Below are 48,301 nucleotides of genomic sequence, written 5' to 3'. Positions count from 1 at the left end.
GGCGTAAGAACGATCAATTGGTCATCTCCATCACGTGGAGAGCCCCGGCCATCCCTGTTGTTCGTCAGCACATATAACTTTCCGTCTTCCCCCGCAGTTACATTGCGAATACGCCCCCACTCGCCTTCAAAAATCGGTTTCACCTGTGTTACTTTTGTGCCATCCTCTGACAGTGTGATTTTGAGAAGTTGTTCACCCCGTAGATTGGCAGCAAGCAGTGATCCAGCCCACGGGCCTTCCTCTATATACGCTACACCTGATGGAGCCCACGTCTCATCACCACTATGTGCAAGCGGAACCTGATAAGCACCATTGTTGTCATCATCCCCCTCCACTTCAGGCCAGCCATAATTCTCACCGGCTTCAATGCGGTTAATTTCATCAAAATTACGCTGCCCATGCTCCGTGGCGTACAGATAGCCATTATTCGGGTTCCAGGCCAGCCCCTGGGCATTCCGATGCCCCATGCTATATACAGGCGAATTAGGCCACGGGTTGTCTTCTGGGATCGATCCGTCGAGACCAATCCGCAATATTTTTCCACCCAAGCTGTCTTCGTTCTGAGCCAGCTCCGGCTAATATCGTTCACCTGTCGTAATATAGAGCAGATGGTCAGGGCCAATCTTGATCCGGCCCCCATTATGATTCATACCGCCCGGAATATCACCGAGCAACTCCTTGTCTATAGTCGCTTTGCCGCCACTTACCTTTAAGCGCAATACCCGATTTGCAATGTCATCGCCTTCAAGATAGGAATGATATGCATACAGATAGCCATTATCATCAAAGTCTGGATCAGCAGCAAGGCCCAGCAATCCACCTTCACCCTCTTCATTAAATGGAGCCGTAAATTCGATCAGGGGTTCGGAATCCAGCTCTCCGCTCTCAATGACCCGAACAGTGCCCGGCCGCTCCGTTATAAACATCCGCCCATCAGGCACGCTCACCAACTCCCAGGGTACATTGAGTCCGTCGACCAGCACGGAAGCCTCGTAAGGAATAACGGCATTTTCATCCGTTCCCTCTTCACCGCCACTCGCACGGTTATTGCCTTCGCTCGCCGTCGTCTGTCCCTGACCTGTACCTTGTCCCTGAGACGTTTGCTTTGATCCTGTCGTCGGGTCACCGGAAGCACAGGCTGTTAATAAGGCCATGCTGAGTAACGAAGCATATAACGGAACGTTTAGTCGATTATTCATGATTACATCTCCCTTCTACTACCGCGGTTATCATGTCATTTTTTTAAACTTCAGCTCAATTCCGTCTCTGAGGTTAGTTCAGTTATTTCCAATGGTTCTAAATTATGTTCAGCTTCGTTCAAGGTTTATCCATCTCCATCATCAGTTAGCAAGCACAACGAAGTTTCGCCCTGTATTACCCTTCCCTCCTGCTCCTCAAACGGAGAATTCAAGCTATTTTCCATGCATAACGGTCTTCCATTTGGATTTCCCCGATATTCTTCTATAATAGAAAGATAGAACGAACTGAAAGGTGGACGTATACACTCATGAATCAAACTCCTTTATCCCGGCTGGAAGCTGGTCTGTCTACGCAAGGATTGGACGCCATGCTGATTACAGATCCGAAACATATTTACTATTTAACAGGTTTTGCTAGCAATCCGCATGAACGTTTCCTCGGGCTTGTTCTTGCACGCGGCGAAGATCCGCTGTTGATCGTGCCTGCACTCGACGAGGAAGCTGCCGCAGCCGCTTCTTCGGTCTCGAACATTGCCACGCATTCAGATACGGACAATCCTTACGCCTTATTTGAGCGTTATCAGGGACGTCTGGGCCGCGTAGGCCTCGAAAAAGAATACGTGACTGTCGCACGTTATGAACAGTTGACCACCGCGCTGGGCGCAGCCAACTTTGAAGATGTCGGCCCTCTGCTTCGCACCTTGCGTGTGAAAAAAACACCGGATGAAGTGGCACGCATTCGCCACGCCATTCATCTGATCGAAGAAACGCTTCGCCAGGGACTGTCCCATGTTCGTACAGGCGTAACCGAAATTGAACTGGTTGCCGAAATGGAATACCAGATGAAGAAGTTGGGTGCAGACGGTCCTTCCTTTGATACCATGGTGCTTACTGGACCCAAAACTGGCTTGCCACACGGCACACCGGGTGAACGAAAATTGCAGCATGGCGATCTGTTGATGTTTGATATGGGTGTCTACGCTGGTGGGTATGCATCGGATATTACGCGCACATTTGCCTTTGGTGACATTTCTCCTGAACTCAAAACCATCTATAATACCGTGCTCGCAGCCAACGAAGCTGCCATTCGTGCTGTGAAGCCAGGCGTTACCTGTGCGGATATTGACCGTGCAGCACGCCAGGTTACGGAAGAAGCCGGATACGGCGAACGCTTCTTGCACAGAGTTGGACATGGGATGGGTATTGACGTGCATGAGTATCCTTCACTGCATGGTCAGAACATGGACATTCTGGAGGAAGGTACGGTATTTACGATTGAGCCGGGCATTTATGTAACTGGCGCAGGCGGTGTCCGTATTGAGGATGATGTACTCGTGACGGAAAATGGCGTCGAGGTGCTGACAACCTATCCAAAAGAGCTGCATATCCTAACGGACTAATCCTTTTTGGGATCATATCAGTCTCAATTCCATTTTCCCGAAGAAAATATAGTGTCATAACAAAAAGTCCCGCGAAACCATGAATGCATGGCTTTGCGGGACTTTTGTGTTTAAATTCAACAATATGCCGACGAACTTAACTACGAGTCTAGGCTTCGTCCTTGAATTTAAAGCTTCGTGCAGCATATAGAAACGGCGTTCCTACCGCGGTCAATACAAATTTGATCACGTACGTCGTCAGGAAAATCTCAAGCCAGACATCCCATGAATAGATGAATGCAAAAGCGATTGTACAGAACACCAGCGTATCCACAAACGAACTGATAATGGAACTTCCGTTTGTGCGTATCCACAACTGATTACGCCCTGGTGCCACCTTACGCAGCCAAGTGTACAGTCGTACATCCAGAAACTGACTGATGAAATATGCCGACAGACTTCCGAGTGCCAGACGTGGCAGCATACCAAACAGAGTTTTCATCGAATCCTGTGCAAAGTCCGTAGACGCTGGCTCAAAGAACAATACCATCTGCATCAGCACTGTCGTCATGATCAATGTGAAAAACCCGAACCATACGGCTTTACGCGCCTCACCTGGTCCATACTTCTCATTGAGCAGATCGCTGGTCAGATACATACTGACATACATTGTATTGCCCAGTGTCAGAACGATACCCATAATATCTATCGTTTTGGTCACCTGAATGTTGGCAATGACTGTTGCCACACCGATCCAGGCATAAAGACCCTTTTTACCGAACAAGCGGTAACACAAAAGGAAAAATCCATACGTTACGAGAACGAAAAGCGCTCCCCATCCTAAATTAAACACAAATCATACACTGCCTTCCTAGTTTTGATTACGCGGGATGGTTACGAACCGCGGTTTGGCTCCGGGCCAAAACATGATTACTCTATCACATTTCCCCAAGGTTGAACAGCACTAAATAACTCCAACGTACTCTTTAATGTAAAAAAACCGTCCTCCGGGTTAACCCGAAGGACGGCTGATCAGGCTTATGGTATTTATACGTCCACCTGCCAGAGGTTATAAGTGAGTCCGAATCAATTACACCTGAATGGCGGAATCCAGATCACGGCTTTGATCATTGAATGTATCCTGATCGTTTTCTTTCAAAATTTTGCTGGATACGAGACCTGCGGTCATCGAATCGTTCACGTTCAGCGCCGTACGCCCCATGTCGATGAGCGGCTCAACCGAGATCAGCAATCCTGCCAAAGCTACTGGCAGGTTCATCGTGGACAACACGATCAGGGAAGCGAAGGTTGCCCCGCCGCCTACACCGGCTACGCCGAATGAACTGATCACGACCACCAGGATCAGGGTAATGATGAAGTCCCAGCTCATCGGGTCGATCCCGACCGTAGGAGCAATCATGACCGCCAGCATGGCCGGATAGATCCCGGCGCAGCCGTTTTGACCAATGGTAGCCCCGAAACTTGCCGACAGGTTCGCAATCCCGTCCGATACGCCCAGTCTCTTCGTTTGTGTCTCTACGTTAAGCGGAATAGCTGCCGCACTTGACCGGGATGTGAAGGCAAATATCAGCGTTGGCAGAACCTTTTTCACATACGTAATTGGATTGAAACCAAACAGTGAGATAATAATCAGGTGGATGATGAACATCACGATCAACGCCACGTAGGAAGCAATGACGAATTTGATCAGCTTCAGTATCTCATCCGGGTTCGTTGTGGCGGTTACCTTCGTAATCAGCGCCAGAATCCCGTATGGCGTCAGCCTGAGCACTAGCGTTACGATTCTCATAACCACCGCATATACCGCATTGACCATGCCGCGGAACGTTTCCGCCTGCTGTGGTTTTTTGCGATCCAGTCCGAGTACGGCCACACCGATAAAGGCTGAAAAAATAACAACAGCCAGCGTGGATGTACGACGTTCTCCGGTCATATCCGCGAACGGATTCGACGGAATGAACTCCAGTACTTGCTGTGGAATCGTCTGATCCTTCACGTCAACGAGACGTTCCTCCATTTTCTGCCCCTGTGCAAGCTCTCTGTCTCCACCTTCGATCTCAATGGAAGTCAGGTTGAAGCTCAAGCTCGTCACAATACTCACACTTGCGGCAATCGCCGTCGTGATGAGCAGGATGGCGATAATCGAAAGGCTCATTTTACCGAGATTCTGCTTGCCTTTCAGATTCATGATGGCCGAAATGATGGATACCATAATCAATGGAATCACGACCATTTGTAACAAACGAACATATCCTGAACCGGCCAGATTAAACCAATCGACCGACTTGGTAATGATGTCAGAATCAGACGTGTAGATCAGTTGCAGAATGACGCCGTAGACGACCCCAATGCCCAAACCCGCAAATACACGCTTCGTAAAGGAAATATGTTTCTTCTGCATCCAGAACAGGACACCTAGTAGAGCGAGCATAACCACTACGTTCAAAATGATTAAAAAGGTATTCATTTGTATAAATCCTCCTCAGTGTGAGTAACCGAATATCCCGGTTTTCTACTCGCTCAAAAGCGATATTCAACAATATATCACATAACAAACTATTCTGGTAGGTATTAATTGATATTATGTAATATGGATGTAATAAATTCATCTATTTCTGAAAAAAATACACTGAATCGTGAAAATTATTGTATTCAACCTCCGGTTAATTTTGTAATATAGGTATATCCGCTTATTCCCAAGTTTTCTCAACGTGAAAATTAGGCCTTTCTTCGTTGGTATTTAGTCTTACGATAACGGAAAAGCGACAATGTTAATGAACATGACGTGAAAGGATGATCCTATGTTTCGAAATCGCACCGTTGCTGGTAAAATCAGAGGCACGTTGTTCCTCGTACTGCTGGTTGCTTCCCTGTTGTTTAGTATCAGTTTCTATGCTGTCTCCATGAATATTATGCAGAGCTACGTGCTTCCACAGTTCGACAAGGTCCTGAGCACGTCCATTCAGGATATATACAAGAACACATCAGCTTCGAAAATTTTGCAAGTACAGAGTGGTGGGGCCAGCTCTGATGGTGCTGCACTGACCGTGGAATCGTATTTGGCTGGTAAAGCCAAAGAGCATAATCTGGACGCAGCCTACGTCGTAGCCATTCAGGATGGTAAAGCTACCGTTGTAATCGCGAATACCTCCTCAGGCATGAAAGCCGGAGATGAGGTTAAAGTAGAAGCAGCAATGAATGAGGCCACGGAGAAAAAAGAAATGGAAATCAGCAACGTTTATGCCGATTCCTTCGGTGTACATAAAGCGGCCTTTATTCCGATTGCAGGAAGTAACATGATCATGGCTGTTAGTATGGATGCCCAATTCATTCAAGACAAAATTGCCCAGATCTTCTGGTTGTGCCTCGGTATCACAGCATTGGTCTTTGTGCTCGGATGGCTCATCTCGACAAGTATGATCAAACGAGTAACCAAGCCAATCATCAAGCTCGTTCAACACAGCAAACAGATATCACAAGGAGATCTGACCGCTGAACTTCAGATTAAAGGTAAGGATGAAATTGCACAGCTCGCTTCAAGCTTCCAGACGATGACTCATAATCTGAAAGAAATGATTAGCCGCGCCCTTTCTACATCCAATGAAGTTGTGGAAGGCTCCAATGATTTGCTCAAACGGGTAGAATCCATGTCTGGTATGGTGAAAGACTCCAGTCGTTCTGCGGAAAGCGCCGAAAAAGGCAGCGTAAGCATCGCGTCCAGCGCAGCCGAGAATGCAAGAGCCATGGAAGAAATTACTCAAGGCATTATGCACATTGCCTCTTCTTCTGCCGAAGTATCCGAGCAGATCGGAGATGCTGCGAACGAAGCTGTTAACGGTAACCGACTGGCTCAGGATGCCATTCAGCAAATGGAACGTGTCGGTCAGACCGCGAGCGAATCTCTGCGCTATGTCGAAACGATGAACGAGCGCTCAATCGCCATAGGGACCATTGTTCAATCCATTTTTGAAATCACGAAACAGATTAACATGCTGTCCCTCAACGCTTCCATTGAAGCAGCACGTGCTGGAGAGCATGGACGCGGATTCGCTGTCGTTGCCGGAGAAGTTCGCAAACTAGCAGAACAATCCAAGACAGCTACAGAGGAAATCTCCGATTACCTGGGTACGATCCGCGAAGACGCAGAACGTTCGGTTGATGCCATGAACCGCGTAACCCAAGAGATTGGATCAGGTACTCACGTGGTTCAACAGGCAGGCTCCGCGTTCCAGCAGCTTAACGAATTGATTCAGAACGTCAATCTGACGATTCAGACAGTATCGGCCTCGACCCAGCAAGTATCTGCTGGAGCTGAAGAAGTCAGTGCTTCCGTGGAAGAAACCGCTCAGATTACGTCCAAGTCTCGTCAAAGTATGCAACAGATTGCTTCTACAGCGGATCTCCAACTGAATGAGATGGACTCCCATTCCAATACCGTACGTCATCTGCATGAGCAAGCGGTAGAACTGCAATCCGCCATGAAGAACTTCAAAATAAACTAACCGGAATACCTTTAACCCATTATTCCCATATTCGAATCACACTTTAATATAGGATATGCAAATACCCCCATGCTCAGCATCGTTCAGTTTCCAGGGAACGATTGCCATACATGGGGGTATTTTTTTGGACTGCATATTATATAAATTGAACTAAAGAATATTTACACTTACCACTCCGATGACAGAACAACCTTCCGATCGCTGTTACCCCCAGATTTTTTTGATTCACTTTTACAAAGGGTAAAATCTGGGGATAAAGGCGAACGCTTCGCTTATTCAGGTGCCTGAACACCCATAATCTCGTACACCCGCTGCATATCCAGTGAAGACCGTAACGACTCGGCGACACGGTCAAACTCCATTTCCTTGCGTTCACGTGCGCTGTACGTCTCCAGCAGCGGAGCAAGCCCTTTTCCTTCACGCAGACCGTTGAGCCATGAACGCCGGAACAGATCGCTTTCAAATAAACCATGCAGGTACGTTCCCCACACCTTACCATCCACAGTGCCCCAGCCTTCATTGAAGGATTGGCCTCCTGAATGGGCGATTTCAAACAAGGCCGTTACATTTCCAGGCTCAAGACACTCGGTAACGCCCATGTGAATTTCGTATCCATCGATGGGCAGTGAGCTTGCTGCATCGCTTTCCTCATACAAACGAATTGGATGAAGACCATGAACATGCCCGGAGGCTCTTACCGTTTGTTTGTTCTGTAGAAATGTTGTCGATAGGGGGAGCCATCCCAATCCGTTGGCTTCCTGGATCTGATTCGCTTCTACCGCAAATGGATCTTTGAGATGCTGACCGAGCATCTGATATCCACCACATATCCCGACAATCTGAACATGTTCACGCTCCGTCTGGCTGGCAATTGCTTGCTCCAGTCCTGATACACGCAGAAATGCCAGGTCTCCAATCGTATCCTTCGTACCCGGAAGCAGAATGACATCGGGATGACCCAGTTCATCGGGAGAAGTTACGTATCGTACATTCACATCCGGTTCCCGGGAAAGTGCATCGAAGTCTGTAAAGTTGGAAATACGCGGATAACGAATCACCGCAAGATCAAGCTCGTGCTGACCGGATTTACCGTGTCGCATGGAATCCAGTACCACCGAGTCCTCCGCTTCAATCTGAATATCGCTTATGTATGGCAGTACGCCAAGTACGGGAATGCCTGTCCGTTCCTCAAGCCAGTCCAATCCAGGCTGCAGCAAGGACAGATCTCCACGAAACTTGTTGATGATGAATCCTTTCACACGCTGAGCCTCATGTGGCTCGAGCAGCTCCAGTGTACCTACAATGGAGGCAAAGACGCCGCCACGATCAATATCCGAGATCAGAATAACCGGAGCATCCGCCCAGCCAGCCAGATTCATGTTAACGATATCCCGATCCTTCAGATTAATCTCTGCAGGACTGCCTGCGCCTTCCATCAGCACCATATCATACGTCGCGCGTAACCGATTCAGCGCATCCATGACCGTCTCCTTGGCTTCGGGTAGAAAATGCTGCCGGTAATCCCACGCACTCATCTGTGCAAGAGGTACACCGTGTACGACAATCTGGGAATGCATATCCCGAACCGGCTTGATCAGGATCGGATTCATATCCGTCGTCGCTTCAATGCCGCACGCCTCGGCCTGAGCCCCCTGGGCTCTTCCGATTTCCTTGCCGTCTTCCGTGACGTAGGAATTCAGCGCCATGTTCTGTGATTTGAACGGGGCTGGCCTAAACCCATCCTGCTTGAATATTCGGCATAGTGCCGTCGTTATTACACTTTTCCCCACATCCGATGCCGTCCCTTGCAGCATTAATACTGCCGCCGTTTGTTCGGACGTTTGCACAGACGTATCTTCCACGTTCCCTCACCTCAGCTCTCAGCATTATATCAAAAAGAATCCCTGTAACAGGCTAAGTACCGTTAGCAGTGCGGCTTCCAGCAACTCATTCATGGCCCCATACGTGTCCCCTGTAAGTCCACCCAGCCGTTTACTGATACGCCTGGCAACGAATTTTCCAATTACATAGCATGCCAATGGCACCGTAATGATCGCTGCAACGGGATATAGCCACCATGGTAACGTCCCCAATCCATTCTCCGACGCCAGTACTTGGAACATGGTTGTATCCGGCTGGAAGATCCATACCGCTGCCAACGTGATCACACCTGCCAGAATGGTTAGCCCTACCGCAGAGCTACGTGTACGCTGGACTTCCCTCCGCTCCCTCAGGCCTTTGAACAGCACAGCAAGCCCATCGTCCTTCCGGGCATTCGGCCAGGCCGCCATGGCATACACCATGAACCAGCGGCTCCAGATCATCGGGAGAATGAGTAAGGCTCCATAGGCCCAGTTCCCACGCGCGATAAAATCAGCAATCAAAGCTGCTTTCATCATTAACAGCAGCACACAAGCGATCACGCCCATGGCCCCCACACGGCTGTCTTTCATAATCTCCAGCATTCGTTCACGGGTGCGATAACTGAGCAGACCATCTGCCGTATCCATCCACCCGTCCAGATGAAGACCTCCGGTTAGCCATACCCATAGCGTCAGGGTTAATACCGCCGCCGGAAACGATGGAAGCAGCGCACCTGTCAGGGCTCCGCCTAACCAGACGAACAATCCGATGACCGCACCAACCAGCGGGTAATACACTACACTCTCCCGTAATAATGGCGGGACGAAATCAATCTGCAATTTTACCGGGAATCGGGACAGAAATTGAAAAGCGGCCGCAGCCGCATGTTTTTGTTCCAGATCGCCTTTACTCATAAACGGTACTCCTTGCTTTTCAGCTCAATCGCAATGCCCACAGTCACCAGAAACACTTCGCGGCAAATCGCGGCAATCCGCTGATTGAGAATGCCCGCCAGATCCCGATATCTTCTGCCCAGTGCATACTCCGGTACAATGCCATCGCCCACTTCGTTGGTGACAAGCACGAGCAGACCCGGATACGCCTGAATGGCCGCTACCAGCGCGTCCATATGATCGTACAGCACCTGCACAGGCTCATGTTCATGCGCTAACAGCACATTGGTCAACCACAGTGTTAGACAATCCACCAGAATGGTTGGTGCAGACGTACCTGTATAGAACTCTCCCATTCGTGTAATTAATTCAGGCAGTGCCAGCGGTTCCTCCACCGTATGCCACAGATAACCCGCTTCATCCCGCTGGTTCTGATGCAGACGTATACGCTCGCGCATCTCGTCATCATAAGCCTGAGCCGTAGCCACATACCAGGCCTCAGAGGAACGCTGCATACAGAGACGCTCGGCAAACGAACTTTTGCCACTTCGCGCCCCGCCCGTCACGAGTACACTCATGAGGATGCCTCTCCTTGAACAGATGAATCAGCAGAAGCGGATGAAGCATCATTAGGTTGAGTCTCCGTCGTGCCGTCCGACACGCCAGCACTTGCAAATGTCGCCATCTCGTTCAGAATGCGGCATGACGCATCAATCAGATGGAGACTGAGCACGCCACCAGTACCTTCACCCAGTCTCATGTCCAGATCCAGCATTGGTTTCAGACCAAGTTCACGCAGCAACGCGGCATGTCCACTTTCATGCGATGTGTGGGAAGCAATCATGTATTCTGTACTGAGCGGAGCAAGCTGCCCTGCAATCAACGCAGCAGCGGTGGAGATAAATCCATCCACGACAACGGGGCATTTGTTTGCAGCAGCAGCGAGAATTACGCCTGTCAGTCCGGCAATCTCCAGTCCGCCTACTTTGCACAGCACATCGAGTGCATCGTCTGCATCCGGAGCGTTCACGCTGAGAGCCTGACTGACCACTGCGGCTTTACGCTGCAAACCCGCATCATCCACGCCTGTTCCCCGACCAACCGCTGAAGCAGGAGCTGTTCCCGTTAATGCACACATCACTGCCGCACTAGCGGTTGTGTTCCCGATGCCCATCTCTCCGGTCACAAACAACTGTGATCCCTTCGCCACCTCGTTGGAGACCACTTCGGCCCCTGCAAGAATAGCCTGTATCGCTTCGTCCCGGGTCATTGCAGCACCCTTCGCCATGTTGGCTGTGCCTTTGCGGACTTTGCGCGAAACCAGGTTCGGATGATCCAGATCGGCATTTACCCCGATATCCACACAGATCACATCAGCTCCCGCGTGGCGCGCAAGGACATTGACAGCCGCTCCCCCAGCGAGGAAATTCAGAACCATCTGTGGAGTCACTTCAGCAGGGAAAGCACTAATCCCCTCTTCAACCACCCCATGATCCGCAGCCATAACAATGACAGATCTGCGATCAAAGCACGGCCGAGCCTCACCGGTAATCCCCGCCAGACGAATAACCAGCTGTTCAAGCTTGCCCAGACTACCGGGAGGCTTCGTCAATGCATCCACATGTGCGGAGGCTTCCGCCGCAACTTTCTCATGTGGACCCACGATCCGACCCATTAACTGTTCCAACACCTGTTCATTATTCATACAGCCAGCACTTCCTTTATTAAAAATACGGGGTCGCCCCCGCTTCACTCATTTCTTCTCACGCCTCAGCAACAGCTGTGGCAATCCATTGTCGGGATGGCTCACCATGGCCGGGCTCACCCGGAAAATCTCCCGAATGTTCTCTTCCGTCATCAACGAATGGGGTGTGCCATTACCTACGCATGTCCCTTCACGTAGTGCCAGAATGTGATCGCAAAATTGCGCGGCCAGGTTCAGGTCATGCAGCACCGCCACAATCGTAATATGATTTTTTTGACGCCACGCCGATAATAACTCCATGAATTGCAATTGATATTTGATATCGAGAAACGTGGTCGGTTCATCCAGCAACAACAGCCGTGGTTCCTGAGCCATGACTTTGGCAAGTGCGACTCGCTGCCGCTGTCCGCCACTAAGTGCATCCAAAGGCCTTTCGGCCATGTCACTCAAACCCAATTCCTCCAGGACCCGATCGACTACTGCCGCTCCATCCGACGTTTCTTTCCCGAGCCAGTTCTGGTAAGGGTAACGTCCCATCTCGACAACATCCCTTACGGGATAAGAGATCGCAGGCAGGCCATCCTGCTGCAAGACCGCAATCATACGCGACAAATCTTTACGGGTGTATGAGGAGATATCCCGGCCATCAATCTGTATACTGCCTGCGCTCGGATGTTCGGTTGCGGCAAGTAGCTGAAGGAGAGTCGATTTGCCGCTGCCGTTTGGGCCAACAACGCCCCACCACTCACCCTCTGTGACTTGCCAATCCACCTCATGGAGAGCCGGATGGCTACCATACATTTTACCAGCTCCAGTGACCTCAATCATCGGCCGGCTCTCGGTAAGGTCTGTTCTCATGAACATACTCATGGCATCATCCCTTTCCGCAGCTTTTTGTTCCGGTGTAACAGATAAGCGAAGAATGGCGCTCCAACAAAGGCCGTAACCACACCCAGCGGAATTTCGGTCGGCGCCAGCAATGAGCGTGCAATCGTGTCTGCCCAGACCATGAAGATGGCTCCACCAATCGCGGACAAAGGCACCAGCAAGCGATAATCAGGTCCCACGATGAGCCGAAGAATATGCGGAATGACCAATCCGACGAAGCCAATCACACCGGATACGGAGACTGCTCCTGCCGTAAGCAGCGTCCCCACAGCGAGTACCGACAGCTTCAATCCATCAACCCGAACCCCGATATGCGCGGCCTGACGTTCCCCCAGGGCAAGCACATTCAATGAACGCGCACGGCTCCAGAGGAAAATCAGTCCCAGTACAAAATACGGGAAAAGGATGGCCGTATACGACCACCCACGCAGTGCCAGACTTCCCATCGTCCAGTATATAATTTCATTGATGGTCTGCTTCGACATGGTCGACAGGAAGGAGACTACGGCTCCCAGGAAACTTTGCATGACCACGCCAGCCAGAATCAGGCTGTGTGTCGGTATTTTGCGTCCCTCACGAGCAAGGGCCAGCACAAACCACAATGTGATTACTCCCGTCAGAAACGCGACCAGTGGCAGAGTCCAAATCCCGATCAACGCATACTGCAATCCGAAAAAAATCAGAAAAGCCGCACCCACCGATGCACCGGACGATACGCCCAGAGTAAACGGATCAGCCAGAGGGTTACGAAGAACCCCCTGGAATCCAGTTCCGGCAATCGCCAGTGATGCACCTACAAGCACGGCAAGCAGTACACGTGGGAATCTGACCTTCCATATAATCTGTTCTGCTGCTGTATTCCAGTCAGGAACAATCCAGTCGCCCAGCCAAGGAATGCGATGCAGCAAGATGCCCGCAATGTCCAAGGCAGGAAGGGCAACCGAACCGATGCCCGTGCAGATGAGCACGGTTAACACAAGCAGCACAATTCCGGCCGATCCGTACACTGCCAGCTTTTTACTCATTTGAACAGGTCAGGGTAGATCGCTTTGGCTACTTCTTTCAGACCTTGGGTTACCCGTGGTCCCGGACGGCTCAGCAGGTTGGCATCCAGGCCAATGACTGCATCGTTTTTCACAGCCGTGATTTGATCCCAGCCGCTGCGGGCTTTAATGATTTGATCCAATGTTTTGGAATTTTCATCAATAACATCGTTCGCATACAGAATTACGTCCGGATTAGAAGCAATAATGTTCTCTTCATTAATCTGGTTCCAGCCAGTCAAGTCGGAAGCTACGTTGTTACCTCCGGCCAGTGTGATCAATTCATCCATGAATTCGCCTTTACCCACAGTCCAACCTGGGGAGAACTCAACGTATACTTTTTTCTTCTCTTCCGGTTTAACTGCCTTCACAGCTTCAGTTACCTCAGCCACATCCTGTTTCATCTGGGTGATGATCTCCTGTGCTTTTTCCTGATGATCCGTGATTTTACCAAATGTTTCAATGTTGTTCATCACATCATCAACTGATTTTGGATTTGTTTTGAAAATGGTAATGCCCAGATCACGCAGTTTCTTCACAGACTCTTCGCTCATCGAGATCCCTGTAAATACGATGTCTGCTTCAGCTGCAATGATCGACTCTTCATTAGGTTTTGTTATACCGCCCATTTTTGTTTTTGCTGTTGCAGCTTCCGGATAATCATCATAGTCGGATACCCCTACGATCTGCTCGTCCAATCCCAGTGCGAACAGGGATTCCGTTTCAGCCGGAGACACGGATACGATTTTGGCTGGTGCTTTGTCAAACGTAAACGATTCACCCGTAGCATCAGTAACCGTGATTGGATATTGTGTCTTGAGATCTGTGGATTGCTCCTGCGAAGGTTGCAGTGGTGTAGTACCTGTACCCTCGTTACTTGTTGTTGTGCCACATCCCGCCAACGTCAGTGCCAGCATCGCTGCACTCAGCAGTGACGCCATGCCTTTCCATGTCTTGAAATTCATTGTGTTCGTTCTCCCCTTCTCTATCAGCTCTAATTGAGTAGTGCTCCTGTCTCGATTCCCTTGAATTTGTGTTCCCTATATAAGTTGATCCAATAAAACTTTACACTAGGCCACTACGATTGCAGTACCCTCTTCCGATCGCTGTTATCCCCAGATTTTTTTGATCTCCTTTTCGAAAGGAAAAAATCCGGTGATAAAGGCGAACGCATATGCTTCTTCAGATTGGTTCTGCACTCTTCGTTCTCGTGTAAATATTCGGTTCATCTTATATGAAAAAATAAAATCCCCAATCCTTGGTCAGGATCAGGGATGACGTCTCGCATGTGGCGATCAGCACATGACAGCTTAACGCTGTACATGCACAGAGAACTGCCCGAAACGCTGTCCTTTCCTCGAAGGAACACCGGCTTGTACGTCCAGGGCAGGTAACCTGACTTACAGGAATTCATCCTGATTTACAGTGGCGGGACCGTGCCGGATTTACACCGGCTTCCCTATTTCACCCGTTTGCCGTTCATAGTCTGATATGAAACCATGAAACTTTGCTGCATGCACGCGGGACCCTTGGTCGCTAATATTGTTTAACCATTCAAGTGAGCATCCTACATCATTGGTAGAGCTTGTTGAGCCTCCATCCGATGATGCATTTGCTAAGTCACACTTCTGTTGTGATTATAGGTTATATTGTACATCCTTACAACCTGATTTACGGAAAAGTCAATCTGGTTCCCACCCAGCTGTCCCCATCGCCATCCAGACGAATCTTTATCGCTTGTCCTGGTATCACCTGCGTATCCCAGAATTCTTGATGCGGAATGAGGCGTGACACCATATAACGAATAACACCGCCATGCGTAATCACCGCTATCTTTGGCACGTTTGTATTGCGAGAATGCAGTATTAGTGAAAAGGACAACAGACTCTCTTCCAGAAATGAATCAATCCGCGCGGCAAATGCCTTCCATGGCTCGCCCTTCGGGGGCGTCACCTCCTGCGGGGCATCGATCCAGTCTCGGTACTGTGGATTATCCTTGAGCTGATCATAGGTCAACCCCTCCCATTGACCAAAGTCGATCTCCCTTAGACGGGGATCAAGCTTGGCCTGTCCCGCTTGGGACGGTGCAATGTGTGTGAGTGTCTGCTGACAACGCAGCAGATCACTGCAATACAGGGCGTCCCATGTGACATTGCTGGATTGCTCCAGAAGCGGAGCCAGCTCCTGTTCTGCTTCTGGCAGCAGACCGATGTCGGTATGCCCGAGATATCTTTTTTCCAAATTCCACGCTGTTGTACCATGACGTATCAACATAATCTCTCGGCTTTGTATTCTACTCTGCCCAGCTTCTATATCCATAGCAGTGCACCTCCAGCAGCCCATATCCCTAGGGTGACCAGCCAACATAATAAAACAAAAGAACCTGCCGACCAAAACATAAGTCTTGTTGTTCGTACAATATCTTCTGCTTCCATCCGACGTGACGGCTCGCCCATATAAGCGCGAAACGAAGCCACTCCGTGGTACACGTTATGACCGCCAAGTCTTATGCCCAGCGCTCCGGCGACCGCTGACTCGGGAAAACCGCTGTTGGGGCTTGGGTGCAGCCGTGCATCCCGGGATACCATTCGCGCTGCCCCCCTGCCATCCAGCTTCATGAACCAGGCTCCTATAATTAACAGCAGGGCGGTAAGCCGTGCGGGAATCCAGTTGGCCCAATCATCCAGACGGGCAGATGCCCAGCCGAGATGAAGATATTTTTCATTTTTATAACCTACCATGGAATCCAGCGTATTCACGGCCCGATAAGCCATGGCAAGCGGTGCACCGCCAATCAGGGCGTAAAACAGTGGAGAAACGATGGCATCCACAATATTCTCGGCAACTGTCTCTACCGTTCCCCGCACAACCTCCGATTCATCCAGATGAGCCGTATCACGCCCTACAATCATGCCCAGTGAACGTCTCGCCGCAGGCCAATCCTGTTGACTCAGATGGCGGTAGACTTCCATGCCTGCATCCTTCAAACCTTTGGAAGCAATGGTGGTTGCGATCAACACCACTTCAGTCACAACCGCAATGGCAGGATGAATGAAGCCCAGAACATATACCAATCCCCAAGTCACTGCAAAAGCTCCCCCTGCAATCAAAATGGGAAATAAAATCCCTGCCCTTCTGAGGGACCGGTTCGAGTTCACACGCGACCTTATCGCCCGCTCCAGTGCAGAGATGGCCTTGCCCATGCCAATCACCGGATGAGGAATCCAGCGTGGATCTCCGATGCAGCGATCCAGTATGTATGCCCCTATAATAATCCAGGCTCCGGCCATTCCCGTCCAAATCGGCCAGGAAGCCCATTGATTCAGCAGAGATGTCATTGCTTGTTATTCCTCTCTTTCCACTCCTGCGCGGCTTGCAGGCTTTCCGTGATCGTGTCAAATACCAGCCTGCCGATCGCTGCACCCATGACCGTAGCCGTTCCGGCGTAACTGATGAGCGGTTTATTTTCTTCAGTCTGACTTACCGCGAGCACGATAGCATCCGTTGTTGTTCCAGTTGCGGTCAGGCCATTTTCCGAATCCACCACACCGAAATCAGCTAACGCGGCGGCCTTTGCTTCTACCGCAGTCTGAATGGCATTCACCATCGCTCCGGCGGTCATACGCCCGTTGATCCACAACATGATATTGATCGTACCGGGGGTGTAGCTTGAAGCTGACACCTTCCCATGTTTCTGAGACGCACTCTCATTGTTGATCTCATTCCCCGCAGCATCAAACACGGTTCTTGCAGAACCTGCACGCGCAGCGTTGGATACCCCTGCTGTCGTACAGCAGAGTAATCCGAACTCATCGCTTTCGTATTCCTGGATAGCCGTGTGCTCCAATTGAACTGCAGTCAGAAGTCCGGCGCATTGATCCTGTTGCTCTTGCCATTCACTCAATAGATCGGCAATATCACGCGGTGGATCGTCACACCGGTAATGTCTGTCCACATAGATGTTGAATATACGGTCCAGTTCAATCATGCCGCCCCCATATACGGCACTGGAAAGTGCTTTTACAACAAAGGGGCTTGACGCTTTAATATGCCGTTCATGTACAGAGATATTTAGTCCCGACCACACAGAAGATCTATATTCGTTATAGTCCGTTTGTACGTCGGTGCATGGTTTATAAGCGTTATAGAATGGCAGTGCCATCGTTCCGTCCCCCTGCCTCTAATCCGTTTGTCGTGTCAGGCTCAATTACATTTTTCATTGTCTCCAGCAAACGTCCGTTAGCCTCCGCGTCCTTGACTGCAAAGCGTACGTGCCGCTCCCCAAGTCCCGGGTACATGGCGCAGCTCCGAATCAGTATACCGCGTTCACCGAGAGCAGCCTGCATGGATGTCGCTGTCCACGGCTCTGGCAGAGCTGCCAATATAAAGTTCGCTTCCCCTCGCGTCACCTTACATCCCAAAACCTTCAGCCCTGCCGTTAATCTCTCCCGCTCGTAGGACACCAGTGCCATTGTCTCCTGTTCAAAATTCTCCCCACTGCGCAGACAGGCTTCTCCTGCAATCAGCGCCAGCCCATTCACACTCCAAGTGACCTGTTTCTCTGTCATGGCATGAATCCATTTGGGACGACCCAGCGCATAGCCTAATCGTAAGCCTGGAATGGCGTAAAACTTGGTCATCGAGCGAATGATGATCACTTGAGGATACTCTTTCAAGCTGGGCGCAAGCGATTGCCGCTGTGACTCAGGAATAAAGTCCATAAATGCCTCATCTACCACCAATGTTGTGCCTATTGTCTCCGCTTTACGCGCAAGTCGATGTAGAACCTCAACCGGATACTGCACTCCATTGGGGTTGTTGGGCTGTCCAAGGAAAAGCAGGTCCACCCGTTCCATCAGCTTTTCGATATTTTCCGGTTCTGCTCGCCAGTCCAGTTCTTCCCGTCCTCGAACATAATGGACTTCTGCTCCAAATTGTCTGGATAATGCACTGTACTCCGAAAATCCGGGCTCTACCGTACCTACTCTTCGTGGCGCAAGTCCAAGTAAGATTAGAGCCATGCTTTCCGCCGCCCCGTTGCCCACGGATATGTGATCCGGGGTTAAACCCAGTCGGTCACTGAGCAACATTTTGAACGTACGATGACCTGGATCAGGGTAACGAAGTACCGTGTGCAGTCCTTGCTCCAGAGCCTCCAGCACTTCCCGAGGTGGACCCAGTGGATTAATGTTTGCGCTAAAATCGAGGAAATCCGCTGGATTCCCTCCAAAACGTGCCGCGGCCGTCTCCACATCACCGCCATGTCCGAAAACTTCAATTAAACTGGTCATCCTGTCCGTCATCCTTTCTGCATGTCCTATTTATTATGGATGTCGTGACAGTCAGGGGTCAATCCTGTTTTGCCTGTTCAAGCCCCTTCCAGCTGCAATTCCTTTGTGTCCCATCGACAATTCGTTTACAATAGAGAAGGAATTTCGATTCCGAAAAGCATCACTACATAGGGGATATCTGTCCCTCACATACATTAATGGAGGAATGACCATGCTGTTTGTTGATAACCAGGGCATTACAGATCCTTCTGTAAACCTCGCCATTGAGGAATACATTCTGAAGCATCTGCCGATGGATGACAGCTACTTGCTGTTTTACATTAACCGCCCGTCCATTATTATCGGAAAACATCAGAATACCATTGAAGAGATCAACATTGAGTATGTTCAGGATAACGGTGTTCAAGTCGTACGTCGTCTTTCGGGAGGCGGGGCCGTTTATCACGATCTGGGCAACCTCAATTTCAGCTTTATTACCAAGGATGACGGACAATCCTTCCACAACTTCCGCAAATTCACCCAGCCTGTGGTGGAAGCCCTGCAAGAGCTTGGTGTCAATGCCGAACTGACGGGACGTAACGATCTGCAAGTCGGAGAAAAGAAAATTTCGGGCAACGCCCAATTCTCTACACGTGGCCGCATGTTCAGTCACGGTACTTTGATGTTTAACCTGAACCTCGACCACGTTCAGGCTTCACTCAACGTTAATCCGGAGAAGTTTAAGTCCAAGAGCACCAAATCCGTACGCAGCCGTGTTGCCAACATTCGTGATCTGATTGACAGCAATCTGACCATTGAACAATTCCGGGACGAGCTGTTACGTCATATTTTCCGTATGGAGCCACAAGATGTTCCTCAATATGAACTCACAGAGAAAGACTGGGACAAGATCAACGAAATCTCTGCTGAGCGTTATAACAATTGGGACTGGAACTACGGGCTTTCCCCCGAAAGCAATGTGAAGCATACACGTAAATTCCCTGTCGGCATCATTGACCTGCGCATGAATATCAAAGATGGACGAATCGAAGATATCAAAATCTTTGGTGACTTCTTCGGCGTAGGCGATGTGGCGGATATCGAAGATATGGTGCGTGGTAAGCGTTACGAGGAATCGGAGGTACGTACTGCACTTGAGGGTTTGGATGTAAAACATTACTTTGGCAATCTGGAGCTGGAGGACTTTATTGGCCTCATTTTCCTGGAAGAATAAAATTTAGATGTGAGTATAGTTTTAGAACGAATTCTAAAATTGCACGTTAACGGAGAAGGCAGAATCAATCTGAAGAAGCGAAGCGTTCGCCTTTATCCCCGGATTTCCCCTCTGGGGAATGGATTCAATGAAATCCGGGGATAACAGCGATCGAAAGATGAGTCTGTATTCGGAGTGGTTTCGTGTAATACTTATCCATTCGTTCGTTTTCATAGATACAGATAAAAGGAGAGAAACTAGATGACCTACAAATTAATCGCAATCGACATTGATGATACCCTGATTAACGATAACAAGGAAGTAACCCCTGCTACACAGACTGCGCTGGAGCAAGCGGTTGCTCATGGTGTGGTTGTAACTTTGGCAACTGGACGTGCCTATGCTTCTGCCCAAGCACTCGCACGCCAAACAAAGCTGAACGTGCCAATTATTACGTATCAAGGCGCTTTGGTGAAAAACTTGCTGGATGAAAAAGTACTCTATGAGCGCTACGTTCCACAGGACGCTTCCCGCAAATTGTACGACTATTGCCTGGAGCATAATCTGCACCTGCAAACGTACATTGACGATAAACTGTACGCCCGTGAAGAAAACGACAAGCTGCGTGACTACGCCAAGCTGAACGGTACTCAGTACCATATCGAACCGGATTTCATCAAAGTGATTGAGCAAAAAACACCGAAACTGCTCATCATCGATGAGCCGGATTACCTCGACGAAGTTGCAGTTGACTTGCGCAAACTGCTCGGACCTGAAGTGCACATCACCAAATCCAAGCCATACTTCCTTGAAATCATGCATCATGAGGGAACCAAAGGCCATGCCCTTACGTTCCTGGCAGATCACTTTGGCCGCGAACTGAGCGAATGCATCGCCATCGGTGATTCCTGGAATGACCATGAGATGCTGGAAGTTGCGGGTCTGGGTGTAGCGATGGGCAATGCGATCCCTGCTCTGAAAGAGCTGGCAGATTACATTACCGCGAGCAATAACGAAGACGGCGTGAAGCAGGTTATTGAGAAATTTGTGCTGAACGCGGAGTAATTGCCTTAAAAACAAAACAGCCCGAAGACCACAATAGATTGTGGATTCCGGGCTGTTTTTCTATTCAGTCGTTCAAAGCATACGTTTATAAAACTGTGGATCACTACAGCAAAGAATACAAAGGAAAACGCTCCGAATACGACATTATAAAGTGGAAGTAACTCCCACAGTCCACACCTAGATAAACTTCATTCGTTACTTCATTCAATTATTTATTCTGATTACCGTACTTCTCGTCAAATTCATGATTCCGCTTACGGATCTCATCCATCACCCTGCCTTTGGATAAATCGGCTAATGGCCTAGGAAGCAGGAACGTTACGCCTATGATGAATAAAAGAATGGCCAAAACAAGTCCAATGATGCCCCCCGTTTCAAAAGCCGCTTGCAGGTAACGCCCCCACTGAGTTGACCAGCTCGTTACGTCCGGTAAGTGCATAATGGTCCCAATATGAATCATGCCATAGAGCACAATTCCCGCAAACAATAACACAACACCGAGCCCCTGTCTGTTCAAATTCATGTCTCGCCTCATTCCTGCGTAAAATATATATCCCCTATTTTACCATGGATTTGGAAGTCCGACCCAATGGAGTTGTGCGTTTTCCCTTTTTCAACCATCCCATCACTTTCTCATTCATCGCCAGCAAACCTGAAACAATCAGCGCAACACCGATCCACGTAATCCAGCTTACGTGCTCATTGTAGAGAACCGCCCCAAGACCAACCGCAATTGGTGGGGAGATGTATAACCAGGTTGCCGGAAACAGCGGGTTGGTACGAGACATGATCCAGTAGAACAAGCTGTGACCAACCATCGAACCGACTACCGTCAGATAGATCAGGGATGATACCGCTGGCATCCAATCCAGTCCAGCTGTGCTCCATGATTCCGTCACTGCTGAGAGCCCTGATAACAGCAATCCTCCGTACATCATCTGCACCGCATTGATCGCTACAGGACTAGCCTCCTTAAACTGGTTAATGACCTTTTTGGAGTACAGTGCACCCGCCGAGTAACAGACTTCACCCACCAATACGGCAATACAGCCCCATAACCACAGGGAATTTCCGCCAATGGATACACCCGGCAATACAACGAGGATAACCCCGGCAAAACCAATCAGACAACCCGCAATCATGCGTGCAGACGTTTTTTGACGCAACAACGCTGTCTGCATCACCATAATCATCAGAGGACCTGTTGCTGACAGAATTGCGCCAACACCAGAGCTCACATATTGTTCAGCCCAATATAAGGTCGCAAAGGTTCCGAACGTCAGTCCCGCCCCCGTCAAAAGCATTTCTTTCCGCCACAGTAAAGACAGGTTCACTTTTCCTTTCATCCACATCCATGCAAACATTAGAGCACCTGCAATAATAAAGCGTAGTCCGGCCGACAGAAAAGGCGGCATGCCTGCCTCCACGCCAATTTTAATCGCTAGAAACGTTGTTCCAAAAATAAGACACATTACGGTAAATGCTACTCCAACCATGCTAGCCCCTCCTTCATCTGTTCTCCATCATATAGCACTGTATACAGAACAGAATGAATAAAACAGAACAGTTAGTCCTTGTTTGCTGTTACAATGGAGTTCAAAAGGAGCGTGAGCGGGGTGGGCAAAGCCATTATGATGACAGATAACAGCCTGAAACTATATGAGCAAGTGGTACATTATCTGGTTGTACGGATCGAAGCCGGAGAGTGGAAAGAACATGAGAAGCTGCCGTCCGTGCGGAGCCTGTCCGAGCTGCTAGGCGTACATCGCCTCACCGTTTTCAAGGCCTACCAGGAATTAAAGGAACGGGGAAATGTTTACGTCAAGGACAAGTCCGGTTATTATGTCAGTCCTGCTGACCCTTCTCCTGTGACAGATCAGGCTGATGACCCGGCAGTGTCGGCTTGGCTGCATTGGGATTCACTTGCCCGCGTACAATCCCTTGAGGCGGAATTCCAATTTTCCAAATCATTGATCGATCCCGCCCTGCTACCAAACCGATATTGGGGCGAACTGATGCGGGATTTACTGGATCTATATCCCCGTCTGCTTGGCACATACTCCACAATTCAGGGAGATCTGGAGCTGCGTAGTGCCTTGGCAAGCCATCTGACGACAAGGGAACGTTTCTATCTCTCGGCCGATGAAGTACTGATTACTTCCGGTGCACAGCAGGCCATCGATGTCATCTCTCGAAGTCTCGTCAGACCCGGTGACCGCGTACTCATGGAGAGGCCTACGTATGGGCCTGCGATGGAAATTTTTCGCAAACAGGGTGCAAAGTTGATTTTTACCGATATTCATCCTGACGGCTACGATCTAGAACAGATTGAACGCCTTATGAAGCAGGAAAAACCAAGAGTATTTTATATGACGCCGACCTTCCAGAATCCTACGGGCATCAACATTCCAACCGAGCAACGCAAACAATTGCCTGAACTGGCAGAACAGTATGGATGTTTCCTGGTGGAAGACGACAGCACTTATGATATTTATTTCAAAGAAAAGCCTCCAGCGCCGATCTTCACATACGATACAACAGGGCATACGCTCTATATTCGCAGCTATAGCAAATATGTCGTGCCGGGTCTGCGGATTGCCGCCATTATGTGTCGTCCCCGGTTCATGCCGGGATTACAGGCCGTAAAGGCACTGACGGATAACGGATCACCTCTGCTGAACCAGAAGCTGTTCCTCCGTTATTTCCAGTCCCCACGAATGCACCAGCACCTGTCCAAGCTACGTACAGCCCTCCAGCTACGGATGGAAGTGATGGAACAATGCCTTCAACAAACAGATTGGACATGGACCCGGCCCGAAGGTGGACTTAACATCTGGGCAGAGCTTCCGGAAGGCGTGGACACGGGGCGATTGCTTCACCGATGCATGGAGCATTCCGTTGCTTTTGTGCCAGGAACGGTGTTTGACCCTTCCGATGCGGACGCCAGTCGTAAGCTGCGTCTCTCCTTCTCTTATGCTCACGAGCAGCAGATCCGGGAAGGGATGAGCAGACTCATTGCGCTGGCTGAAAATACGTGATGGCACGTTGCAAATTCTGCAAATGCAGATTGACGTATGCCTTGTCTGTTAAGTTGAGAGGATGATGCATCTTGTGCAAACATAAAAAGTCGCCATATGGCGACTTTTTGAGCTGCTGCTATCTCGACTGGCAGACTAACCTGAAAGCTGATATTTTTATTTTTTATTAAAATCCTTATTCATTCATCCTATAAATCCTTCCTTGCAAACAGTCGGACCGTGACAAAATAGGAGGCAATGAACAACAGAAGAATGCAAACTGAAACCAAAACATAAACCGAAGCACGCCCCATTCCGTTCTCTCCTGCCATACTCATGAGCGAGGCAACAGGTTGCGCTAAAATAATAAGAACGAACATGAATACCGTATTAATGATTCCGGCTCCCTTTTTACTAAGTGCGTAAAAAAGAGGCATATAGATCGAAATTAAAACAAGCACCATTCCAATCGAAATCAGGATGTCCAGTACCGATAAGTCAGGCTTGTTCAGTTCGGGGAAAAGAAAGTTAACCAGCCAGTGAGCGCCAGACGAAGCGAAAACTCCAAAAAGCGTATAGAGAACGGCAGACAGATACTTCGCTTGCACAATGTTTCTGCGGCTTAACGGGAGCGTGACAAGAAATTTATGATTATGGTTTTTGATATCAATCATGGTTGCAAGCATAATTGAACCGAAAGCGGTATAGATCCCTACAAAATACATCGACATTTCCACTGTCGGGATAAATGCGACACTGAATACAACAAAATAAAAAATGATGGACCATAGCGAGCTTTTCAAAGCGATATAATCTTTGCGAAGCAAGTTAAGCATGTTGCTGTTCCCCCTTGGCCGTAAAATAGATAAGGTCTTCGAGGGAGGGTCTTTGTAAAAGAGCATCATGACCAAATAATCGTTCTGCCTCCGCCCTGTTATCTGCCAAGCCTTCAAAACCAACCGCTGTCTCACGGATTCCGACGAATTGCCTTCGCGTGTCCGCATCAAGCAGCTTCATGTCCCCCTTTACTATAGTGTACCTTTCAAGCACATCATCCTTTGCTTCATTAAAAACAATCCTTCCTTTATTTATGAACGTAATGTAATCTGCTATACGCTCCAAATCGGTCGTGATATGAGTCGAGAAAATAATGGATCTAGTTTCGTCCTGTATCATATCTGCAAGCAGGTCAAGCAGTTCTCTCCGAAACACAGGATCAAGCCCGGATGTAGGTTCATCCATGATAAGTAGCTCAGCATCGTGGGATAAAGCGATAGCCAGTGAAAATTTTATTTTCATGCCTTTGGACAGTTCTTCAATCTTCTTTTTGGGGGACAATTCGAATTGCTCCAGGTAGTTGTTAAATTGCTTTTCATCCCATTTCTTATAAAAGGGAGCAATCATGCTTTTCATTTCACGTATCGTAAGATGCTCGTAATAGAAACATTCATCTGAAACAATTCCAATGCGCTCTTTAACGTTAACTTCCTGAGCAGGTATCTCTTTTCCCAATGTTCTGATGCTCCCGGAGTCAGGACGGATCAATCCGGTGATCAGGCTGATTAGTGTGCTTTTCCCCGCCCCGTTCGGGCCGATAAGTCCGGTAATATATCCTTGTTTTACATCCAAAGTTATCTGATCCAGCTTAAATAAGGGGTACGTTTTCGATAAGTTGCGCAATTCAATTGCATTCATCATATGTGTTCCTCCTCCACTAACAGCGTAAAATGCTTGATTACATCTTGTGCACTCATGCCCACTTCCTTGCCCTCACGAAGGATATCAAGCATTTTCTCTTCGATTCGTTTCAGTCGCTGTTCCCGAATAAACTCCTGATTGGCCCCGGAGACAAAACAGCCTTTGCCAACGACAGAATCAATCAGTTTCTCTTTCTCCAGCTCTTCATAGACACGTTTGGTTGTAATTACACTAACCTGCAGATCCTTCGCAAGTTGCCTTATGGAGGGAAGACTCTCTCCCGCAACCAACTCCCCGCTTAAAATGCTCTGTCTAATCTGGGTCAGGATTTGCATGTAGATCGGATCGCTCGATGCGTTGGATATTAGTATTTTAATGTTCTCTCACCTCACTGGTTTCAACAATCCAAATCCAAACCATGTATAGTGTGCATATATAATATACACACTATACATGGGTTTAGTCAATAATCATTCAATTTTTTTCCAATACAGACAAGACAAAAAAAGCCCGAAAAGTCGAATGACCTTTCGGACTACTTTGCTGTTCATTTTTCTTGTTTTTCTTTAGTCGTGTTTCTTGGCCGTATTGTTACTTTTTTTCTTACGAACTGGATATGACCTTATCCACCAGTCCATACTCAACAGCTTCTGCCGCAGTCAGGAAGTAATCTCGGTCCGTATCCTTTTCGATCCGCTCCATCGGCTGTCCTGTATGATCGGCAAGCAGCTTGTTGAGACGCTGACGGTGCTGGATAATTCGGTTGGCGTGAATCAGCATATCCGATGCCTGCCCCCGGGTTCCGCCAAGCGGCTGGTGAATCATGATCTCACTGTTCGGCAACGCCAGCCGTTTTCCCTTTGTTCCACCAACTAGCAGGATCGTACCGAAGCTGGCCGCCATACCTGTGCAGATCGTGGAAATGTCCGGCTTCACGAATTGCATTGTGTCATAGATGGAGAAACCGGCGGTCACGGAACCACCAGGACTGTTGATATACATCTGGATATCCTTCTCCGGGTCCTCTGCGGTCAGAAACAATAACTGCGCCACGATCGCGTTGGCCATCTGATCCTCAATTTCCCCAGATACCATAATAATTCGATCTTTCAGCAAACGGGAATAAATATCATAGCTCCGCTCTCCGCGGGCTGTCTGTTCAACAACATAAGGTACCACGTTCATACATTTTGCCTCCCTGGTTTACGCAACCATGCTGACCGTATATCCTCCTCCATACATGGAATTCGTACCGGAGCTCGAATAACTGTACATCAGCGGCTGCACTGATTGAGACGGCAGAGTCTGCTGCAAAATCGTTCCCGCCACAGCCATCAGATCATCCGTCTGATTCAGACATAGATCAATTAACCGGGCTGTATCACCGCTTCGGAACGCGAGTAAATAACTGCGCAATTCCTCCCGGTTTTGTTGATGTTCTTCCAATTGATTCGTCTGATCAGCATCCGTTTCTTTCAGGTTGAGCCTCACTCTGGCCAGGGCAGAACGGGCACGACTCAGCGCGGCTTTGACCGCCCCTTCCGTCGTGTCCAACAGTTCAGCAGTCTCTACCGTCGTGTATCCCATTAAATCACGTAACATATATATTGCTCGCTGCCACGGTGGCAGTTCATCGACAAGGATCTGAACAGCGGACTCAACTTCCTCGAATCGCTCTTCTTCCTCAAATTCTTGCATAAATGGCTTCATGCTTTCCAATTTGCTTGCCAAGTTCTCACGCTTCCGTATGGCGTCAATCCAGGTGTTGCGTGCAACACGGATGAGATAGGCTTCCCAGTTCATATCCTCTGTCATTCCCGTTCTTCGGGTAGATGAAAAGGTTAATGCTTTAACACATGTATCCTGAACCAGATCCTCCGTCTCCCAGACCGAACCTGTCAATGACATGCAATAAGCATACAATGAGCCTAGCAGGTTCGGAAGCGCAGCTTCAATCGTTTGCTCTAACGTATATCCGGTTGGAGTACCGGATTGGCTATATGATTCAATCGGTTTATCATCATGTGGTCTGTTGATTCTGCAATCCACGGACTTCACAAAGGCCATGTTTGGGGCCCCCCTTTGTTGGTTCCTGATTGATCTTGCTTCAATTCACTTGCCTGTATTTGCCTTACACTATGTAAACGAAGAACCTCCGGCAAAGGATACGCTCTTCTGAATTTATTTTCAGGATGGCTGTCCTATTCTCCCAACTTCACCTTCAGACCAGTAACTGCCAGCGTAATCCCCTGATCCAGATCATAATTCTGGCGCATATCCACGTCGTGAGACATATGTGTAAAATAAGTCTGATCCGGCTTCAAATCCTGCAACAGCTCCTGTGCCTCAACCATATCGTACACGGAGCGTGTGGAGAATTCCGCAAGCTCATGAACAAAGCTCGTTCCAAGGACCAACAGATCCAACCCGTACAATGGCTGCTTCTCCGAAGCCTTCAAATCAATGGCATCCGAGCAATATGCCCAGGTGTATCCTTCACGTTCCAGTCGATACGCATACGAATACCCATTATGACCGTGGCAAACTTTCCAGGAGCGCACCTTCCATCCACCGAGCTCGATATCCGCATCCGTTTCCAGAAAATCCATATGACGAACGAGCCATGGAAATTGACTTTGAATGGTCGCAATCACTTCCCGTGGTGCATACAACTTCCCTTTCACACCCAACCAGCGGCAGGCATCTGCCCATTCGGGCAAGCCTCCAATATGATCAAAATGCGCATGAGTGATCAGCAGCGTCTGCACCATCCGCATCCCCTGAACTTCCATCTGTGATCTCCAATCCGGTCCGCAGTCAATCATAAAAGGTTCGTCCTCGCCATCTCCATGGATCAAAACAGCAGAACGTTTGCGGCGGTTGATTCCCGTAAGCCGTGCTTCTGTGCAGATGTCACAATCACAATACACTCGCGGAACACCCATTGCATCCCCGGTTCCCAGAAATGTTAGCTGATTCATTATGAAAGTCCCCTCTCTATCCCGGAAGCAATGCATCCCAAATTCATATTCCATCCGAATAATGATATGTAGATTGTAATCTCCCACCTCTGTTTTTGCAAAAAAAAGACCATCCCGCCGCAGTTATTCACTGCAAACGGGACAGTCTCTGTTGTCTGACATTTAGCAGTCCAACTTCATATCCTTTGTTTCGCTATCAGCTAGATCAAAGCCCGCAGCTTCAACGTCAATTCCTGACCCTCAGGCACTTCCTTTGATTCGGTAATGACCCAATTCGACGCAAGGCGTTTTGAAAGCACCTCTGCCTGCTCCGGTTGCAATTTCAATCCGGTTACAATGCCTTCACCGACAGTGAAGTCTTTCTCCGCCTGTAATCCGAAGGCTTTCTCCAAGTAAATCCCCAGGCCACCCCGAGTATTAAAGGTAATCCGGTAGCCGTCTTTAACCGCACCCTCCAGATTCTCGCCATGCTCGTCCGCATAGGAGAAAAAATCATCATATCTGTAGTGCTCCTCAGACACATCATCCAAAGCGCCAACATCTTTGGCCTGTATCGCTTCCAACAAAGCTGCATCCGATATGCCTTTGCTACGGGCTTGTTCCAGCCGAATAGCTGTATTTTGGGACAATTTAAACTCAGCACTCATCCAACTCACACCTTCCTGTCAACATATATCATTATTCCATGGATATTCCTAATCCATTATATCCTGTCCCGATAGCCGGATACAAAGTGTCCTGGCGAAACCTCCATCCACTCCGGCTCTTCATCCCGTCCCCGAGCGGAAGGATCAGTATCCCCACTATAGATCGGTGGCATCACGTTCCGAACACTTGGATCAGGTACAGGAATTGCAGCCAGCAATGCCTGGGTGTACGGATGTACCGGATTACGATACAGCTCTTCCGTTGGAGCAACTTCAACCAGTTTGCCGCGATACATCACACCGATTCGATTCGAGATGTGCCGGACCATCGACAGATCATGGGCAATGAACAAATAGGTCAGTCCCATCTCTTCCTGCAAATCTTCAAGCATATTGACCACCTGTGCCTGTACGGACACATCCAGGGCGGACAACGGCTCATCACACATAATGAACTCCGGGTTCACCGACAATGCACGGGCAATGCTGATCCGCTGCCGCTGCCCGCCACTGAACTCGTGCGGATAACGCTCCGCATGCTCCGGCTTCAGGCCAACACGGTTCATCAGATCAAGCGCTCTCCCCTTTATCTCTGCCTTGGAAGCATAATTATGAATTTCCATGGGTTCGCTAATGATCTGCAGGACATTCATGCCCGGATTCAGTGAAGAATAGGGGTCCTGAAAAATCGTCTGCATTCGTTTGCGAAACGGCTTCAACTGGCGTTCACTCATCTTGGCTACGTCATGCCCGCCAAACATAATGCTTCCGTCCGTCACATCATAAAGTCTCACAATACTGCGTCCAGTCGTTGATTTGCCGCAGCCAGATTCACCGACCAGTCCAAATGTCTCTCCTTTGTGAATATGAAAACTGACGTTATCCACGGCTTTCACGACGTCTTTGCCTTTGCCAGCCCCACGTACGGGAAAATACTTTTTCAATCCACGCACGTCCAGTAGCACTTCACGCTGATCTGTGCCTGTACTCATTTCTCCACCTCCTCTGACGATGCTCCTGCTTGTGCCTGATGCTGTTCCCGACCCTGATCGTCCAGCAACCAGCATAGCGCTCTATGACCCGGTACAGTCTCGGTATACGCAGGCATCTGTTTGCATACCTCCATGGCGTGTGGACAACGCTCCATAAACGGACACCCGGTTGGCGGGTGAAGCAGATTAGGCGGTGTACCTTCAATGGTTGATAGCCGCTGGCGTCCACCTTCTTCTCCTGGCTTCGGAATGGATCGCAGCAACCCCTGGGTATACGGATGCTGCGGATGAGCGAAAATACGCTCCACTGGCCCCTCTTCCATAATGAGTCCACCGTACATCACAATGACCCGGGTACAGACCTGAGCAACGACACCAAGGTCATGCGTAATCATCAGAATGGATGTCTGAGTAGACTCTTTCAGTTCCTGCATCAGTTGCAAAATCTGTGCCTGAATGGTCACATCCAGCGCTGTCGTTGGTTCGTCCGCAATCAATAACTCTGGTTTGCAGGACAGAGCCATCGCGATCATTACCCGCTGCCTCATGCCTCCGCTGAACTCGTGTGGATATTGGTCAATCCGCTCTTCGGGCGAAGGAATACCTACTTGCCGCAGCAACTCAATCGCTTCCTTGCGCGCAGCCGACTTGTCCATTTTTCGGTGGCGACGAATGACCTCTGTCATCTGTTTGCCTACACGAACCACTGGATTAAGTGATGTCATTGGGTCCTGAAAAATCATCGAGATGCGGTTGCCCCGAATTTTGCGCAGCTCCTTATCCGACTTGGTCAGCAGATCCTCTCCACGGAAGAGAATCTCACCATCCGTAATCCGGCCCGGCGACTGGATCAGTCGGATCAGTGAACGGGCCGTAACACTTTTGCCACTGCCGGACTCTCCGACCAGTCCAACCACTTCGCCTTCATTTAACGTAAAACTCACACCCCGGACGGACTGTACCTCACCTTCCCGGGTTGCAAAGGACGTTTTCAGTTGTTTGACCGATAATAAATCTGTCATTGTTGTATTCACCCCGCTGTTTACATGATATGGGTTGTCATTTATCTATCGCTTGTTCGCTTTGGGCTCGAAGGCTACACGGAACACATCTCCCAAGAAGTTAAACGACAATACTGTCAGCAAAATAAACAGTCCTGGGAAGATCGCCATATACGGCGCTTCACTAATAAAGCCCTGCGCATCGTTCAACATGCTGCCCCATGAGGAATTCGGCTGTTTGACACCCAGTCCGAGGAAGCTTAATGACGATTCCATTAAAATCGCGCTCGCAATGTTGATCGTTGCTGCGACAATAATGGTTGGAATAATGTTGGGAATAATGTGCTTCATGATGATCCGGCCTGGCTTTTGCCCGGATACACGCGCATACAGCACGTATTCCCGCTGCTTGACCGACATCGCCTCAGCCCTGACAATCCGCGCAATATTCATCCAGCTCAGCACCCCAATAATGACAATAATCGTACCGATTCCCGGCTTGAGATATGCGTTCAGGATCAGCATCAGGAAGAAGGATGGAATCGACATGAGCACGTCAACAATACGCATCAACGTATTATCCACCCAGCCGCCAAAATAACCACTAACCGTACCTACAAGTGTTCCCATAATAACGGCGATTGCCATCGACAGGAAACCTACGGCGAGAGACACACGTCCCCCGTACAACGCCCGAGCCAAATAATCCCGTCCGTAATCATCCGTACCAAACCAATGATCTGCACTTGGTTGTTGCAGCCGCTCCATCACTACAATTTCATTAGGATCATGTGGAGACAGAAACGCAAACAGGGATGCGAGCACAAAGATGCCCAATATGATGACAGCCGCAAGACCCAGTTTCTGCTGCCGGAACTGCGTCCGTAAATTACGCCAGCGCATTGAATTCATTTTTGTCTCACCCCGTTGTCTTGATTCGTGGATCTACCACGCCATATAAGATATCAGCTACCAGGTTTCCGACGACCAGCAGCACAGAAGACATCATCGTAATACCCATAATAATCGGATAATCCAGGCCGTGAACGGCCGAAATCCCGAGAGATCCCATTCCTGGCCATGAGAAAACGGATTCCGTAATAAACGCTCCGGCAATCAGCTCCGGCAAAGACATGCCGAGAATGGTGATTACAGGCAGCAGTACATTTTTGAGCACATGACGAAGCAGTACCGTTCCTTTGGTTGCACCATAGGCATACTGGATTTGAACATAATCCTCCTCCAACTGACTGATCGTATTCGAACGAATATACCGCATGTACACAGACACGTTCATGAAGGTCAGTACGGTACATGGCAGAATGCCGTGTTTGATAATATCCCATGCGGAGTCCATACCCACCGTTCTCATACCCATGCTTGGCAACCAGTGCAGCTGTACTGCAAAGAAATAGATCAGCATCATACCGAACCAGAAGCTAGGAATCGATATCCCGATATACGAGATCAGGCTGAGCCCACGGTCAAACAGGCTGTTCTGACGAGAACCTGCAATCATGCTGAGCGGAATGGAAATGAGCAAAGATAATAATAGCGATGCCCCCATCAAGCCAAACGTAGCGGGTAATCGTTCAATAATCATTTCGGCAACCGGGCGATGATTCACCAGTGAATAACCAAGGTCACCAGATAGTACATTTTTGAGCCATACGACATATTGCACGTACATCGGCTGATCGAGTCCAAGGTTTTGCCGAATACGCTCCACATCTTCTGCCCCCATATTTGGGGTAACAAAGGAAAGCACCGGATCGCCCGGCGCCAGCTTGATCAAGGTGAACGATACGATGGAGATTACAAAAAGAAGAGGGATTGCTTGTGCGATCCTTCGGACAATATAGTTGTTCACTTGGGCACCTCCGAATCAACGCCGGCCTCGCGGCCGGCGTTATTGGCTTGTAACTTATTTTTTATAAATTTTAGACAGATCTTCAAGCATCACGACTGGTTTCGGATTCGCATCCTCAACGCCGCCGTATGTGTTATCAACTGCTACTACTGCTTTCGTGTAGGCAATTGGGTATACCGTCATTTCGTTTGCTACGGTTTGTTGGATTTGTTTGTACAAATCGCCGCGTTTCGTTTCATCAATTTGAACGGCTGCTTCATTCCACAGCTTGTCGAAATCTGCATTTTTGTAATGGGAGTAGTTGTATGCCGCATCACTCAGGAAGAGAGATTTATAAGCATCTGGCTCATAACCCATGATGTATCCACCAAAGGATAGTTCAAAGTCTGTATTGTTCATATCCAATGTACGGTTACCATAAGCTGTTCCATCCATAGGCAGCAATTCCACTTCAATGCCTACGTCTTTCAGCTTTTGCTGAATGTATAGTGCTTGGCTTGTTTGTGGTTTGTTAGTGTTTGTGTATGCAAGACGCAATTTCAGGTTACTTGCGCCTGCATCAGCCAGCAATTGTTTTGCTTTCTCTAGATTGTAGTCGTATTTCTCAACATCATCCGTTTGGTACAGCGTATCCGGTGTCAGAATCGACGGAGCCGGTTCAGCAAAATCAGCTGAGGAATACGAAGCCGTGATCAGTTCATTTTTATCCAAAGCATAAGCGATGGCTTGACGAACTTCTTTCTTTTGCATCGAAGGCACGTTCAGGTTGAACACCATGTATTGCAAGCGGCCTTCCGGGTAAGTCAGCATGTTGAATTTGCCTGTGTCATTCAATTTGTTGTAATCCTGTGTGTCCACCATACGCATTTGAATCTCGCCGTTTTGTAAAGCCAGGTTCGCTGCATTTGGATCTTTCGCTACACGATACGTCACGCTATCCAGATGAGCTTTGCCTGCAAAGTAATCATCAAAACGTTCCAATGTTACGTATTCGCCCGGACGATATTCCTTGAACTTGAACGGACCGGAACCGATCGGGTTGTTGTTTTTGTCGCTTTTCTCAATATCCGCTTCGCCTTCAAAAATGTGTTTCGGAATCGGGTAGAAAGAAACCAATGCTCCTTCAAAGGCAGCAGATACTTCCGGCAATTTGAATTCCACAGTCAGATCGTCGACTTTGGTTACTTTCACCGGCTTACCATCGAAAACATACTGACTACGGGAAGAGCTGTGCTGCTTCTCATCGAGGATGCTATCCATCGTGAATACGATGTCGTCCGCTGTCAGAGGCTGTCCATCATGCCATTTCAGACCGTCTTTCAGTTTCAACGTATACGTCAGGTGATCATCAGAGAAGCTGTCGCTCTCTGCGAGCACATATGTTTTTTTGCCATCATTCACATTGAACAGTGGAGCATATAAGGATTGATCAATCGTCAACGTTACACGGTCACCCGCATAGATCGGATTCATCACTTTGGGATCATCCTGAACGGCAATAATAATGCTTCCGCCATCTTTCGGCTGGCCATCATCCGTAGTTGCTGTATTTTCTCCGGCATTAGACGAACTTGTTCCGTCACCGCTGCTTCCGCATGCACTCATGATTGCCACAACCAGAACCAGCATTAATGACAGCCACATTTTTTTAGATTTCATTATGATATTTCCCCTCGCTGTAATTTAACGTTCTGTTAGCTAGTATAGGCAAGGATTCGGCAAATTGCAACGATTTTTCCCAACTTAACCTATCGGGTTTAAATGAAATAACATTATTGTCTAGCTATGCAAAAAACCTCCATCCCACTTTTAAAGTGAAATGAAGGTTTGGGTCACAATTTATCTTCTGAAATTCAATAATAGGGTGATCATCGTACAAGTCTATAACCCCGCCAACACCTGATACCATACACCTCGTTTGGAATACAGCGTACTGCGCACTTTGTCCCATCCGCCGAGGTAGTTTATATCGAACAGACCTTCAGGCGTTGGGAACGAGGACTTCGTCTCTGCAAACACTTCAGGGTCTACCGAGCGGAAACCATGCTTGGCAAAAATGCGCTGTGCTTCCGGTGTTCGCAGATAGGCTACAAAAGCCTCCGCCAATTCACGATTGCCATGCTTATCCGCATATTTGTCTACGACAACCGCTGGATTTTCAATCAGGATCGTGTTTTTGGGAACCACGATGTCATAATTTACACCCTTTGCAATACGGGCAAGCAATTCATTTTCATACGTGACGATAACATCCCCCACGCCATATTCAAATGCCGCCATCGAAGAACGACCACTCTTATCCAGTGACTCGACATTCTCATGTACTTTTTCCAAAAAGGCTTTGGCCACGGCGGGATCTTTCTTGCCTTGCGCCTCAGATAACTTCAACCCTGCACCATAGATGGCATTAATGTCCCATTGCGCTCCGCCTGACGTCTTCGGATTAGGATAAAGCACCTTAACACCCGGCTTGGTCAAATCTTCAAAATCGCGAATCCCCAGCGGGTTGCCTACTCTTGTGCCCAGAACAACAATCGAACGGGTGATCATGCCATCATTCGGTGCCTGTTTCCAATTGGAGCTGACTAGATCGGCTTTAACGAGCTTGTCGATATCGCTCTCCATTGCGAGCAAGGCCACATCAGCCTCGAAACCACCAACTATGGCTCTTGCCTGTGTACCCGAAGCTTCATAGGATTCCTGGAAGTGAACGGTCTGTCCGGTCTTCGCCTTCCATACCGCTTGAAATTCGGGAAGTAACTCTCCAACGGCGTCTTTGGCTACACTATAAGCACCAATCACAAGTGTATTGGATGAATCGTTACCAGAGGGCACATTCTGCCCGCTTGCATCCTCCTGCTTACTACATCCAACAGTCATGCAGACGAGCAGAAGCATCAGGACGATATATATAGGTATGGTTTTCTTCTTCCTCGTCTGCATGAGCAGCACCTCTCTCCAAAATTCTAGATCATTCCATGAATAATTGATGTTCTGATTAAATGATGACTGGCATTGGATCTTCCTTTAATCGGTTCTCAACAACCCAGCTATGAGTTTCGTTAAACAGATACGCACGATGCACGAGCACCCGAATCTGTTGACCGACTTGCAAGGTTGTTTTCTCCAGAGAACGATACGTAATGAGTTTATGGCCCTCAACTTCCACTTCTACCATCCATTCACTTCCACGGAAATGAAGGTGTTTGACGGTACCCTTTTCAGTAGCGGATAGCATGCTAAATTCATTTTTCAAACCGATCTCGATATACTCAGGCCGGATCAGTGCACGTGTGCGCTCCCCTTCCACCGCATGTTCGAAGCCCTTAAGCTGTGAAGCGTCCTCCACGACGGTGGATTCCCCAATAAATGTGGCAACAAAAGGTGTCTCCGGGTTTTTGTAAATATCCCATGGCGTACCCTTCTGCTCTAACCGTCCTTGGCTGATAATCATGATTTCGTCGGCAACTTCGATTGCTTCATCCTGGTCATGGGTTACAAAAATCGAAGTGATGCCCACCCGCTCAATCAGCTCTCTTAGCCATGAACGCAGTTCCTGACGGATCTTGGCATCAATGGCGGCGAATGGTTCATCCAGCAACAGCAGCTGTGGCTCCGGGGCCAATGCTCTAGCAAATGCAACACGCTGCCGCTGTCCACCAGACAACTGATGCGGATAACGCTGTTCGAAACCTTTCAGCCCAGTCAACTCCACAAGCTCCATGACCCGATCACGGATCTGGGCTTTGGGAGTCTTTTTGACCTTCAGTCCAAAGGCGATATTATCAAATACCGTCATATGTTTGAACAAGGCATAGTTCTGAAATACAAATCCGATTCCCCGCTCCTGCGGAGGCAGATGGTTTACGACCTTTCCGTGAAAACGAATCTCTCCTGAATCAGGGTTCTCCAGACCCGCCAGCATACGCAGAATGGAGGTTTTCCCACCTCCGCTGGGTCCCAGCAAACCGATTAGATGGCCTTTGGCAATATCGAACGAGACATCTTTTACCGCATGAAAATCACCGAAATGTTTGTTCAGATCACGGACTTCCACATGCATCTCAATGCACTTCCTTTCGCTTCTTGGCCCATTCCATCATAAGCAGTAGCCCGACGGAAAAGGTAACCAGTACCAATGCCACACCATTTGCGGCAGCTACGTTAAAATTCTCAACATCCTGATATACCAGCGTTGTTGCCGTCTGCGTTTTGTTCATAATGTTACCCGATACAACCAGCACCGCACCGAATTCTCCAAGCGAGCGGGCAACCGTCAACACAAGACCGTATACAACCGCCCAACGAATGGAAGGCCAGGTAACACTCCAGAACGTTCTCCAGCCGTATGCACCAAGCGTTGATGCAGCCTCTTCCTGCTGAGATCCCAGCTCCTGCAAAACAGGCATTACCTCTCGGACCATCAGTGGAAAAGTGACAAACAACGTTGCAATGACCATGCCCGGAAAAGCATACACCACGTTGAATCCTATCCCTTCAAAAAAAGCACCCATAATGCTGTTGGGTCCCAGAAGCAATACAATCATTAATCCGCCAATCACTGGGGATACAGCATAGGGCAGATCCACGATGCTGTTCAGCAGCCCTTTCACCCGGTCACTCAGCCATCCGGCGCGAACCAGATAGATGGCCATCATAACGCCAAACAATGTATTTAACAGCGTGACGACAAGTACAACAAGTCCTGTCATCATCAAGGCATGCAGCGCCTCAGGGCGCAACAGCCCTTCCAGGAATCCTCCTGCCCCGTCTTCAAATGCACCAATAAAAATACGTCCAAGCGGGATGATCAGCAGTACAATGAACACCGCAAACGTCAGTCCGATTAATAGTCGCCTCATCGTCTTCTCCCCCGCATCTGCACCAGGTTAATGAGCCAGAGGATCAGGAAGGAGAGTGTTAAGAGCAGTACGGATACGGCTGCGGCACCGGTTGGATTGTCACTTTCGATCTCGCCGTATATAAATACGGAAGCCGTCAATGTTCTTCCCGGAATATTGCCTGCCACCAGCACAACAGCGCCAAATTCGGCCAGTGCTCTGGAGAATGCGAGCATTCCCCCACTAATCATGCCCGGAGCCATGGACGGAAGAATGACCTGCCTGAACGTACGCGCCTTCGATGCTCCCATCGTGTAGGAAGCCTCTTCCTCTGAAGGATCGATCTCTTCGAGCAAAGGCTGCACCGCACGGATGACAAAAGGAAACGTAACAAAGGTCATCGCGATCACAATCGCAGGCTGGTGAAATACAATTTCAAACCCCATGGATTCCGCCAGTTTCCCGATGGCACTAACCGGACCCAGTAGCAGCATAATCATCAGTCCACCAACGGCTGTTGGTAGTGCAAAAGGAAGATCTACCAGACTGTTAAGGAACGACCTCCCGAAAAAGCGATAACGTGTCAGCACCCATGCTATCATGGTTCCCAGAATGACATTAATCACCGTTGCTATAACGGCCAGCCGGATCGTTAAGAGCACGGCTTTCCATGCAATAGGGTCCATGATGCTTTGGATAAAGTTGCTCCATCCTTCAGAGAAGGAATTGACGTACACACCGATGATTGGAAGTACAATGAGTACGATAAAATATAGCAATACGGTACTGCGGAATCCCCAAGTCCATCCCTTATGACGAAGAACGGTATTCATTGCTGCATTCCCTCCCAGCCTCCGGTTCTATGTCCGGTCGGCAGTCTTCCTGTTTTGGTACAACCATTTTCCTTAGTTGGATTTTATTACTTTAATATTATTCCCATTAGTCTACTTGGTTTTTACTTATCTGATACTTTACCAGTTTGCAGTGCTAATCGTCAATGCTTTTATGGAATAAAAGCGGGGCAGCTGTGAGATGGATTTATACCTTATTACACGGGCTGCAAAGCGGACATAACCCTCTGTTAATTGCTGGTAACAACAGATTTTTTTTAATCCCTTCTCAAATGAGAAAGATTTTTTCTGACATCTACATTATTCTGGCATTTTTAAAACCACCGCAAGATTCTTGGTTTGTTTGGTATGTAATGGTTAAGGTACAATCTAGAGGGTAAATTTCGAGCAAAAGGAGTGGATTAATATGTTATATACGAAGAATCTATCGACATCCAGACGGGATGAGATGAAAGATATTACGCGGGAAGTGGAGCAAGTTGTCCGTGAGAGTGGTGCGCAGAATGGGACTGTATTGATTTATTGTCCACATACGACAGCAGGCATTGCAATTAATGAAAATGCAGATCCGGATGTCAAACATGACGTACTGCTTCGCCTGAACGAAGTGTACCCTTGGGAGCATCCTGAATATCGACATGCTGAAGGAAATACGGCTTCTCATTTGAAATCGATCACAACCGGACCATCACAAACAGTGATTATACATGAGGGCAGATTATTGCTTGGCAGATGGCAGGGCATCTATTTTTGCGAATTTGATGGTCCTCGTCAGCGGGAGTATTTTCTTAAACTCATGGAAGGTTAGCTTCCTTTCCATCCCATGTCTAATGATTCGCCATCAATGGAAACAAAAAACAAACAGGCGGTCCACCCTATTTTAGGGATGTAACCCGCCTGTCATGGTCTTCTTCGCGTAATAACTTTCGCGAGACAACGTTATAAAGAATTAATGTTATGACAATTCACCGTCCTGAAGTGTGGAGTGCGACAAAAGCGCCTTATTGGACGCCAGGCTGGTGTTGGAGATTACGGCAGAGTACTTTGACATGAGATAACGCAGCCGATTCAATCTCTGAAAAGGTCAAACGATCCTGAATATAGTACGATATGAATCCATGCATGGACAAAAACAGTGTACGTGGTACACATTGAATATCCTCTTCCGTGCAACCCTCTTCATTCATGTATTGCCGAATAATGGAGGCAAACAATTCAAAGCATCTTCCTTGCTCCGTACGACAATACGATAGCAATTCCTCATCCCGAATCATGAACATGATCTCGTACTGATACGGATTCTCCAAACCAAAACGAATAAACTCCATCATGATATGTTCTACCTTGCTCACGCCGCCCATGACTGGCCTGACCATGGCTTGCAGCAGCAGATGCCCCAGATGATTGAAATCTTCAACCACGATGGCATAAAACAGCTCTGCCTTTTCCTTAAAATGATAATACAGCGACCCATGACTATAGCCCAGATGCTGGCCGATGCTTCGCATCGAAATGGCGCGGTATCCTTTGGTAATAAAAAGATGCCTCGCCGCCTCCAGTATCCGCTCCCTCGACAACTCCTGTTCGACTGCTCTTCTAGCCATATATTTTATTCCCCTTCAATAAAATAAAGCCGCTGTCCCTCCGTGATCCGGGATTGCCCTTGCGTCAAATCTGTGATCCAGGCTATAAATGCCTCAGTTTCACTATCCGGCGGAAGACAAGTCAACGTAACCTTATCGGTGAATCCAGTTTCACCTGTACGGACTTCCCGGCTCCTTAATTCATTTTCCACTTTACCCAGCCATGTGTAATCCAGTTCAACCAACACTTCACGATGGAGCACTTTGGTAATCGCTTTCCCCGCTTCAATGGCTGCAACTGCTCCATCGGTATAAGCGCGAATTAACCCACCTGCTCCAAGCATAATTCCCCCAAAGTAACGCGTAACAACGATAGCCACATTTTTCAATTGCTGATTTTTGATTACTTCAAGAATGGGTTTTCCAGCGGTTCCGCTTGGTTCGCCATCATCGGATTGCTTCTGGATCTCATCCCGCTCACCAATCATATACGCCGAGCAGTTATGAGTAGCATTCCAATGTTTTTTCTTGATTTCATCAATAAAAGCATTGGCTTCCTCTTCCGTCGTGACCGGCATAATATGACCGATAAATCGCGACTTCTTGATTACAATTTCCAGATTGCCCGGTCCTCGAACCGTGCGATAACGTTCAATCATCCCTATCCAACTTTCCAATTTGATCCATTTTACAAGAAAGCAGTTCCCCGCGCGGACGCGGACGAACTGCTTTGGTTTAACATCCGGGAAACCATTGCTTTACAATGACTACCCGAATGTAATTACATTACCTTATTTAACTATATGAGCAGACCGATGAATTATTCGGAAAGTCTCGCTTCCAGCGCTGCTTTCTCTTCTTCAAAGCCTGGTTTGCCCAGCAAAGCGAACATGTTTTTCTTGTAAGCTTCCACGCCTGGTTGGTCAAATGGATTGACTCCGAGCAGGTAACCACTAATGCCGCATGCTTTTTCAAAGAAGTATACCAGATATCCGAAAGAATATGGAGACATATCTGGAATGTTCACAATCAGGTTTGGTACTTGACCATCTGTGTGTGCAAGCAATGTTCCTTGGAACGCTTTTTTGTTAACAAAGTCCATTGTTTTACCTTCAAGGAAATTCAGACCATCCAGATCATCCGGATCCGCTTCGATCGAGATGTGCTCCGATACTTCAGCAACCTGAATCACGGTTTCGAAAATGTTCCGGCTACCCTCTTGAATGAATTGACCCATGGAGTGCAAATCAGTCGAGAAATCAACAGATGCAGGATAGATCCCTTTATAGTCTTTACCTTCACTCTCTCCGTACAGCTGTTTCCACCATTCGGATACAAAATGCAGGGATGGCTCGTAGTTTACGAGAATTTCAGTTCCTTTGCCTTTGCGATACAATGCGTTACGAACTGCCGCATATTGATATGCTTCGTTCTCGGCTACGTTCGGGTTGCTGTATTCTTTGGAAGCGTCAGCCGCCCCTTGCATCATTTCCTCAATACTAATGCCGGCTGCTGCGATTGGTAACAAACCTACAGCTGTCAGAACGGAGTAACGTCCACCTACATCATCCGGGATAATGAAGGATTCATATCCTTCTGCATTCGCCAGTTCTTTTAATGCACCGCGCTCTTTGTCTGTTGTAGCATAGATACGTTTGCGCGCTTCTTCTTTACCGTATTTTTTCTCCAGTGCTGCACGGAAAATACGGAAAGCAATTGCTGGCTCCGTTGTTGTACCGGATTTGGAGATGACGTTAACAGAGAAGTCTTTGCCTTCAACCAGATCCAGCAAATGAGTTACATATGTGGAGCTGATGTTATTTCCTGCGAAATAGATTTCAGGCGTTTTGCGTTTTTCTTTAGGAAGGTTGTTGTAGAAAGAGTGTGTCAGCATTTCAATCGCTGCACGAGCACCCAGATATGATCCACCAATACCGATAACGATCAGTACTTCGGAATCGCTTTGGATTTTGGCAGCCGCTTTTTGAATGCGGGAGAACTCTTCTTTGTCATAAGCGGTAGGCAGGTCGATCCAGCCCAGATAATCCGATCCTGTACCTGTTCCGTTGTGAAGCTGCTCGTGAGCCAAACGAATCGGTTCAGCGAAATAGTCCACTTCATGCTGATTGACAAATTGCAGAGCTGTGCTGTAGTCAAACTTCACTTTTTTTGCCATGATCTATAAAACCTCCTGATATCGGTAGCATATTTTTTTCCGTTTTCCATTCGAAACAACTTAGCCTAAGGATACTTCAAATCCACAGGGCTGACAAGCTTGCAGCCCGAACTTTGTCGTTAGAGTTTAAGAAGCAAAAAGGGTTAACCGAATCCGCGAGTCGCGGTTCTGTTTACCCTTCTTGTATTATTCCGCCGGGTACGAACAGCAGTAGTCGGTAACGCTGCGTATCTCCAGTTTAAATTTGGATTCGGCAGGCACGTGGAACGTAGCTTGACCTTGAATCTCTTGCCAATCTTCTTCTCCGGGAAGTAATACTCTCAGATCGCCGGACAGAATCTCCATAATCTCACGGGAATCTGTGCCGAACTCATAACTGCCTGGAAGCATAATACCCAGAGTCACCTTGCTGCCATCCCCCAAAATAACTGTTCTGCTAGTTACCTGGCCCTCATAATAAATGTTGGCCTCTTTCACTACACTGACTTGATCAAACTGTGACATGCGTACCCGCTCCCCCTGAAGTTAATGAAAACAAAAGGCAAAACAGATCAGGGCGGTTACCCGCCCATTCTCTGCCGGAAATCACTTGCTGCTCGGCTGGACAAAAATTAACCTGTCCCTCCTGGCAGCATTTTTCAAGCTATTACAGCAATGCTTTCACGCGACTAACCACGTTATCCACAGTGAAACCGTACTCTTGGATAACACGGTCTCCAGGCGCGGATGCACCAAATGTGCTGATTCCGAGAATGTCGCCTTGGTCGCCGACATATTTTTCCCAGCCCATTGGATAAGCCATTTCAATCGCCAGACGAGCTTTAACATCCGGAAGCAGAACGGATTCTTTGTAAGCTTTGTCCTGTTTCTCGAACAGATCCCAGCTCGGCATGCTGATTACACGAACTTGGATGCCTTGTTCAGCAAGTGCTGCTTGGGCTTTGACAGCCAGTTGCACTTCGGAACCTGTTGCGATGATTTGTGCCACAGCTTTGCCGTCTTTTGCATCAGAGACAACATATGCACCACGTTTCACGTTTTCACGGGAACCTTCAACGGTACCTTCAAGAATCGGCAGGTTTTGACGAGTGAGTACGAGTGCAACCGGATTGCTCTTGTTCTCAAGCGCATAAGCCCATGCTGCGGAAGTTTCATTACCGTCAGCCGGACGAATAACCGTCAAGTTAGGAATGATACGCAGGGATGCCAATTGCTCGATTGGTTCGTGAGTAGGACCGTCTTCCCCAACAGCGATACTGTCGTGAGTCAGGACATACGTCACAGGCAGACCCATCAGGGCAGCCAGACGAACAGCTGGACGCAGGTAGTCTGTAAATACGAAGAATGTACCTCCGAATACTTTCACACCACTGTGCAGTGCCATACCGTTCATTGCTCCAGCCATACCGAATTCACGGATACCGAAGTAGATGTTGCGACCGGAGTAATCTTCAGGTGAGAAGTTCTCCAGGTTGTTCAGATGAGTCATTGTGGAGCTTTCCAAGTCAGCAGATCCGCCTGTCAGTTGTGGCACGTTATGAGCCAAACCGTTCAGCGCATTACCGGATGCTACACGAGTGGATACAGCTTTGTCTGTTGCTGCATATTTAGGCAGATCGCGATCCCAACCTTCTGGAAGGTCGCCATTGATTGCCGTTTCGAATTGAGCTGCCAGCTCAGGGAATGCTTTTTTGTACTCGGCCAATTTCTCGTCCCATGCTTTGTTTGCAGAGATACCACGATCTTTCACTTGTGCAAAGTGTTCGCGAACTTCAGTTGGTACGTGGAAATCTTCCTCGTAAACCCATTTGTAAAATTCTTTAGTCAATTTGGCTTCGTCTGCACCCAGTGGAGATCCGTGAGTACCGCCGTGGCCGCCTTTACCTTGTTTGTTCGGGCTACCATAACCAATGACAGTTTTAACTTCGATCAGTGTAGGGCGCAGTGTATCTGCTTGACCTTCTTGGATCGCTTTTTCGATTGCAGGCAGATCATTACCATCTTCAACGCGCAGCACTTGCCATCCGTAAGCTTCAAAACGCTTCGCGATGCTTTCGGAAGAAGACAGGTTCAATTTACCATCCAGTGTGATGTCATTGGAGTCGAACAACATGATCAATTTGCCCAGGTGCAGACGTCCAGCCAGGGAAGCTGATTCATGGGATACGCCTTCCATCAAGTCACCGTCACCACAAATCGCGTACGTATGGTGGTCGATTACGTTGAATTTGTCTTTGTTGTATGTTGCGCCCAGTTGAGCTTCAGCCATAGCCATACCTACAGCCATTGCAATACCTTGACCCAGTGGTCCAGTTGTTGCATCAACGCCTGCAGTATGTCCGAATTCCGGGTGACCCGGCGTTTTGCTTCCCCATTGACGGAACTGTTTCAGTTGATCCATAGGCAGGTCATACCCGCTCAGGTGAAGCAAGCTGTACAGCAACATGGAGCCATGTCCTGCGGACAGGACAAAACGGTCCCGGTTAACCCAAGTTGGGTGGTCCGGGTTATGTGTCATCGTTTTTGCAAAAAGTTGGTACCCCATTGGAGCGGAGCCCATAGGCATTCCCGGGTGTCCGGAATTTGCCTTCTCGATTGCATCAATCGCCAGTGTACGTACGGTAGTGATCGACAGGTTGTCGATGGTGTTGTTTTCTTCCTTTTGAATCGCTTCGTTCTTGTCAGTCATGGTTTGTCCTCCTCATGTCTTTAGATAAGTCGGGTTGCGCAAGCGAATCCCTCTCATCATACAAGCAAACCGTATATAACAATAAGTGAATCCGCTTGAGTGTTTCATTTTGACTTATTCACTTTTGTATTGTATCACTTGGCGTGAAGGTTTTCCATAACCTTCTTTTAGAAGATCGGGAAAATTCGGCTGTTTGTGATGAGGGATTTGTTTCCAGTTGTGCAAAAAGAGTGTCATACTAAGCATTTCAGCACAGGGTCTGGCACAGCCAGCATCGCAAATCCATCGGATGAAGTATAACCTTTAAGCGGAAAACCATACTCTTTTTAGATATTGAAGTTGATTTTGCATATAATGATCCTTGATCATGATTGGAAAATCGGACTTTTGTTCACATCAGGCTGTACTTCATATCGAAAGGAGGATTTGGATATGCCGGATCATTCGGCTAAGCCACCAAAGTTGTTAAAGCACATATTACCCTGGAAAGCCGGGGTTTTAACAGGTCTTACATCCGGACTTGTGCTCGGGTTCTTTTTAAAGGCCATTCAGACTTACTCCGGTCTAAAAGTCTATACCTTGCTGCTGAACATTGATTTTGTTCCCTGGCTTCCACCCACATTACCTGAATACATCGAATTTGTGCTGCATCTTATCGTTTCCATAATCCTCGGCATCTTGTACATATGGTGGATTCAGCGTTCGGGTTATCCGATATCCAAAGGCGTCCTGATCGGCGCGCTCTCTTCCCTGCTGTATATCCCGCTCTCCCAGCTGTCGACTCGTGTGCCTGATCTGTTTGATGTAAAAGCGATCCTTTACTGGCTGGCAGGGCATCTGTTATTTGGCGTAGCCGTTGGTGTGTGTGGACTTGTATGGCGGCACAACCAAAAAGGCGATCCCCCGTTCAGACACGAATAGGGAATCGCCTTTTCTTTTTTTAGGAATAGAAGTATATGTCTTTCCGAATCAACCTTGCGCAGTATTAAAGCATTAGCTTAAAATACAACGGTTTTATTTTCATGAACCAGTACACGATCCTCAACATGCCATTTGACGGCACGGGCAAGAACTACACGCTCAATGGTCCGTCCAATGCGTTTCAACTCGGTTACATCATCCCCGTGGCTTACACGCTGTACGTCCTGCTCAATAATGGGTCCGCCATCCAGCTCTTCCGTAACATAGTGTGCCGTGGCACCGATAATTTTGACACCGCGGTTGTACGCTTGGGCATACGGCTTACCACCGACAAAGGCAGGCAAAAACGAGTGATGAATGTTAATAATGCGATTGCGGTAATGCTCAATGAACATTGGTGAAATGATCTGCATGTAACGCGCAAGAATGATTACATCGATATCATTGCCAATGACGTCCAGTTGGCGCTGTTCCGCTTCCTTCTTCGTATCCGCTGTAACCGGAATATGATGATAAGGAATGCCAAATGATTCTACATAGTCCTTCATATCCAGATGATTGCTCACGACAAGTGCGATGTCTGCATCCAGATCGCCAGCCTGCCATTGCCACAACAGCTCGACCAGACAATGATCCTCCTTGGATACAAAGATGGCCAGCTTCTTCTTGCGGCTAACCGCAGAAAGACTCCAATCCATTTTGAAACGGCTTGCCACTTCTTCAAAATCAGCTTCCAGCTTGAGCAGATTCACCGATAATTGTGGAAGATCAAACTCGATCCGCATAAAAAACATGCCGCCAGCCGGGTCCATGGTGTACTGGTCCGACTGAACGATGTTTGCACCATGCTGGTGCAGGAAATGGGAAACTGCAGCAACAATTCCGGGTCCATCTGGACAGGAAATGAGCATCCGCGCCCGATCGGCGCGGTTTTTAACATCAGGACGTACTTGTTTAGCGTGAATCTCCATCGGGTTATTCTTCCTCCTTCAACTAGGCCGTGACAAAAACTTCTTTTCCTGCAAGCCAGGCGATCAAACGATGATTCAGTTGTTCTTCATTCAAGTGCGGGAACAATGCGGCTTCAGCCACGAGGTCATACAGACGTTCCAACGGCTCACGCGGATCGGCTTTCTTGGCTTTGGCATCATTTTTGAGAAGCGTCCAAATATCCAGAACGTACGAACGGGACTCTATCTCTTTTCCTTTGAAGAAATGATGCAGTTGTTCCACTTCCGTCAGGAACTCGGGACCAAATCGACCCGCAACATCCCCACGAAGCAACGCAATCTCCGCTTCATACATCGGACGCTGCGTTTTGGCATCTTTGCCAATCCAAGGCGTTTCCAAAATAAACGGACGGCCCTTTAGAGCTTCATGATGCACGATGCGGTTAATTGCCTCAAAACCAATCCAGCCGGAGCCGATCGGTGTATGACGGTCCTTGTGCGCACCCACAGGGTTCTTACTATCATTAATATGCATTACGGCAATGCGGTCAAGCCCTACCGTACGATCAAATTGCTCAAGAACACCGTCCAGGTCGTTTACAATGTCATAACCTGCATCGTGAATGTGACATGTATCCATACATACAGTAAGGCGTTCATTGTGTGTAACCTTCTCCATGATCTGAGCGATCTCTTCGAAACTGCGGCCCATTTCAGTCCCTTTGCCAGCCATGGTTTCCAGAGCGATATTGACATCCGTCTCTCTTATTCCGTCTAGTACTTCATTCAATCCTTCAGCAATACGTCCGATACCGTAGTGAGCATCCTTGTCCGTAAATGCACCGGGATGTAGCACGATATTTTTGACACCAATCGCATGTGTACGACGAATCTCTTCCTGAAGGAAACTCACAGCCAACTCATACGTGTTTTCTTTGTATGATCCAAGGTTAATAATGTATGGCGCATGGACAACGATGTCTGCCATTCCGCCCTCTTGCATGGCAAGCTTGCCTTCCTCAATATACATGGACTCTATAGGC

General features: G+C 48.4%; 45 protein-coding genes, 1 pseudogene and 1 riboswitch. Of the genes and pseudogenes, 7 read left to right on the top strand and 39 right to left on the bottom strand.

Annotated features, from left to right (window positions below):
- Positions 1-926: pseudogene (locus tag AMS66_RS16010) on the bottom strand (PQQ-dependent sugar dehydrogenase); the annotation flags it as partial.
- A gap of 581 nt (positions 927-1,507) precedes the next feature.
- Here AMS66_RS16010 and AMS66_RS16005 point away from each other — a divergent pair.
- Positions 1,508-2,599, top strand: a complete 1,092-nt coding sequence (locus AMS66_RS16005; RefSeq protein WP_053781751.1) for a M24 family metallopeptidase — start codon at positions 1,508-1,510, stop codon at positions 2,597-2,599.
- Between the two features lie 148 nt (positions 2,600-2,747).
- On the opposite strand, the gene AMS66_RS16000 is transcribed toward AMS66_RS16005, so the two are convergent.
- Positions 2,748-3,431: a queuosine precursor transporter gene (locus AMS66_RS16000; RefSeq protein ID WP_053781750.1), complete on the bottom strand. Its 684-nt coding sequence runs from the start codon at positions 3,429-3,431 to the stop codon at positions 2,748-2,750.
- A 237-nt stretch (positions 3,432-3,668) separates the two neighbouring features.
- Positions 3,669-5,066, bottom strand: coding sequence for an L-cystine transporter (locus tag AMS66_RS15995; protein WP_053781749.1), 1,398 nt, complete (start codon positions 5,064-5,066; stop codon positions 3,669-3,671).
- 334 nt (positions 5,067-5,400) lie between these two features.
- Here AMS66_RS15995 and AMS66_RS15990 point away from each other — a divergent pair, with 334 nt between their 5' ends.
- Positions 5,401-7,101 carry a methyl-accepting chemotaxis protein gene (locus AMS66_RS15990; protein ID WP_053781748.1) on the top strand — a complete coding sequence of 567 codons (1,701 nt, stop codon included), beginning with the start codon at positions 5,401-5,403 and terminating at the stop codon, positions 7,099-7,101.
- Between the two features lie 272 nt (positions 7,102-7,373).
- Here AMS66_RS15990 and AMS66_RS15985 read toward each other — a convergent pair whose 3' ends face one another.
- From AMS66_RS15985 to cobD, 11 genes are all read right to left on the bottom strand, one after another.
- A complete protein-coding gene (locus AMS66_RS15985; protein ID WP_053781811.1) occupies positions 7,374-8,915 on the bottom strand; it encodes a cobyric acid synthase in 1,542 nt (513 codons plus the stop codon).
- A 72-nt stretch (positions 8,916-8,987) separates the two neighbouring features.
- Positions 8,988-9,878, bottom strand: a complete 891-nt coding sequence (cobS, locus tag AMS66_RS15980) for an adenosylcobinamide-GDP ribazoletransferase (protein ID WP_053781747.1) — start codon at positions 9,876-9,878, stop codon at positions 8,988-8,990.
- A complete protein-coding gene (gene cobU / locus AMS66_RS15975; RefSeq protein WP_053781746.1) occupies positions 9,875-10,435 on the bottom strand; it encodes a bifunctional adenosylcobinamide kinase/adenosylcobinamide-phosphate guanylyltransferase in 561 nt (186 codons plus the stop codon). Before cobU ends, cobS begins: the two co-directional genes overlap by 4 nt.
- Positions 10,432-11,562, bottom strand: a complete 1,131-nt coding sequence (cobT, locus tag AMS66_RS15970; protein WP_082350732.1) for a nicotinate-nucleotide--dimethylbenzimidazole phosphoribosyltransferase — start codon at positions 11,560-11,562, stop codon at positions 10,432-10,434. The genes cobU and cobT overlap by 4 nt, the downstream gene beginning before the upstream one ends.
- 48 nt (positions 11,563-11,610) lie before the next feature.
- A complete protein-coding gene (locus AMS66_RS15965; RefSeq protein WP_053781810.1) occupies positions 11,611-12,426 on the bottom strand; it encodes an ABC transporter ATP-binding protein in 816 nt (271 codons plus the stop codon).
- Between the two features lie 2 nt (positions 12,427-12,428).
- Complete coding sequence (locus tag AMS66_RS15960; protein ID WP_053781745.1) at positions 12,429-13,475, bottom strand: FecCD family ABC transporter permease; 1,047 nt, start codon at positions 13,473-13,475, stop codon at positions 12,429-12,431.
- Positions 13,472-14,458 carry an ABC transporter substrate-binding protein gene (locus AMS66_RS15955; protein ID WP_053781744.1) on the bottom strand — a complete coding sequence of 329 codons (987 nt, stop codon included), beginning with the start codon at positions 14,456-14,458 and terminating at the stop codon, positions 13,472-13,474. The genes AMS66_RS15960 and AMS66_RS15955 overlap by 4 nt, the downstream gene beginning before the upstream one ends.
- Positions 14,459-14,861: 403 nt before the next feature.
- Positions 14,862-15,010: riboswitch (cobalamin riboswitch) on the bottom strand.
- Between the two features lie 154 nt (positions 15,011-15,164).
- Positions 15,165-15,812, bottom strand: coding sequence for a histidine phosphatase family protein (locus AMS66_RS15950; RefSeq protein WP_053781743.1), 648 nt, complete (start codon positions 15,810-15,812; stop codon positions 15,165-15,167).
- Positions 15,803-16,783, bottom strand: a complete 981-nt coding sequence (cbiB, locus tag AMS66_RS15945; RefSeq protein ID WP_053781809.1) for an adenosylcobinamide-phosphate synthase CbiB — start codon at positions 16,781-16,783, stop codon at positions 15,803-15,805. Before cbiB ends, AMS66_RS15950 begins: the two co-directional genes overlap by 10 nt.
- A 44-nt stretch (positions 16,784-16,827) precedes the next feature.
- Positions 16,828-17,655, bottom strand: a complete 828-nt coding sequence (locus AMS66_RS15940) for an adenosylcobinamide amidohydrolase (protein ID WP_053781742.1) — start codon at positions 17,653-17,655, stop codon at positions 16,828-16,830.
- Positions 17,636-18,784 carry a threonine-phosphate decarboxylase CobD gene (gene cobD, locus AMS66_RS15935; RefSeq protein WP_144424508.1) on the bottom strand — a complete coding sequence of 383 codons (1,149 nt, stop codon included), beginning with the start codon at positions 18,782-18,784 and terminating at the stop codon, positions 17,636-17,638. Before cobD ends, AMS66_RS15940 begins: the two co-directional genes overlap by 20 nt.
- A 211-nt stretch (positions 18,785-18,995) precedes the next feature.
- Between cobD and AMS66_RS15930 the strand changes: the two genes are divergently transcribed.
- Together AMS66_RS15930 and AMS66_RS15925 are read left to right on the top strand one after the other, a co-directional pair.
- Positions 18,996-19,997 (top strand): lipoate--protein ligase, encoded by a 1,002-nt coding sequence (locus AMS66_RS15930; RefSeq protein WP_053781740.1) that lies wholly within the window; start codon positions 18,996-18,998, stop codon positions 19,995-19,997.
- A gap of 240 nt (positions 19,998-20,237) precedes the next feature.
- A complete protein-coding gene (locus tag AMS66_RS15925; RefSeq protein ID WP_053781739.1) occupies positions 20,238-21,041 on the top strand; it encodes a Cof-type HAD-IIB family hydrolase in 804 nt (267 codons plus the stop codon).
- A 208-nt stretch (positions 21,042-21,249) separates the two neighbouring features.
- Here AMS66_RS15925 and AMS66_RS15920 read toward each other — a convergent pair whose 3' ends face one another.
- Both AMS66_RS15920 and AMS66_RS15915 read right to left on the bottom strand, forming a co-directional pair.
- Positions 21,250-21,564 (bottom strand): hypothetical protein, encoded by a 315-nt coding sequence (locus AMS66_RS15920; protein WP_053781738.1) that lies wholly within the window; start codon positions 21,562-21,564, stop codon positions 21,250-21,252.
- A gap of 34 nt (positions 21,565-21,598) precedes the next feature.
- Entirely contained in the window at positions 21,599-22,537 is a 939-nt protein-coding gene (locus AMS66_RS15915; RefSeq protein ID WP_053781737.1) for a DMT family transporter, read from the bottom strand.
- Positions 22,538-22,657: 120 nt separating this feature from the next.
- Here AMS66_RS15915 and AMS66_RS15910 point away from each other — a divergent pair, with 120 nt between their 5' ends.
- A complete protein-coding gene (locus AMS66_RS15910) occupies positions 22,658-24,079 on the top strand; it encodes an aminotransferase-like domain-containing protein (protein ID WP_407944547.1) in 1,422 nt (473 codons plus the stop codon).
- A gap of 188 nt (positions 24,080-24,267) precedes the next feature.
- Here the strand turns inward: AMS66_RS15910 and AMS66_RS15905 are convergent, their stop codons facing one another.
- The 16 genes from AMS66_RS15905 to cysT form a co-directional block, all read right to left on the bottom strand.
- The gene (locus AMS66_RS15905; RefSeq protein WP_053781736.1) at positions 24,268-24,894 is read right to left on the bottom strand and encodes an ABC-2 transporter permease; all 627 of its coding nucleotides are present in this window, start codon (positions 24,892-24,894) and stop codon (positions 24,268-24,270) included.
- Positions 24,887-25,753, bottom strand: coding sequence for an ABC transporter ATP-binding protein (locus AMS66_RS15900; RefSeq protein WP_053781807.1), 867 nt, complete (start codon positions 25,751-25,753; stop codon positions 24,887-24,889). The genes AMS66_RS15905 and AMS66_RS15900 overlap by 8 nt, the downstream gene beginning before the upstream one ends.
- Positions 25,753-26,133 (bottom strand): GntR family transcriptional regulator, encoded by a 381-nt coding sequence (locus AMS66_RS15895; RefSeq protein ID WP_053781735.1) that lies wholly within the window; start codon positions 26,131-26,133, stop codon positions 25,753-25,755. Before AMS66_RS15895 ends, AMS66_RS15900 begins: the two co-directional genes overlap by 1 nt.
- Positions 26,134-26,359: 226 nt before the next feature.
- The gene (gene clpP, locus AMS66_RS15890; protein ID WP_024629359.1) at positions 26,360-26,941 is read right to left on the bottom strand and encodes an ATP-dependent Clp endopeptidase proteolytic subunit ClpP; all 582 of its coding nucleotides are present in this window, start codon (positions 26,939-26,941) and stop codon (positions 26,360-26,362) included.
- An 18-nt stretch (positions 26,942-26,959) separates the two neighbouring features.
- Positions 26,960-27,823 carry an RNA polymerase sigma factor gene (locus AMS66_RS15885; RefSeq protein WP_053781734.1) on the bottom strand — a complete coding sequence of 288 codons (864 nt, stop codon included), beginning with the start codon at positions 27,821-27,823 and terminating at the stop codon, positions 26,960-26,962.
- 134 nt (positions 27,824-27,957) lie between these two features.
- A complete protein-coding gene (locus AMS66_RS15880) occupies positions 27,958-28,737 on the bottom strand; it encodes an MBL fold metallo-hydrolase (protein ID WP_053781733.1) in 780 nt (259 codons plus the stop codon).
- A gap of 200 nt (positions 28,738-28,937) precedes the next feature.
- A complete protein-coding gene (locus AMS66_RS15875) occupies positions 28,938-29,384 on the bottom strand; it encodes a hypothetical protein (RefSeq protein WP_053781732.1) in 447 nt (148 codons plus the stop codon).
- A 56-nt stretch (positions 29,385-29,440) separates the two neighbouring features.
- Positions 29,441-30,376: an ABC transporter ATP-binding protein gene (locus AMS66_RS15870; protein WP_053781731.1), complete on the bottom strand. Its 936-nt coding sequence runs from the start codon at positions 30,374-30,376 to the stop codon at positions 29,441-29,443.
- Complete coding sequence (locus AMS66_RS15865) at positions 30,373-31,398, bottom strand: ABC transporter ATP-binding protein (protein WP_053781730.1); 1,026 nt, start codon at positions 31,396-31,398, stop codon at positions 30,373-30,375. The genes AMS66_RS15870 and AMS66_RS15865 overlap by 4 nt, the downstream gene beginning before the upstream one ends.
- A gap of 45 nt (positions 31,399-31,443) precedes the next feature.
- The gene (locus AMS66_RS15860; RefSeq protein ID WP_053781729.1) at positions 31,444-32,289 is read right to left on the bottom strand and encodes an ABC transporter permease; all 846 of its coding nucleotides are present in this window, start codon (positions 32,287-32,289) and stop codon (positions 31,444-31,446) included.
- A 7-nt stretch (positions 32,290-32,296) separates the two neighbouring features.
- Entirely contained in the window at positions 32,297-33,247 is a 951-nt protein-coding gene (locus AMS66_RS15855; protein ID WP_053781728.1) for an ABC transporter permease, read from the bottom strand.
- A 54-nt stretch (positions 33,248-33,301) separates the two neighbouring features.
- Entirely contained in the window at positions 33,302-34,906 is a 1,605-nt protein-coding gene (locus tag AMS66_RS15850; RefSeq protein WP_053781727.1) for an ABC transporter substrate-binding protein, read from the bottom strand.
- 222 nt (positions 34,907-35,128) lie between these two features.
- On the bottom strand, positions 35,129-36,190 hold the full coding sequence (locus tag AMS66_RS15845; RefSeq protein WP_053781726.1) for a sulfate ABC transporter substrate-binding protein: 1,062 nt from the start codon (positions 36,188-36,190) through the stop codon (positions 35,129-35,131).
- Between the two features lie 55 nt (positions 36,191-36,245).
- Entirely contained in the window at positions 36,246-37,310 is a 1,065-nt protein-coding gene (locus AMS66_RS15840; protein ID WP_053781725.1) for a sulfate/molybdate ABC transporter ATP-binding protein, read from the bottom strand.
- Between the two features lies 1 nt (position 37,311).
- Positions 37,312-38,109 (bottom strand): sulfate ABC transporter permease subunit, encoded by a 798-nt coding sequence (locus tag AMS66_RS15835; protein WP_053781724.1) that lies wholly within the window; start codon positions 38,107-38,109, stop codon positions 37,312-37,314.
- On the bottom strand, positions 38,106-38,921 hold the full coding sequence (gene cysT / locus AMS66_RS15830) for a sulfate ABC transporter permease subunit CysT (RefSeq protein WP_024629352.1): 816 nt from the start codon (positions 38,919-38,921) through the stop codon (positions 38,106-38,108). Before cysT ends, AMS66_RS15835 begins: the two co-directional genes overlap by 4 nt.
- A 424-nt stretch (positions 38,922-39,345) precedes the next feature.
- Between cysT and AMS66_RS15825 the strand changes: the two genes are divergently transcribed.
- The gene (locus tag AMS66_RS15825; protein WP_053781723.1) at positions 39,346-39,747 is read left to right on the top strand and encodes a secondary thiamine-phosphate synthase enzyme YjbQ; all 402 of its coding nucleotides are present in this window, start codon (positions 39,346-39,348) and stop codon (positions 39,745-39,747) included.
- 193 nt (positions 39,748-39,940) lie between these two features.
- On the opposite strand, the gene AMS66_RS15820 is transcribed toward AMS66_RS15825, so the two are convergent.
- From AMS66_RS15820 to tkt, 5 genes are all read right to left on the bottom strand, one after another.
- Positions 39,941-40,543 carry a TetR/AcrR family transcriptional regulator gene (locus AMS66_RS15820; RefSeq protein WP_053781722.1) on the bottom strand — a complete coding sequence of 201 codons (603 nt, stop codon included), beginning with the start codon at positions 40,541-40,543 and terminating at the stop codon, positions 39,941-39,943.
- 5 nt (positions 40,544-40,548) lie between these two features.
- Positions 40,549-41,181: a YigZ family protein gene (locus tag AMS66_RS15815; RefSeq protein ID WP_053781721.1), complete on the bottom strand. Its 633-nt coding sequence runs from the start codon at positions 41,179-41,181 to the stop codon at positions 40,549-40,551.
- A 161-nt stretch (positions 41,182-41,342) separates the two neighbouring features.
- A complete protein-coding gene (locus AMS66_RS15810) occupies positions 41,343-42,698 on the bottom strand; it encodes a glucose-6-phosphate isomerase (RefSeq protein WP_053781720.1) in 1,356 nt (451 codons plus the stop codon).
- A 186-nt stretch (positions 42,699-42,884) separates the two neighbouring features.
- On the bottom strand, positions 42,885-43,202 hold the full coding sequence (ppnP, locus tag AMS66_RS15805; protein ID WP_053781719.1) for a pyrimidine/purine nucleoside phosphorylase: 318 nt from the start codon (positions 43,200-43,202) through the stop codon (positions 42,885-42,887).
- Positions 43,203-43,344: 142 nt separating this feature from the next.
- Positions 43,345-45,387, bottom strand: coding sequence for a transketolase (tkt, locus tag AMS66_RS15800; RefSeq protein WP_053781718.1), 2,043 nt, complete (start codon positions 45,385-45,387; stop codon positions 43,345-43,347).
- Positions 45,388-45,819: 432 nt separating this feature from the next.
- Between tkt and AMS66_RS15795 the strand changes: the two genes are divergently transcribed.
- Positions 45,820-46,308: a hypothetical protein gene (locus AMS66_RS15795; protein WP_236703432.1), complete on the top strand. Its 489-nt coding sequence runs from the start codon at positions 45,820-45,822 to the stop codon at positions 46,306-46,308.
- Between the two features lie 77 nt (positions 46,309-46,385).
- Here the strand turns inward: AMS66_RS15795 and purU are convergent, their stop codons facing one another.
- Together purU and AMS66_RS15785 are read right to left on the bottom strand one after the other, a co-directional pair.
- Positions 46,386-47,279, bottom strand: a complete 894-nt coding sequence (purU, locus tag AMS66_RS15790; protein ID WP_053781717.1) for a formyltetrahydrofolate deformylase — start codon at positions 47,277-47,279, stop codon at positions 46,386-46,388.
- Between the two features lie 22 nt (positions 47,280-47,301).
- A partial coding sequence (locus tag AMS66_RS15785; protein ID WP_236703430.1) for a deoxyribonuclease IV occupies positions 47,302-48,301 on the bottom strand: 1,000 nt, incomplete at its 5' end.

This window comes from Paenibacillus xylanivorans (assembly GCF_001280595.1).
GTDB classification, from domain to species: Bacteria; Bacillota; Bacilli; order Paenibacillales; family Paenibacillaceae; genus Paenibacillus; species Paenibacillus xylanivorans.
The sequence above is the reverse complement of the archived record's forward strand: the minus strand, read 5'-3'. Positions and strand labels throughout refer to the sequence as shown.

Coding starts and splice junctions, on each gene's coding strand:
- AMS66_RS15940 (WP_053781742.1), bottom strand. CDS start 17,655: ATGGCACTGCCATTCTATAACGCTTATAAACCATGCACCGACGTACAA.
- AMS66_RS15825 (WP_053781723.1), top strand. CDS start 39,346: ATGTTATATACGAAGAATCTATCGACATCCAGACGGGATGAGATGAAA.
- AMS66_RS15860 (WP_053781729.1), bottom strand. CDS start 32,289: ATGAATTCAATGCGCTGGCGTAATTTACGGACGCAGTTCCGGCAGCAG.
- AMS66_RS15960 (WP_053781745.1), bottom strand. CDS start 13,475: ATGAGTAAAAAGCTGGCAGTGTACGGATCGGCCGGAATTGTGCTGCTT.
- cobU (WP_053781746.1), bottom strand. CDS start 10,435: ATGAGTGTACTCGTGACGGGCGGGGCGCGAAGTGGCAAAAGTTCGTTT.
- AMS66_RS15820 (WP_053781722.1), bottom strand. CDS start 40,543: ATGGCTAGAAGAGCAGTCGAACAGGAGTTGTCGAGGGAGCGGATACTG.
- AMS66_RS16005 (WP_053781751.1), top strand. CDS start 1,508: ATGAATCAAACTCCTTTATCCCGGCTGGAAGCTGGTCTGTCTACGCAA.
- AMS66_RS15915 (WP_053781737.1), bottom strand. CDS start 22,537: ATGGTTGGAGTAGCATTTACCGTAATGTGTCTTATTTTTGGAACAACG.
- AMS66_RS15795 (WP_236703432.1), top strand. CDS start 45,820: ATGCCGGATCATTCGGCTAAGCCACCAAAGTTGTTAAAGCACATATTA.
- clpP (WP_024629359.1), bottom strand. CDS start 26,941: ATGAACGTGGTACCTTATGTTGTTGAACAGACAGCCCGCGGAGAGCGG.
- tkt (WP_053781718.1), bottom strand. CDS start 45,387: ATGACTGACAAGAACGAAGCGATTCAAAAGGAAGAAAACAACACCATC.
- cobT (WP_082350732.1), bottom strand. CDS start 11,562: ATGAATAATGAACAGGTGTTGGAACAGTTAATGGGTCGGATCGTGGGT.
- AMS66_RS15950 (WP_053781743.1), bottom strand. CDS start 15,812: ATGGATATAGAAGCTGGGCAGAGTAGAATACAAAGCCGAGAGATTATG.
- AMS66_RS15985 (WP_053781811.1), bottom strand. CDS start 8,915: ATGCTGCAAGGGACGGCATCGGATGTGGGGAAAAGTGTAATAACGACG.
- AMS66_RS15815 (WP_053781721.1), bottom strand. CDS start 41,181: ATGATTGAACGTTATCGCACGGTTCGAGGACCGGGCAATCTGGAAATT.
- AMS66_RS15905 (WP_053781736.1), bottom strand. CDS start 24,894: ATGCTTAACTTGCTTCGCAAAGATTATATCGCTTTGAAAAGCTCGCTA.
- cobD (WP_144424508.1), bottom strand. CDS start 18,784: ATGACCAGTTTAATTGAAGTTTTCGGACATGGCGGTGATGTGGAGACG.
- AMS66_RS15835 (WP_053781724.1), bottom strand. CDS start 38,109: ATGAGGCGACTATTAATCGGACTGACGTTTGCGGTGTTCATTGTACTG.
- AMS66_RS15930 (WP_053781740.1), top strand. CDS start 18,996: ATGCTGTTTGTTGATAACCAGGGCATTACAGATCCTTCTGTAAACCTC.
- cbiB (WP_053781809.1), bottom strand. CDS start 16,783: ATGGCCGGAGCCTGGATTATTATAGGGGCATACATACTGGATCGCTGC.
- AMS66_RS15870 (WP_053781731.1), bottom strand. CDS start 30,376: ATGAGTACAGGCACAGATCAGCGTGAAGTGCTACTGGACGTGCGTGGA.
- AMS66_RS15885 (WP_053781734.1), bottom strand. CDS start 27,823: ATGGCCTTTGTGAAGTCCGTGGATTGCAGAATCAACAGACCACATGAT.
- cobS (WP_053781747.1), bottom strand. CDS start 9,878: ATGAGTAAAGGCGATCTGGAACAAAAACATGCGGCTGCGGCCGCTTTT.
- AMS66_RS15840 (WP_053781725.1), bottom strand. CDS start 37,310: ATGCATGTGGAAGTCCGTGATCTGAACAAACATTTCGGTGATTTTCAT.
- AMS66_RS15865 (WP_053781730.1), bottom strand. CDS start 31,398: ATGACAGATTTATTATCGGTCAAACAACTGAAAACGTCCTTTGCAACC.
- AMS66_RS15880 (WP_053781733.1), bottom strand. CDS start 28,737: ATGAATCAGCTAACATTTCTGGGAACCGGGGATGCAATGGGTGTTCCG.
- AMS66_RS15955 (WP_053781744.1), bottom strand. CDS start 14,458: ATGAATTTCAAGACATGGAAAGGCATGGCGTCACTGCTGAGTGCAGCG.
- AMS66_RS15875 (WP_053781732.1), bottom strand. CDS start 29,384: ATGAGTGCTGAGTTTAAATTGTCCCAAAATACAGCTATTCGGCTGGAA.
- AMS66_RS15845 (WP_053781726.1), bottom strand. CDS start 36,190: ATGCAGACGAGGAAGAAGAAAACCATACCTATATATATCGTCCTGATG.
- AMS66_RS15965 (WP_053781810.1), bottom strand. CDS start 12,426: ATGTTCATGAGAACAGACCTTACCGAGAGCCGGCCGATGATTGAGGTC.
- ppnP (WP_053781719.1), bottom strand. CDS start 43,202: ATGTCACAGTTTGATCAAGTCAGTGTAGTGAAAGAGGCCAACATTTAT.
- AMS66_RS15900 (WP_053781807.1), bottom strand. CDS start 25,753: ATGAATGCAATTGAATTGCGCAACTTATCGAAAACGTACCCCTTATTT.
- AMS66_RS15920 (WP_053781738.1), bottom strand. CDS start 21,564: ATGAATTTGAACAGACAGGGGCTCGGTGTTGTGTTATTGTTTGCGGGA.
- purU (WP_053781717.1), bottom strand. CDS start 47,279: ATGGAGATTCACGCTAAACAAGTACGTCCTGATGTTAAAAACCGCGCC.
- AMS66_RS15990 (WP_053781748.1), top strand. CDS start 5,401: ATGTTTCGAAATCGCACCGTTGCTGGTAAAATCAGAGGCACGTTGTTC.
- AMS66_RS15850 (WP_053781727.1), bottom strand. CDS start 34,906: ATGAAATCTAAAAAAATGTGGCTGTCATTAATGCTGGTTCTGGTTGTG.
- cysT (WP_024629352.1), bottom strand. CDS start 38,921: ATGAATACCGTTCTTCGTCATAAGGGATGGACTTGGGGATTCCGCAGT.
- AMS66_RS15925 (WP_053781739.1), top strand. CDS start 20,238: ATGACCTACAAATTAATCGCAATCGACATTGATGATACCCTGATTAAC.
- AMS66_RS15810 (WP_053781720.1), bottom strand. CDS start 42,698: ATGGCAAAAAAAGTGAAGTTTGACTACAGCACAGCTCTGCAATTTGTC.
- AMS66_RS15995 (WP_053781749.1), bottom strand. CDS start 5,066: ATGAATACCTTTTTAATCATTTTGAACGTAGTGGTTATGCTCGCTCTA.